At 65.1% G+C, this 57,671-nt stretch carries 51 protein-coding genes and 1 riboswitch (2 of these 52 only partly in view); of the genes, 33 read left to right on the top strand and 18 right to left on the bottom strand.

Annotated features, from left to right (window positions below):
- The 7 genes from U1738_RS11340 to U1738_RS11310 form a co-directional block, all read left to right on the top strand.
- Window positions 1-493: the 3' portion of a sterol desaturase family protein gene (locus tag U1738_RS11340; RefSeq protein WP_332789160.1), read on the top strand. The gene continues 320 nt to the left of window position 1, outside the view; only the last 493 of its 813 coding nucleotides appear in the window; the start codon falls outside the window, past its left edge; the stop codon is at window positions 491-493.
- On the top strand, window positions 426-854 hold the full coding sequence (locus tag U1738_RS11335) for a DUF2141 domain-containing protein (protein ID WP_332789159.1): 429 nt from the start codon (window positions 426-428) through the stop codon (window positions 852-854). Before U1738_RS11340 ends, U1738_RS11335 begins: the two co-directional genes overlap by 68 nt.
- 70 nt (window positions 855-924) lie before the next feature.
- Window positions 925-1,809, top strand: a complete 885-nt coding sequence (locus U1738_RS11330; RefSeq protein ID WP_332789158.1) for a MipA/OmpV family protein — start codon at window positions 925-927, stop codon at window positions 1,807-1,809.
- A gap of 271 nt (window positions 1,810-2,080) precedes the next feature.
- The gene (locus U1738_RS11325) at window positions 2,081-3,085 is read left to right on the top strand and encodes a ferritin-like domain-containing protein (protein WP_332789157.1); all 1,005 of its coding nucleotides are present in this window, start codon (window positions 2,081-2,083) and stop codon (window positions 3,083-3,085) included.
- 61 nt (window positions 3,086-3,146) lie between these two features.
- Window positions 3,147-4,196: a ferritin-like domain-containing protein gene (locus tag U1738_RS11320; protein ID WP_332789156.1), complete on the top strand. Its 1,050-nt coding sequence runs from the start codon at window positions 3,147-3,149 to the stop codon at window positions 4,194-4,196.
- An 82-nt stretch (window positions 4,197-4,278) separates the two neighbouring features.
- Window positions 4,279-4,386: riboswitch (TPP riboswitch) on the top strand.
- 34 nt (window positions 4,387-4,420) lie between these two features.
- Window positions 4,421-6,343 carry a phosphomethylpyrimidine synthase ThiC gene (gene thiC, locus U1738_RS11315; RefSeq protein WP_332789155.1) on the top strand — a complete coding sequence of 641 codons (1,923 nt, stop codon included), beginning with the start codon at window positions 4,421-4,423 and terminating at the stop codon, window positions 6,341-6,343.
- A gap of 50 nt (window positions 6,344-6,393) precedes the next feature.
- Window positions 6,394-7,491: a hypothetical protein gene (locus U1738_RS11310; protein WP_332789154.1), complete on the top strand. Its 1,098-nt coding sequence runs from the start codon at window positions 6,394-6,396 to the stop codon at window positions 7,489-7,491.
- Window positions 7,492-7,961: 470 nt separating this feature from the next.
- Here U1738_RS11310 and U1738_RS11305 read toward each other — a convergent pair whose 3' ends face one another.
- Window positions 7,962-8,318 carry a type II toxin-antitoxin system ParD family antitoxin gene (locus tag U1738_RS11305; protein WP_332789153.1) on the bottom strand — a complete coding sequence of 119 codons (357 nt, stop codon included), beginning with the start codon at window positions 8,316-8,318 and terminating at the stop codon, window positions 7,962-7,964.
- Window positions 8,319-8,444: 126 nt separating this feature from the next.
- Between U1738_RS11305 and U1738_RS11300 the strand changes: the two genes are divergently transcribed.
- Window positions 8,445-9,476 (top strand): hypothetical protein, encoded by a 1,032-nt coding sequence (locus U1738_RS11300; protein WP_332789152.1) that lies wholly within the window; start codon window positions 8,445-8,447, stop codon window positions 9,474-9,476.
- A 138-nt stretch (window positions 9,477-9,614) separates the two neighbouring features.
- Here the strand turns inward: U1738_RS11300 and U1738_RS11295 are convergent, their stop codons facing one another.
- From U1738_RS11295 to U1738_RS11275, 5 genes are all read right to left on the bottom strand, one after another.
- The gene (locus tag U1738_RS11295; RefSeq protein WP_332789151.1) at window positions 9,615-10,076 is read right to left on the bottom strand and encodes a pyridoxamine 5'-phosphate oxidase family protein; all 462 of its coding nucleotides are present in this window, start codon (window positions 10,074-10,076) and stop codon (window positions 9,615-9,617) included.
- Window positions 10,077-10,112: 36 nt separating this feature from the next.
- Window positions 10,113-10,826 carry a uracil-DNA glycosylase gene (gene ung, locus U1738_RS11290; RefSeq protein ID WP_332789150.1) on the bottom strand — a complete coding sequence of 238 codons (714 nt, stop codon included), beginning with the start codon at window positions 10,824-10,826 and terminating at the stop codon, window positions 10,113-10,115.
- A 12-nt stretch (window positions 10,827-10,838) separates the two neighbouring features.
- Window positions 10,839-11,135 carry a zinc ribbon domain-containing protein YjdM gene (locus U1738_RS11285; protein ID WP_332789149.1) on the bottom strand — a complete coding sequence of 99 codons (297 nt, stop codon included), beginning with the start codon at window positions 11,133-11,135 and terminating at the stop codon, window positions 10,839-10,841.
- Window positions 11,136-11,138: 3 nt separating this feature from the next.
- Window positions 11,139-11,288 (bottom strand): hypothetical protein, encoded by a 150-nt coding sequence (locus U1738_RS11280; RefSeq protein ID WP_332789148.1) that lies wholly within the window; start codon window positions 11,286-11,288, stop codon window positions 11,139-11,141.
- Window positions 11,289-11,657: 369 nt separating this feature from the next.
- Window positions 11,658-12,677 (bottom strand): GGDEF domain-containing protein, encoded by a 1,020-nt coding sequence (locus U1738_RS11275; protein WP_332789147.1) that lies wholly within the window; start codon window positions 12,675-12,677, stop codon window positions 11,658-11,660.
- A 231-nt stretch (window positions 12,678-12,908) separates the two neighbouring features.
- On the opposite strand from U1738_RS11275, the gene hisN reads away from it, so the two are divergent.
- Together hisN and U1738_RS11265 are read left to right on the top strand one after the other, a co-directional pair.
- On the top strand, window positions 12,909-13,691 hold the full coding sequence (gene hisN / locus U1738_RS11270) for a histidinol-phosphatase (RefSeq protein WP_332789146.1): 783 nt from the start codon (window positions 12,909-12,911) through the stop codon (window positions 13,689-13,691).
- 8 nt (window positions 13,692-13,699) lie between these two features.
- A complete protein-coding gene (locus U1738_RS11265) occupies window positions 13,700-14,092 on the top strand; it encodes a ribosomal maturation YjgA family protein (RefSeq protein ID WP_332789145.1) in 393 nt (130 codons plus the stop codon).
- A gap of 25 nt (window positions 14,093-14,117) precedes the next feature.
- On the opposite strand, the gene U1738_RS11260 is transcribed toward U1738_RS11265, so the two are convergent.
- Entirely contained in the window at window positions 14,118-16,250 is a 2,133-nt protein-coding gene (locus U1738_RS11260) for an AsmA family protein (protein ID WP_332789144.1), read from the bottom strand.
- Window positions 16,251-16,411: 161 nt separating this feature from the next.
- Here U1738_RS11260 and rpmI point away from each other — a divergent pair, with 161 nt between their 5' ends.
- The 6 genes from rpmI to U1738_RS11230 all read left to right on the top strand — a co-directional run bounded on the left by rpmI (window position 16,412) and on the right by U1738_RS11230 (window position 21,978).
- Window positions 16,412-16,615, top strand: a complete 204-nt coding sequence (gene rpmI / locus U1738_RS11255; RefSeq protein ID WP_017977259.1) for a 50S ribosomal protein L35 — start codon at window positions 16,412-16,414, stop codon at window positions 16,613-16,615.
- Window positions 16,616-16,628: 13 nt separating this feature from the next.
- Window positions 16,629-16,994, top strand: a complete 366-nt coding sequence (rplT, locus tag U1738_RS11250) for a 50S ribosomal protein L20 (protein WP_055774364.1) — start codon at window positions 16,629-16,631, stop codon at window positions 16,992-16,994.
- A gap of 143 nt (window positions 16,995-17,137) precedes the next feature.
- Window positions 17,138-17,473 carry a GIY-YIG nuclease family protein gene (locus U1738_RS11245; RefSeq protein ID WP_332789143.1) on the top strand — a complete coding sequence of 112 codons (336 nt, stop codon included), beginning with the start codon at window positions 17,138-17,140 and terminating at the stop codon, window positions 17,471-17,473.
- Window positions 17,474-17,484: 11 nt separating this feature from the next.
- Window positions 17,485-18,594, top strand: coding sequence for a phenylalanine--tRNA ligase subunit alpha (pheS, locus tag U1738_RS11240; RefSeq protein ID WP_332789142.1), 1,110 nt, complete (start codon window positions 17,485-17,487; stop codon window positions 18,592-18,594).
- Window positions 18,591-20,954: a phenylalanine--tRNA ligase subunit beta gene (pheT, locus tag U1738_RS11235; protein WP_332789141.1), complete on the top strand. Its 2,364-nt coding sequence runs from the start codon at window positions 18,591-18,593 to the stop codon at window positions 20,952-20,954. Before pheS ends, pheT begins: the two co-directional genes overlap by 4 nt.
- Window positions 20,955-21,096: 142 nt before the next feature.
- Complete coding sequence (locus U1738_RS11230; RefSeq protein ID WP_332789140.1) at window positions 21,097-21,978, top strand: aldose 1-epimerase family protein; 882 nt, start codon at window positions 21,097-21,099, stop codon at window positions 21,976-21,978.
- Between the two features lie 35 nt (window positions 21,979-22,013).
- Here U1738_RS11230 and U1738_RS11225 read toward each other — a convergent pair whose 3' ends face one another.
- The gene (locus tag U1738_RS11225; protein WP_332789139.1) at window positions 22,014-22,448 is read right to left on the bottom strand and encodes a hypothetical protein; all 435 of its coding nucleotides are present in this window, start codon (window positions 22,446-22,448) and stop codon (window positions 22,014-22,016) included.
- A gap of 140 nt (window positions 22,449-22,588) precedes the next feature.
- Here U1738_RS11225 and U1738_RS11220 point away from each other — a divergent pair, with 140 nt between their 5' ends.
- Window positions 22,589-24,160: a peptide chain release factor 3 gene (locus tag U1738_RS11220; protein WP_332789138.1), complete on the top strand. Its 1,572-nt coding sequence runs from the start codon at window positions 22,589-22,591 to the stop codon at window positions 24,158-24,160.
- 147 nt (window positions 24,161-24,307) lie between these two features.
- On the opposite strand, the gene U1738_RS11215 is transcribed toward U1738_RS11220, so the two are convergent.
- The gene (locus U1738_RS11215) at window positions 24,308-25,573 is read right to left on the bottom strand and encodes a spinster family MFS transporter (RefSeq protein WP_332789137.1); all 1,266 of its coding nucleotides are present in this window, start codon (window positions 25,571-25,573) and stop codon (window positions 24,308-24,310) included.
- Between the two features lie 174 nt (window positions 25,574-25,747).
- Window positions 25,748-28,117: a TonB-dependent receptor gene (locus U1738_RS11210; protein WP_332789136.1), complete on the bottom strand. Its 2,370-nt coding sequence runs from the start codon at window positions 28,115-28,117 to the stop codon at window positions 25,748-25,750.
- 125 nt (window positions 28,118-28,242) lie between these two features.
- Here U1738_RS11210 and U1738_RS11205 point away from each other — a divergent pair, with 125 nt between their 5' ends.
- On the top strand, window positions 28,243-28,905 hold the full coding sequence (locus U1738_RS11205) for a TetR/AcrR family transcriptional regulator (protein WP_332789135.1): 663 nt from the start codon (window positions 28,243-28,245) through the stop codon (window positions 28,903-28,905).
- A gap of 1 nt (window position 28,906) precedes the next feature.
- Here U1738_RS11205 and U1738_RS11200 read toward each other — a convergent pair whose 3' ends face one another.
- Entirely contained in the window at window positions 28,907-29,431 is a 525-nt protein-coding gene (locus U1738_RS11200) for a YceD family protein (protein ID WP_332789134.1), read from the bottom strand.
- On the bottom strand, window positions 29,428-29,934 hold the full coding sequence (locus U1738_RS11195; RefSeq protein ID WP_332789133.1) for a ubiquinol-cytochrome C chaperone family protein: 507 nt from the start codon (window positions 29,932-29,934) through the stop codon (window positions 29,428-29,430). The genes U1738_RS11200 and U1738_RS11195 overlap by 4 nt, the downstream gene beginning before the upstream one ends.
- 111 nt (window positions 29,935-30,045) lie before the next feature.
- Here U1738_RS11195 and U1738_RS11190 point away from each other — a divergent pair, with 111 nt between their 5' ends.
- A complete protein-coding gene (locus U1738_RS11190; protein ID WP_332789132.1) occupies window positions 30,046-30,528 on the top strand; it encodes an outer membrane protein assembly factor BamE in 483 nt (160 codons plus the stop codon).
- 122 nt (window positions 30,529-30,650) lie between these two features.
- Window positions 30,651-31,178 carry an RcnB family protein gene (locus tag U1738_RS11185; RefSeq protein ID WP_332789131.1) on the top strand — a complete coding sequence of 176 codons (528 nt, stop codon included), beginning with the start codon at window positions 30,651-30,653 and terminating at the stop codon, window positions 31,176-31,178.
- 53 nt (window positions 31,179-31,231) lie between these two features.
- On the opposite strand, the gene pbpC is transcribed toward U1738_RS11185, so the two are convergent.
- Window positions 31,232-33,328 carry a penicillin-binding protein 1C gene (gene pbpC, locus U1738_RS11180; RefSeq protein ID WP_332789130.1) on the bottom strand — a complete coding sequence of 699 codons (2,097 nt, stop codon included), beginning with the start codon at window positions 33,326-33,328 and terminating at the stop codon, window positions 31,232-31,234.
- A 330-nt stretch (window positions 33,329-33,658) separates the two neighbouring features.
- Complete coding sequence (locus tag U1738_RS11175) at window positions 33,659-39,469, bottom strand: alpha-2-macroglobulin family protein (protein ID WP_332789129.1); 5,811 nt, start codon at window positions 39,467-39,469, stop codon at window positions 33,659-33,661.
- Between the two features lie 161 nt (window positions 39,470-39,630).
- Here U1738_RS11175 and U1738_RS11170 point away from each other — a divergent pair, with 161 nt between their 5' ends.
- From U1738_RS11170 to U1738_RS11150, 5 genes are all read left to right on the top strand, one after another.
- Window positions 39,631-41,016, top strand: a complete 1,386-nt coding sequence (locus tag U1738_RS11170) for a glycosyl transferase family protein (protein WP_332789128.1) — start codon at window positions 39,631-39,633, stop codon at window positions 41,014-41,016.
- The gene (locus tag U1738_RS11165) at window positions 41,013-42,002 is read left to right on the top strand and encodes a hypothetical protein (RefSeq protein ID WP_332789127.1); all 990 of its coding nucleotides are present in this window, start codon (window positions 41,013-41,015) and stop codon (window positions 42,000-42,002) included. The genes U1738_RS11170 and U1738_RS11165 overlap by 4 nt, the downstream gene beginning before the upstream one ends.
- A gap of 485 nt (window positions 42,003-42,487) precedes the next feature.
- The gene (locus U1738_RS11160; RefSeq protein WP_332789126.1) at window positions 42,488-43,402 is read left to right on the top strand and encodes a sulfite exporter TauE/SafE family protein; all 915 of its coding nucleotides are present in this window, start codon (window positions 42,488-42,490) and stop codon (window positions 43,400-43,402) included.
- Window positions 43,403-43,434: 32 nt separating this feature from the next.
- Window positions 43,435-44,154: a TIGR02186 family protein gene (locus U1738_RS11155; RefSeq protein WP_332789209.1), complete on the top strand. Its 720-nt coding sequence runs from the start codon at window positions 43,435-43,437 to the stop codon at window positions 44,152-44,154.
- Window positions 44,155-44,228: 74 nt separating this feature from the next.
- The gene (locus U1738_RS11150; RefSeq protein ID WP_443027002.1) at window positions 44,229-45,881 is read left to right on the top strand and encodes an ATP-binding protein; all 1,653 of its coding nucleotides are present in this window, start codon (window positions 44,229-44,231) and stop codon (window positions 45,879-45,881) included.
- A gap of 129 nt (window positions 45,882-46,010) precedes the next feature.
- Here U1738_RS11150 and U1738_RS11145 read toward each other — a convergent pair whose 3' ends face one another.
- The gene (locus U1738_RS11145; RefSeq protein WP_443027008.1) at window positions 46,011-47,477 is read right to left on the bottom strand and encodes a peptidoglycan DD-metalloendopeptidase family protein; all 1,467 of its coding nucleotides are present in this window, start codon (window positions 47,475-47,477) and stop codon (window positions 46,011-46,013) included.
- A 244-nt stretch (window positions 47,478-47,721) separates the two neighbouring features.
- Between U1738_RS11145 and U1738_RS11140 the strand changes: the two genes are divergently transcribed.
- The 5 genes from U1738_RS11140 (at window position 47,722) to U1738_RS11120 (ending at window position 52,384) form a co-directional block, all read left to right on the top strand.
- Window positions 47,722-50,229, top strand: a complete 2,508-nt coding sequence (locus tag U1738_RS11140) for a helicase-related protein (RefSeq protein WP_332789207.1) — start codon at window positions 47,722-47,724, stop codon at window positions 50,227-50,229.
- On the top strand, window positions 50,222-50,527 hold the full coding sequence (locus U1738_RS11135; RefSeq protein WP_332789124.1) for an RNA-binding S4 domain-containing protein: 306 nt from the start codon (window positions 50,222-50,224) through the stop codon (window positions 50,525-50,527). Before U1738_RS11140 ends, U1738_RS11135 begins: the two co-directional genes overlap by 8 nt.
- Window positions 50,528-50,582: 55 nt before the next feature.
- On the top strand, window positions 50,583-50,924 hold the full coding sequence (gene fdxA / locus U1738_RS11130; RefSeq protein ID WP_055774319.1) for a ferredoxin FdxA: 342 nt from the start codon (window positions 50,583-50,585) through the stop codon (window positions 50,922-50,924).
- Between the two features lie 376 nt (window positions 50,925-51,300).
- Window positions 51,301-51,834, top strand: coding sequence for a CarD family transcriptional regulator (locus tag U1738_RS11125; RefSeq protein ID WP_055774316.1), 534 nt, complete (start codon window positions 51,301-51,303; stop codon window positions 51,832-51,834).
- A gap of 157 nt (window positions 51,835-51,991) precedes the next feature.
- Complete coding sequence (locus U1738_RS11120; RefSeq protein ID WP_332789123.1) at window positions 51,992-52,384, top strand: VOC family protein; 393 nt, start codon at window positions 51,992-51,994, stop codon at window positions 52,382-52,384.
- A gap of 173 nt (window positions 52,385-52,557) precedes the next feature.
- On the opposite strand, the gene clpS is transcribed toward U1738_RS11120, so the two are convergent.
- The 3 genes from clpS to U1738_RS11105 all read right to left on the bottom strand — a co-directional run bounded on the left by clpS (window position 52,558) and on the right by U1738_RS11105 (window position 55,758).
- The gene (clpS, locus tag U1738_RS11115; protein WP_055780025.1) at window positions 52,558-52,890 is read right to left on the bottom strand and encodes an ATP-dependent Clp protease adapter ClpS; all 333 of its coding nucleotides are present in this window, start codon (window positions 52,888-52,890) and stop codon (window positions 52,558-52,560) included.
- 218 nt (window positions 52,891-53,108) lie between these two features.
- Entirely contained in the window at window positions 53,109-53,915 is an 807-nt protein-coding gene (locus U1738_RS11110; protein ID WP_332789122.1) for a phasin family protein, read from the bottom strand.
- A 124-nt stretch (window positions 53,916-54,039) separates the two neighbouring features.
- Entirely contained in the window at window positions 54,040-55,758 is a 1,719-nt protein-coding gene (locus tag U1738_RS11105) for a PHA/PHB synthase family protein (protein ID WP_332789121.1), read from the bottom strand.
- A gap of 109 nt (window positions 55,759-55,867) precedes the next feature.
- On the opposite strand from U1738_RS11105, the gene U1738_RS11100 reads away from it, so the two are divergent.
- From U1738_RS11100 to U1738_RS11090, 3 genes are all read left to right on the top strand, one after another.
- Window positions 55,868-57,076 carry an LL-diaminopimelate aminotransferase gene (locus U1738_RS11100; RefSeq protein ID WP_332789120.1) on the top strand — a complete coding sequence of 403 codons (1,209 nt, stop codon included), beginning with the start codon at window positions 55,868-55,870 and terminating at the stop codon, window positions 57,074-57,076.
- Window positions 57,076-57,345, top strand: a complete 270-nt coding sequence (locus tag U1738_RS11095) for a DUF2061 domain-containing protein (protein WP_332789119.1) — start codon at window positions 57,076-57,078, stop codon at window positions 57,343-57,345. Before U1738_RS11100 ends, U1738_RS11095 begins: the two co-directional genes overlap by 1 nt.
- Before the next feature lie 157 nt (window positions 57,346-57,502).
- Window positions 57,503-57,671: the 5' portion of a RidA family protein gene (locus U1738_RS11090; protein WP_332789118.1), read on the top strand. The gene runs 296 nt beyond the window's last position; only the first 169 of its 465 coding nucleotides appear in the window; the start codon lies at window positions 57,503-57,505; the stop codon falls past the right edge of the window.

Here is a 57,671-nt window from a genome sequence, read left to right as displayed (position 1 = left end):
GCACGATACCTGGTTCTACTGGACGCATCGCTGGATGCACCGGCCCGGCCCGTTCAAGCTGGCGCATGCCGTGCATCACGCCAGCCGCCCCCCCACCGCCTGGGCGGCGATGGCCTTCCACCCGATCGAGGCGCTGACCGGCGCTGTGATAATTCCGCTACTGGTCTTCGCAATTCCGATCCATCCCGCCGCACTCGGGGTGGTACTCACGGTGATGACGGTTATGGGTGTCACCAACCATATGGGCTGGGAGATGTTTCCGGCACCGATGTGGAGAGGGCGCCTGGGCGGCTGGTTGATCACCGCGAGCCATCATCAGCGGCATCACGAACGATACGGGTGCAATTATGGTCTCTATTTCCGCTTCTGGGATCGACTCTGCCGCACCGACGCGGGGATCGGCACGTTCAAGTTCAGGCACGGCGATGATCCGCGTGGCCGGCGCGTCGATGGCGCTGCTGTGCCTGTTGCCGGGGGCGAGCCCGGTCGCTGACCTGCACATCGATGTCGCGAAATTGCGCAACGCAAAGGGCATGTTGCGCCTCTGCCTGACGGCCGACCCAAAGAATTTCCCGGCCTGTGTCGACGATGCCCGCGCCGTCACCCGCTCGGTGCCCGCCAGCCAGACGGACATGGTGTTCGCCGGCCTGCCCGCCGGTGATTACGCGCTCGCCGTGATCCATGACGAGAACAGCAACAACAAGCTCGATACGATGCTCGGCATCCCGCGCGAAGGCTTCGGTTTTTCGCGCAATCCCACGATCACGTTCGGCCCGCCGCGCTTCACCGCCGCCCGCTTCACGCTCGCCGGTGATGCCAATCGGCAACAGGTCCGTATGAAGTATATGTTCTGACGGCGAAAGCCGGAGCCAAACGCGTTTCGCACGCGTTGCTGCCGAACTGTTTTCTCCGGGAGTATTGATCTTGAACCTGCCGATCCGCCATCTGGCCCCCTTGATCGGTGTGGCATTCGCTCTCTCCGCCGCCCCCGCCTTCGCCCAGAATGCCGACACCGCCGGACCTCCGGCGCTGCCGCAGTCGGAAATCGACACCGGCGGGGACAGCGTGTCGATCGCGATCGGCGTCGCCACGATTCCCGGCTATGAAGGTTCGGACAAGAACCGCGTCATTCCCGGCGCGCTCATCCGCGGTACCGTTTCCGGTATCAGCTTCATCTCCCGCGGTGCGCAGCTGTTCGTCGATGTCGTGCCGAACAAACCTGGCCCGACCTGGGATTTCCAATTGGGTCCGGTCGCGGGGCTCAATTTCGATCGCACCAGCCTGAAGGCCATCAACGACACCCCCGTCGAGGCGCTGGGCAAGCGCAAGACCGCAATCGAGGTCGGCGGCTATACCGGCATCGGCAAGACCGGCGTGATCACCAGCGATTACGACAAATTGAGCGTCAGCGTGTCCTACGTTCAGGACATCAACAAGGCGCACAAGAGCTACATCATCACGCCCGAAATCGATTACGGCACGCCGCTCAGCCGCAAGGCCTATGTCGGCCTGTCCGCCAGTGCGGTCTATGTCGGCGGCGAATATGCCGATACCTATTTCAGCGTCGATTCCGCGGGTTCGCTGGCCAGCACGCTGCCGGTCTACAATGCCGGCAAGGGCTGGAAGAATTATCAGGCCACCGCCTTCGCGACCTATTCGCTGACCGGGGATCTGCTGCACGGCCTGTCGCTGGTCGGCGGCGTCTCCTATTCGCGCCTGCTCGGCGATTTCGCGCGCAGCCCGATCGTCAGCATCGCCGGCGACCGGAACCAGTGGCTCGGCGCGGTCGGGCTGGCCTACACGTTCTGATCCTCACGCACCTTCCCTTCCTCGGCCTTCGCCGGGGAGGCCGCCATGGGTGTGCATACGGGGTTCAGCCGTGGTTAAATTATTTCGTTATTTCTCGCACGCTTGCTGCGTCCGTTTCGTGAATACGAACGTATAGCTTGAAATGCCGTGCCGATGTCCTCCATCGGACAGTTCCAGACGGCGGTGATTTTCGGTCGATGGCCCTGAAACGGCGGATCAGGGCGATCGTGTTCGCGTAATCCGCCGAAGTGATCCAAGGGAGACGACCGGCATGACCGATACACAGCAGCAGTTGATCGAGACGTTCGACAATCGCGTCGAACGGCGCAACGAGCGCCGGGAATTCTTCAAGGCGGCGATCGGCGCGGCGGCGGTCGCCGGTGCCGGTGCGGCGGCGGTCACGCTCGGCGGCGTCGCCACCGCGCAGACCTTCAGCGATGCCGACGTCCTGAACTTCGCGCTCAACCTCGAATATCTCGAGGCGCAATTCTATCTCTATGCGCTGAACGGCGCCGGTCTCGCCGCTGCGGATACGGACGGCTATCTCGTCGCCGGTACGCTCGTCGCTGGTGGCACGACGGTCGCCGGCCAGAAGGTCGATTTCAGCGGTGACGCCGTGGTCGGTGCCTATGCCAAGGAAATCGCTGCCGACGAACTCGCGCATGTCCGCTTCCTGCGTACTGCACTGGGCACCTCGCGCGTGCCGATGCCGAACATCGACGTCAGCCCGACGGCGTTCAACGTCGCGGCCATGGCTGCTGGCGTTTCTACTGCCGCCGCGCCGTTCAATCCCTATGCCTCGCCGGAAAACTTCCTGATCGGCGCATTCATCTTCGAAGACGTCGGCGTCACCGCCTATAAGGGTGCCGCTCCCTTGCTCACCAGCAAGACCTATCTCGAGGCCGCGGCCGGCATCCTCGCGGTCGAGGCGTATCACGCCGCGATCGTGCGCACATCGCTCTATGCCAAGGGCATTGCCACCCCGTCCAAGATGTTGCTCGAAACGACCGAGAAGATTTCGAACCTGCGCGATACGCTCGATGGTTCGCCAGCCGAAAACTCCACCATCGGCATCGGCGCGGACGACGATCAGGGCATTACCGGTTCGAACACCTCGACCGGTTTCGCTTCGAACATCGTGCCGCTCAATGCGAACGGCCTGGCCTATAGCCGCTCGACCGGGCAGGTGCTGAACATCGTCTATGGCAACCGGACGACCCCGAGCGGCCTGTTCTTCCCCAATGGCGTGAATGGAACCTTCAAGGCGAACGGATGAGGCGCACTCGGGCCCATCCTTACCCTTCCGTTTCATCACCATATTTCAGGGAATCTTCGAAATGATCGATCACAACAACGCTCTTGAAGTCCTCACCGCCATCGACAAGCGGCGCGACGAACGCCGTCGCTTCATGAAGGTCGCCGGCACTGGCACCGCCGTTCTCGGCGGCGCGGCTCTGCTCTCCGCCTGCGGCGGCAACGGCACGACCGCCACACCGACGCCGACGCCAACGCCAACCCCAACGGCAACGGCAACCACGGCCAATTTCGATCTCGACATTCTGAACTTCGCGCTCAACCTCGAATATCTCGAAGCGCAATATTACCTCTACGCCGTCACCGGTTCGGGCCTCACCGCCAGCCAGACGGCGAGCGGTTCCGGCACGGCCGGCGGTACCGTCACCGGTGGCGCGCAGGTCAATTTCTCCGGCGATGCTCTGGTCGGTGCCTATGCCCGTGAGATCGCGGCGGATGAGGCGGCACACGTCGTGTTCCTGCGTTCGGTGCTCGGCTCGGCGGCGGTCGCCATGCCGAACATCAACATCAGCCCGGCGATCTTCAGCGCGCTCGCGACGGCGGCAGGAATCGACCAGACGGCCGGCAACTTCAATCCCTATGCCTCGCCGGAAGCCTTCCTGCTCGGCGCGTTCATCTTCGAGGACGTCGGCGTCACCGCCTATAAGGGTGCGGCCCCGCTGATCACCAACAAGACGTATCTGGAAGCGGCGGCGGGCATCCTCGCGGCCGAGGCCTATCATGCCGGTCTCGTCCGCACGGTGCTCTACAACAAGGGCATCGCCACGCCGTCCAACAACCTGATCACCAACGCCAACAAGATTTCCGATGCGCGTGACAGCGTGGACGGCACGGTGGTCAGCGCCAGCGTTTCGGCGGCGGACGACGATCAGGGCATCACCAACGGCGCCGACGCCAATCTGGTGCCGACGGACGGCAACGGCATCGCCTATAGCCGTAGCGTCTCGCAGGTGCTCAACATCGTCTATCTCAACACCGCGGCGAAGACGGCCGGCGCATCGATGGGGGCGTTCTTCCCCAACGGCGTCAACGCCAACCTCGCGGCGTTCAAGACGAGCTCCGCCAACGCCTGATCGCCCTCGCGATCGACACTCTCGGGAGGCCGCGCGGAAATCCTGCGCGGCCTTTCCTTTGTCCGCCGAAGCGCTTAGGCTGCGTGCATCCCCGGGGGGCTGCGCCGAAGCAGCTGAGATATGGCTGATGCCATGACCCGCCGAACCTGATCCCGTTAGCGCGGGCGGAGGGAGGGAGGTCGCCACAAGACCGTCCTTGCTCCGTACATTTTGGAGCATCACGCATGGCCGACATCCCCGCCCGCACCGAAATCGGCGTAACGACCGGCCCCATTCGCGGCAGCCGCAAGATCCACGTCCCCTCGCCGACAAACCCCGCCGTCAAGGTCGCCATGCGCGAGATCATGCTCGATCCCACGTGCAGCGAACCCCCGTTGCGCGTCTACGACACGTCCGGCCCGTACAGCGACCCCAAGGCGCGCATCGACATCAATGCCGGCCTGCCCGAACTGCGCCGCGACTGGATCATGGGTCGCGGCGATGTCGAGGCGTACGACGCGCGCGAAATCCGCCCCGAGGATAACGGCCAGCTCGGCCCGGACCGCTCCGGCGGCGTCCCGCAATATCCGAACGTCATCCGCCGCCCGTTGCGCGCCAAGCCCGGCCAGAACGTCAGCCAGATGCACTACGCCCGCCAGGGCATCATCACGCCCGAGATGGAATATGTCGCCATCCGCGAGAATCTCGGCCGCGCCGAACTGCGCGAAAAGGCCGCCCGCGACGGCGAAAGCTTTGGCGCGAGCATCCCCGATTACGTCACCCCCGAATTCGTCCGCGACGAGGTCGCCCGCGGCCGCGCGATCATCCCCAACAACGTCAACCACCCCGAATCCGAACCGATGGCGATCGGCCGCAACTTCCTGGTCAAGATCAACGCCAATATCGGCAACAGCGCGGTCGCCAGCAACGTCGCGGCCGAGGTCGACAAGATGGTCTGGTCGATCCGCTGGGGCGCGGACACGGTGATGGACCTGTCCACCGGCCGCAACATCCACGACACGCGCGAATGGATCATCCGCAATGCGCCCGTCCCGATCGGCACCGTGCCGATATATCAGGCGCTGGAAAAGGTCGGCGGCGTCGCCGAGGATCTGACGTGGGAGATCTTCCGCGATACGCTGATCGAGCAGGCCGAACAGGGCGTCGATTACTTCACGATCCACGCCGGCGTCCGCCTGGCCTATATCCCGATGACGGCAAAGCGCGTCACCGGCATCGTCTCGCGCGGCGGCAGCATCATGGCGAAATGGTGCCTCAGCCACCACAAGGAAAGCTTCCTCTACGAACGCTTCGACGAGATCACCGAGATCATGAAGGCGTACGACATCGCCTACAGCCTCGGCGACGGCCTGCGCCCCGGCAGCATCGCCGACGCCAATGACGAGGCACAGTTCAGCGAACTCTACACATTGGGCGAACTCACCCACCGCGCGTGGAAGAGCGACGTGCAGGTCATGATCGAAGGCCCCGGCCACGTGCCGATGCACAAGATCAAGGAGAATATGGACAAGCAGCTGCAGGTCTGCGGCGAAGCGCCCTTCTATACGCTCGGGCCGCTCACCACCGATATCGCCCCCGGCTACGACCACATCACCAGCGGCATCGGCGCCGCGATGATCGGTTGGTACGGCACCGCGATGCTCTGCTACGTCACGCCCAAGGAGCATCTCGGCCTGCCCGATCGCGACGACGTGAAGGTCGGCGTGGTGACGTACAAGCTAGCCGCCCACGCCGCCGACCTCGCCAAAGGCCACCCGGCGGCCAAGATGCGCGACGACGCCCTCAGCCGCGCCCGCTTCGAATTCCGCTGGCGCGACCAATTCAACCTGTCGCTCGATCCCGACACGGCGGAGCAATATCACGACCAGACCCTCCCGGCGGAAGGCGCCAAGACCGCCCACTTCTGCTCGATGTGCGGCCCGAAATTCTGCAGCATGAAGATCACGCAGGAAGTACGCGACTTCGCCGCAAAGCAGAACCAGCCCGCCAACGCCTTCATCGCCGCCGACACCGCAACCGAAACCGCCGACGACGACCGCGCGCTCTTCGCCAACGGCGCAACGCACGCGGATGCGGAACGCGGCATGGCCGAAATGAGCGAGGTGTTTAAGGAAAAGGGCGGGGAGATTTATCTGCCGGCGGATTGACTTTTGAAGATCGTTCTTGAATTCTATGACTGAGGATCTTGGAGAATTAGGTGAGGCGGGAAACACTTATTCTGGCGCTGGAACGGATCAGAACCGACATCGTGTCCACTGGCATCCAAGATATGCTGGAAGAGGCTTTCAAGGCCGCAAGGACATCCTCAAAAGAAGGATCTTCTCTATCATTTTCAGTTTTTCAGAAGGCCGTAATTGCCTATTCGCAATACGGTGAACCGGAAAAACAGATATTAAAGATTTTTGGATTGCCAGATATATTTGAACCCAATTTTTGGGAACGCGTCGAACAGGGGCAGGAAGCTTCTTACCTTTATGAATATGTGCGCAATGTTAACAATGTCTTGCACATTACTCCGCAGATTATTGATTTAATTAGTCAGGATTTTGTTGCCGAGGCAAAATCTAATCCTTCTTCTTTGCCGGAATATCTTAGGGGTAGAGAATTAATTACTATTATCTTGGCGGAAAATTTTGGGGAATTTTCAAATACAGAAAGAGTAATATTTGCACTCCAATCTATAACTGAATTTTACGAGGTTCATGAATCGCTTATCGGTGAAGGCTCTGATAGTCTTGTCCTGCTCGCCTGCGATTCCGGAAGTGATAAAGCGTTCGATCTTCTTGGCGCTGCTAAGGTAATATCGTCCATAAAAGAAACGATAATATTTATTTGGGATAGGGTTGTTTTTCATCGGCATGCCCAATCAAGAGCATCACTCGAAGTGATATCGCAAGCGCTTCCCGTTCTCGAGCAAATATCTAAGCTATCTGAAGCTGGGTCTATAACACCTGAACTCGCTGAGCAGCTTCGGCGTAAAACTATGGGAGCATGTAAAAAGTTCGTAGATTCGGGGATTATAATACCAGAAATGAGTCAACAGTCGACTCATACTCCTAGGTTGCTAATGGCTCCAGAACGGAAGTTGTTGATGGGACCTGGAGATAAAAATACTGAAGATCGTTCGAAAAATAACGAAACTGATGATCGCACACGTAGTGTAGCCGACGTAGAAACAGATTTTCCTGATGTTCAATCTCAGATTGCTGAACTGCAGCGGCGTGTAGTAGCTGCCGAAGCGGCAGTTACACGTTCTCCGGTCAAAGGCAGGGCGCGCGACAAAAAGACTGAATAACATAACAAACTGAAAGCGCATTTATCATGCGAGATTTCAACAAGACATAAAATATTATATTTATGCGTAACTACCTTGCTAAATTGGCTCACAATTCATTGGATGATAACGAACATATACTGCGCGTGCTATGGCTGTGCATGCCTTAGGTTTTTTTGGATCGCAGACGATGTTTTTGATATGGTTGCTCCAAATATGAGATCAATATATACTCGGCAAGTGTACCGGCGATTGAACAGATAGCAGGAGCGTTTAAGCGAGGGCGCTATAATCCAAATAATAACTCACTTGGTGCTACACGTCTCTAGTAGTATCCATTGGCCTCGTTCAGTGTCCATAAGATAAAAATTGTGTAGAATGCGTCTGGCAATACACGCAGTTCTCACCAATCAGCAAGCTGCGTACGATATGCTCCAAAGTTTGCCGTTTTCGCTGATCTTCAGAGATTTAAAGTACGTAAAAACGCATCCTTAACCAATAAATAGCGGATCATCAACGCCAGCCCGGAATGCCTCACGCGATAGTTGAAGGTGTTGTCCAGATCGATCTCGTTCTCTCGCTCGGCTAACCGCATGGGCATCCTTGGACCGGCGCCGCAGGCCGTCCCGCAACTCGGCCAGATAGTCGAACGGATCGCGCTTACTCACCCCGGAAGCGCGTCCCTCGTCGATCGCCGCCTGCAGGCGCTGCAACTTCTCGGCATATTCCTGATCGCGCCGCACCAGATCGCGCACATAATCGCTGGTGCTGCTGTACCGCCCCTCGGCCACGCGCGCTTCCGCCCAGCTTTTGAGTTGATCGGGGATCGAGATGTTCATCTGTGCCATGCGGGCGTTTATACGATTCTGCGCTAAGCCTGACAATCGGCCTGATGGATGCCCGCGCGCAACACCCCCGCGAAAACCATCCAACATCGCTGTCCTATTTGGAAATCGTCTGGTTCCCCCTGTCGGATGGCAAGCAAACCCACCCGCAACCGCGCCTCTGCTGCTGGCCGAGGCGTCCCCGCAACCCCTGCAACGGTGCGCGCATCGCGCCGGGCGGCCCCGCCCGATCCGGTATCGCCAGAACCGCTGACGCCGCCGATCGACGTGGCGTCGCCCTCCGTCCACCTGCCCGTCCCCGTCCAACCGGAAGCCCCGCCCGAATCCCTCCCCGATCTCCAGCCCGCGCCGGACGCGCACGGCTTCGATCCCGACGATTACGATTGGGTGCCCGTGCCACGCGCGCGGCGCGTCGATGGCTGGGGGCCGGAACGGCAGCGCAGCTTTATCGGCTATCTCGCCGATACCGGCAGCGTACGCAGCGCCGCCGATCAGTCCGGCATGTCGACGTCCGGCGCCTATCGCCTGCGCCGCTCGCCGGAGGGCAAGGCGTTCGCCGCCGCCTGGGATGCGGCGATCCAGCAGGCGGCCTTCGCCCTGGTCGATGCCGCGTTCGAACGCGCCGTGCATGGATCGGAGGAGCCGGTCTATAATGGCGAAGGCCGGGTCATCGGCCGCCGCTTCCGCCAGAGCGATGCGATGATGATGTTCCTGCTGCGCAAGCATTTCCCCGATCGTTATGGTGATCTGCACCGCGATCGCGCCGCGCCGTCCGTATCCGCCACCGCGCCGTTTCCGCTCCCGGTCGAGGATGCGCTGGCCCGGCTCGGCCCCGTGCCGCCAGCCGATCCGGCGGCGACGCTCGATCCCGATGTGCGCGATTTCCGCCTGCGGCGCGCCGATGCCGGTCACCTACCGGCCGATCTGCGGCATCCGGAGGAGGATGCGCAGCAGGGCCTGGGCCCGGAATTTGAGGCGATGCTGGAACGGGCCAAACGTGGCCTCGGCCCCGGGGATCCCGATCCGAAGGATGAGTACGCCGACGAATATGACGACGAGAATGAAGTCTGGGGCGAGCCGGAGGATTGGGAATATGACGACGAGGACGACGAGGACGACGAGGATGACGATATCGAGGACGAAGAGCCCGATACCGTGTGACCCCAATACCCTGTGAACTTGTGTGAACTTCGCGGCGCGGAGGGGGTGCCTTGACCCCGCCGGACCCCCGATACCGTGTGACCTTGTGTGAACTTCGGGGCACGGCGCGAACCCCGCCGCGCCCCGAAGCTAGCCCGATCAGGCCAGCGCGTCCGCCTTCAGCACGATCTCGCCTTCGTCCTCGCCGTCCCAATAATGCGCGCGCACGCCGTGTACCTTGATCAGCACCAGTCCGGGCGTGTCGACGCCCTGCTGGAACCAGCGGTCGAGCCCGCTCGTCCAATGTTCCTCGAACAGCGCCTTGTCGCGGATCAGCACCGCACGGCCCTCGATCGCGATGAATAGGGGGCGCAGGCCGAGCAATCCGGCCTTGCCCTGATAACCGAGCGACACGTTGGGATCGGCGGCGATATCGTCCACCATCCGCGTATCGTCGGTGGTGAAATACCAGCTGTCGCCATCATAATCGACTTGGCGGTTGTTGCTCATCGGCCGCGCGCCGATCATCCCGTCCTCGGTGCGGGTGGAAAGCATCGCGAAGTCGATCTGCTTCATCGCCTCTGCGATGTCGGCTAAAGTCTTGGGTGCGGTCTTGGACATGATGTTTCTCCTATGCGGAGATCAACGTGCCATCCGTCACTTCGCTCCCGTATCGGCGGCCGGGGGCAAGGCCCAGTCGATCGCGCCGCGCCGATGCTCCTCTAGGAAAGCACTGGCTTGCGAGAAATGCCGGCTGCCGAAAAAGCCGTTATGCGCCGAAAGCGGGGAGGGGTGCGCCGCCTTCAGCACCAGATGCCGCCCGCCGCGCGCCACATCGTCGATCAGCGCCGCCTTCTTCTGGGCATGCGCACCCCACAGCATGAACACGACCGGCTCGGTCCTGGCATTGACCAGTTTGATCACCGCATCGGTGAACCGCTCCCACCCCTTGTCGCGGTGCGACGCAGCCAGCCCCATCTCCACCGTCAGCACGGTGTTGAGCAGCAGCACGCCCTGCTCGGCCCAATGTTCGAGAAAGCCATGAGCCGCGCGCGGCACGCCGAGATCGGCCTCGATCTCCTTGTAGATGTTGACGAGGCTGGGCGGCGTGCGCACGTCCGGCCGCACCGAAAAGCACAGCCCATGCGCCTGCCCCTCGCCATGGTAAGGATCCTGCCCGAGGATCACGACGCGCACCCGGTCGAGCGGCGTCAGATCGAGCGCCCGAAACCAGTCGGCCGGCGGCGGGAAGATGCGCTTGCCCTCCGCGCGCTCGGCGGCGAGGAAGCTCTTCAGCGCCGCCATATACGGCTGGTCGAATTGATCGCGCAGCGGCGTCAGCCAGCTGTCATGCAAGCGGATGTCGCCCAATCCCGCCTCCGCTCAGCGTTTCTTGACGAACTCGGCGCGCAGCACGAGGCCCTTGATGCCCTCGTACCGGCAATCGATTTCCTGCGCATCACCGGTCAGACGGATCGACTTGATCAGCGTGCCGCGCTTCAGCGTCTGGCCCGCACCCTTGACGGTCAGATCCTTGATCAACGTCACCTGATCGCCATCGGCCAGCACATTGCCGACCGCGTCGCGGACGATCACGCCCTCTTCGGTGGTTTCGGCATCGGCGGCGCTGATCCACTCGCCGGTCGCCTCGTCATAGACGAAGCTGTCATCGTCGCGCATCGGTCAGTTTTTAATCGTGACCATGTCGACGGCCTTGTTCTTGGTGGAGCTGTTGGCGGCGATCGCCTTGACCTTTTCGGCCTTGGGCTTGCGCACTTCCTTGTTCGATTTCTTCTGGCTCTTGGCCATGTCATCGTCCTCGCCGGGCGTCATGCCCGGGACGGATATAGACCGATCCGGCACAAGAAGCGCGCGGATTCGGATGGTTGGGCCGGGTGGCCCCTCCGATCAGGCGATCGGAAGGACGGGAACGGCGGCGCTGATCATCACGGCGGCGACAAACACTGCGGCAACGAGCGAGACTGCAACGCGCTGGGCGGCTTCGAAATGGAACGACATGGTGGTTACTCCCTTGGTTTCCGGCGGTCCGGACCATCCGTCCACCGATGCCAGGGACTTTGCAGGGAGCGTGCCAATTCGGTAAGTCGTTGGAATTACTGCATTCGCAAAAAGCGAAATGCGCGGAATGCGAAATCACGCCAATCCGCGCAGGATTTCACGCCAGATCTTGGCGCAAATCCATCAGCCGATCTGGAGCTGGTTCCGCCCGGCATGCTTGGCCGCATACAGCAGCTTGTCCGCCCGCCCGAATACCGTACCAAGCGATTCACCCTCGGCCGCCTGGGTCAGCCCGGCGGAGAAGGTCACCGCGCCAAGCGGTTCGTCCGATTCGCGCAGGCGATAGCGCTTCGCCGCCACCGTAACGCGCGCCTCTTCCAGCGTGGCGAGCGCGGTCGCGCGATCTACGCCGTTGAACAGGATGGCGAATTCCTCGCCGCCATAGCGTGCGACCATATGGCCGGGGCAGGCGGTGGACAGGGCATCGGCGATCGCCTTCAGCACGCGGTCGCCCACGGCATGGCCGAAGCGATCGTTGACCGACTTGAAATGATCGACGTCGCACACCGCGATGCACAAGGACGCGCCGCTGGCGCTTTGCGTGTGGAACGCTTCCTCGAACGCACGGCGGTTGGGCAGGTCGGTCAGCGGATCGCGCCGGGCATTGTCGCGCGCTTCCTCCAGCTTGGCGCGGAGTTCGCTCGCTTCGTGCGTCGCCGCCTCCAGCCGGCTCTCCGCCGAACGCACCCGATCGAGCATCGCCCCGGTCAGCCGCACCACTTCGTCGGTGCCGAGGCCGATATCCTTCATCGCATCCGCACTGGCGGCGAGATCGCGGCCGAAATCCTCGGTCTCCGTCCGCATCGCCTGGACGATGTCGGTGAAGCCCTCGACCTGCATCTGAGTCTGCGCGACCAGCCCGTCGCTTTTGGCGCGCGCCGCCTGCTCTTCCGCCGCGCCCATCGCGACGTTGCCGCCCAGTTTCTCGATATCCGCCCGCGACAGGCGTACGCCGCCATCGGTCAGCTTCGCCACCGTCTGGCCGAACGGGCCCTGCGCTTCGGTCACCACGCGATAGGCGAAGGCGTAATGGTGCGGGTCCGGGGTCAGGCGCTGCTCCCACAGGAAATCGCCGATGCGCGCGAACAGATCGTCCGTCGCAGTCCCGGTGGCGGTCTTGTAGAGTGCGTTCGCGGTCTTCATCACGCCCCCCAGCGATCGGTCGCACCGCTACGCCCCTTGCGGACGTGGCGCAACCCGCTGCCCCTTCTTGATCGGTGTTATAAAACCGAACTGCTAATAACCGGTTTGCGAATTCCAGAAGGGTTCGTTTCGGGGCAAGTTATCATTTCGGGCGATACGACGAAGATCGATCAACAAAGTTTGGAAAGAACAAGGCTGGCGAGGCGGCGGCGGCGCGGCTAGGCAGGGCGCATGCGCAGTTCCAGCCCCGAAATCGCCTTTGCCGGCCAGTTGGCCGATGCCGCCGGCGCCGCGATCCGCCCCTATTTCCGCGCCTCCCATGGCCTGGAGGCGAAGGAAGATGCCTCCCCCGTCACCCTCGCCGATCGCGCGGCGGAAGCGGCGATGCGCTCCCTGATCGAGAAAGCCTATCCGCACGATGCGATCATCGGCGAGGAATATGGCGTGAAGGACGGCAATTCGGGCCGCGCCTGGGTGCTCGATCCGATCGACGGCACGCGCGCCTTCATCTCCGGCCGCCCGATCTTCGGAACATTGATCGCGCTGATGGTCGAAGGCTGGCCGATGCTGGGCGTGATCGATCAGCCGATCCTGAACGAGCGTTGGCTCGGCGTCGTCGGTCAGCCGACCCTGTTCAATGGCAAACCCGCCGCCACGCGCCGCTGCCCGGATCTCGCCAAGGCCTTGCTCGGCACCACCTCGCCCGCCGCGTTCGACGACAACCAGTTGCACGCGTTCGAACATCTCGACGGCGCGGTGATGAGCACGGTGCTCGGCGGCGACTGCTACAATTACGGCTGCGTCGCCAGCGGCTGGCTCGACATCGTGGTCGAAGCCAATCTGAAGATCCACGATTTCGCTGCTCTCGCCCCGGTGATCGAGGGCGCGGGCGGGCGCGTGTGCGACTGGGCCGGCGATCCGCTCACCGCCGACAGCGTGGGCGAGGTCATCGCATCCGGCGATCCGGCGCGCGTCGAGGAGATCATCGAGGCACTTGCCTGCCGCGGTCATTGATCGGGCCGATGGTCAAGCGGCGCATATTCTACGCCGTCGCCACGATCGTCCTGTTCGCGATCGAAGTGCTGATCGCGCTCTACGTGCACGATCGGCTGATCCGCCCCTATGTCGGGGACAGCATCGTTGTCATCCTGCTCTACACCGCGCTGCGCGCCATGACGCCACTCGATGTCAGCATGGCAGCCGCCGCCGCATTTGCCTTCGCCTGCGCGGTCGAGGTCGGCCAGTATTTCAACCTCGTAGACCTGCTCGGCCTCGGCCACAGCGCACTCGCCCGCACACTGCTCGGCACGAATTTCGAGCTGAGGGACTTCATCGCATACGCGGTCGGCACGGTCATCGTACTGGCGGCGGAATGGGCTTTTAGTACTCGGAAACCCACTTTCCGTTCGCCCTGAGCCTGTCGAAGGGACGGGACTGCCCTCAGAAAATCCCCAAGATCTTCTTCCGCGCACTTGGCTGCTCGACCTTGGCCGTACCATTCCCCACATCGTCACGCGGCTTGCCCTTGGTCGTCCGCTGCGCCGCTGCCGTCGCGCCCGCCAGGACCGGCCCGCACGCCGCGGCCTTGGCATCGCCCACATCGACGAACGCCAGCACCGCGCCGACCGGCGTCGCCACCAGCCCTAGCCCGAGACCGACCCCGGCGCGGGTCAGCAATTGCGGGCTGATCGGGTTGATCCTGGGTGCCGAAAAATAACCGCCCAGCCCGACCGGCGACTGCCCGGAGAACAGGCTGAACTTCTTGCCGTCGGCGCGGAAGGCGAGGTCCAGCGCCTCGGTACGGAAACTGAAACCCCCGCGCCCGGCGATCACGTTCTTCTCGGTATCAATCAGGATCGGGTCCGCCGCCGCGATCCCGTCCCGCACGGTGAAAGCGATCGCGCCGCAATTGATCGTCACCGGCTTCTTCAATTTGTCCTGGATCAGCTTTTGCACGAACGTGCCGATGTCCAGTTCGGCCAATTGCACGTTGCGTGTCCAGAAGGTGCCCTGCGGCATCGTAAACGCGATCCGCCCGTTCGCGGTGCTGAGCGAATCGTGCACCGTGTCGCCCTCGCCGGCCAGTTGCATCCGCCCCTTGATCGTCCCCGTCGTGCCCGCCTCCGCCACGCCGAACCCGGCCAGTAGCCGCCCCATCGGCGTCGAGGCCAGGCGGATGTCGTAAGTCGTGTGCGCCGGGCGGCGGCGCGTATCGATCGTCACGTCGGCGGCCACGTCGCCGCGCGACATCGTCATCGTCAGCGGCGACAGCGTCAGCACCTGGTCCTTCAGCTTCAGGGTCAGCGCGATGTTTGAGATCGGCACGTTCTTCGATCGCACAATCCCCACGCGCCAGTTGAGGTCGGCATCGAACGCCTTCATCGCTTCGATATTCAACGGCGCGTCGGGCAGCACGCGGGCCGGTGCCGCGCCGGTCGCGGCGGCGGCGGCCACCGCACCCTTGGTCGCGACGATGTCGGGATTGTAGCCGATGAACGGCGCGACATCAATGATGTCCAGCCGCCGCGTGGTCAGCGCCGCATCGATATACACTTTGGGTTCGGTCTGGCTCACCGTGAAACGCCCGGCGATATCGCTATCGCCGAACCGCCCGGTCAGGCCGGTAAAGGCATAGTCGATCCCGCTCTTAACCAGTTGCGCGTTCAGCCGGTAGGCGCGCGTTGCCGGCGTGACGACACCGATGATCCCGAGCAGTTCGGCGACGTTGCGTCCCCGCGCCTCCACCTTCAACGGCACGTCTTCGATCTCGGCGATGCTCGGCAGCGTGCCCGTCACGTCGATCTGGTTGTGCGCGGCGAACGCGCGCAGCAGCAGCCTGTTCTCTCCCCGCGATACGGTCGCATTCGGCGACATCAGCGCGCCGGACAGGCGGAACGGAGTCGCCCGGATCGTGCCCGTGCCGGTGAAATGCACCGCATCGCCGATCCGCGCATCGCGCGACGTGATCGTCTGGAACTTCAGATCGGTCTCCAGCCGCAGCCGCGAATCGAGGTAGCGGAGTGTCGTGCCCGCCACCGTCGCCCGGCCGATGATCGGGAATTCCAGCCGCTTGCCGCCCTTCTTCTCGCCGAACGTCCAGGTGTTGCGATCGTGCGCCGCATTCCATTCCAGATCGATCGCGGCATCGTTCAGGTCCAGCCAGCGCATCCGCCTCTTGCCGAAGATCAGCGATAGCGGCGCGATGCGCGTATCGATTCGCTTGGCCTCGAACAGGTTCGGCCGCGTCGCCCAGGCGGGGTTGGAGATCGTCATCCCCTCGGCCAGGAACTTGATATCCAAAGGCGCGAAATACAGCTGGAAATCACCGCGCACGGTGACGGTGCGGTCGGTCAGCTTGCCGACCACACGCTCGAAGGTCGATTTCAGGAACCGTCCCTTGGTGACGAACAGGATCACCCACACCGCCGCGATCAGCGCCAGCAATCCCAGCAGGATACGCCGCAACCAGCCGAGCGGGGTCGCGCCGCGATAGCGCCGCTTGTACCAGCGCGGCGCTGGCGGCGCGGCGGCGGGCAGGGGCGGGGTCGTTACGATCTCGGGTTCATCGGCCATCGGGCATGCAAGCGCGCCGCAACGGCGAATCGTTCCGCCGGGTTGCATTTCGCCAGCCACACGGCTAAGCGCCCCGACTTCTCCGCGAGTAAGAGGAATGGTCCGGCCGGTATGGGCTGCCGTGGCTATTCATAAGCGCCCGCGATTTTGAAAGGACGAAAATGCCCAAACTGAAGACGAAGAGCGGCGTCAAGAAACGCTTCAAGCTCACCGCCAGCGGCCTGCTGAAGCACGGCGTCGCCGGCAAGCGCCACCGACTGATCAGCCACAACAGCAAGTATATCCGCCAGAACCGCGGCACCAAGGTGCTGTCGAAGGCCGATACGGCCACCGTAAAGGCGTGGGCGCCTTACGGGCTCAAGTAAGGGGATATAGGACATGGCACGCGTAAAACGGGGTGTAACCACCCACGCAAAGCACAAGCGGATTCTCGGCCAGGCCAAGGGCTATTATGGCCGCCGCAAGAACACCATCCGCATCGCGCGGCAGGCCGTCGAAAAGGCCGGCCAGTACGCGTATCGCGATCGCAAGGTAAAGAAGCGCTCGTTCCGCGCGCTCTGGATCCAGCGCATCAACGCCGCCGTCCGCATGGAAGGCCTGACCTACGGCACGTTCATGCACGGCCTGAAGCTCGCGAACATCGATCTCGACCGCAAGGTCCTGGCCGACATCGCGATGCACGAAGGTGCCGCATTTAGCGCCATCATCGCGCAGGCGAAGGCGGCTCTGCCCCAGGCCGCCTGAGGCGACCTGCGATTGAGCGACACAGGGGCGCGGGTGGTCTAGGCCACCCGCGCCCTTTTCGTTATCGCTTTCTTTCGTCATCCCCGCGAAGGCGGGGATCCATACCGGGAAACATTCGAGTGGATCGCCAACCGTGCATCTACATGCTCGCCAGCGGCAAGCACGGCACGATCTATATCGGTGTAACCTCCAACCTTCTCGCCCGGCTTGTCCGGCACCGCGAAGGCTTGATCAAAGGCTTCACCTCTCGCTACGGCGTGGCGCGACTGGTGTGGTTCGAGACGACGGACACGATGGAAGCGGCGATACTCCGCGAAAAGCAGCTCAAGAAATGGAACCGCGACTGGAAAGCCAATCTGATCGAGCAGCATAATCCGCATTGGGCGGATTTGGCGATCGGTTTGGGTCTTCCGCCTGTTGCAGGTCTAACGCCTCAAGGCGACGATACACATTATGGATCCCCGCCTGCGCGGGGATGACGGAGTAGCCAGTGACCCCCGATCAATCGACCGATACCGATCAGCTAAAGACGGACCTCATCGCCGGCATCGAAGCGGCCAGCGGCCTCGACGCGCTGGAGGCGTGCCGCGTCCATGCGCTGGGCAAGGCCGGCGTCGTCACCGCACTTCTAAAGACGCTCGGCGGCATGTCGCCCGAGGAGCGCCTGACGCAGGGCCCGCGCATTCAGGGCCTGCGCGAAGCCGTCACCACCGCCATCGCGACCCGCAAGGCGACGCTGGAGCGCGCCGATCTCGACGCCCGTCTCGCCCGCGAGACGCTCGACATGACGCTCCCCGCCGATGCCACGCCGGCCGGCACGATCCACCCGGTCAGCCAGGTGATGGACGAACTGGCGGAGATCTTCGCCGATCTCGGCTTCGCGGTCGCGACCGGTCCTGAGATCGAGGACGACTGGCATAATTTCAGCGCGCTCAACATCCCCGAGACGCACCCTGCGCGCGCGATGCAGGACACCTTCTATCTCGCGGGCGACCACGAACCGCCGATGGTCCTGCGCACGCACACTTCCCCGGTGCAGATCCGCACGATGGTGGAAGTCGCCAAGCGCACGCAAAAGGCAGGCGAGCCGATCCGCATTATCGCCCCCGGCCGAGTCTATCGTTCGGACTGGGATGCCACGCACACCCCGATGTTCCACCAGATCGAGGGCCTCGTGATCGATAAGGGCATCACGCTCGGCCATTTGAAATGGACGCTGGAAACCTTCCTGCGCGCCTTTTTCGAACGCGACGACGTCGTCCTGCGCCTGCGGCCCAGCTATTTCCCGTTCACCGAGCCAAGCGCCGAGGTCGATGTCGGTTTCAGCCTCGAAAAGGGCAAGCGGGTCATCGGCGGGTCCGACGGCTGGATGGAAGTGCTCGGCAGCGGCATGGTCCACCGCAAGGTGATCGAGGCGTGCGATCTCGATCCCAACGAATGGCAGGGCTTCGCCTTCGGCTGCGGGATCGATCGCCTTGCCATGCTCAAATACGGCATCGACGATCTGCGCCCCGTGTTCGAAAGCGACGTCCGCTGGCTGAAGCATTACGGCTTCTCCGCGCTCGACGTGCCCACGCTGTCGGGAGGAGTCGGCGCATGAAATTCACCCTCGATTGGCTCCGCCAGCATCTCGACATCGATGCCTCGCTCGCCGCGATCGTCGAAACGCTCACCCGCATCGGCCTCGAAGTCGAAGGCGTCGAGAATCCCGGCGAGAAGCTCGCCGCGTTCAAGGTCGCGAAGATCCTCACCGCCGAACGGCACCCGCAGGCCGACAAGCTGCAAGTCCTGTCGGTCGATGCCGGGGACGGCCCGCTGCAGGTCGTCTGCGGCGCGCCGAACGCGCGCGCCGGTCTGGTCGGCGTGTTCGGCGCGCCAGGTGCCTATGTCCCGGGCGGCGACATCACGCTAAAGGTCGCCGAAATCCGGGGCGTGGTTTCGAACGGCATGATGTGTTCGACGCGCGAACTTGAGCTTGGCGAGGATCATGACGGGATCATCGAGCTGCCCGCCGACGCGCCGATCGGCACGGCGTACCCGGATTATGCTGGCCTCAACGATCCGGTGATCGATGTCAGCATCACGCCCAACAAGCAGGATTGCATGGGCGTCCGCGGCATCGCGCGTGATCTTGCGGCGACCGGCATCGGCACGCTCAAGCCGCTCGTCTTTACGCCGGTGACGGGCGAAGGCGCAGGCCCCGACGTCCGCACGGACGAGCCCGAGGCCTGCCCCGCTTTCTACGCGCAATCCGTCAGTGGCGTCACCAATGGCACCGCGCCGGAATGGCTGCGCCGCCGCCTCACCGCGATCGGGCAGAAGCCGATCTCGACGCTGGTCGATATCACCAACTATGTGATGATCGATCTCGGTCGCCCGCTGCACGTCTATGATCGCGCGAAACTCAGCGGCGGCCTGATCGCGCGCAAGGCGGTCGCGGGCGAACAGGTGCTCGCGCTTAACGGCAAGACCTACACCCTCGACGCGACGATGACCGTCATCGCCGACAACAAGCATGTCCACGATATCGGCGGCATCATGGGCGGCGAGGATTCCGGCGTATCGGACACCACCACCGACGTGCTGATCGAATGCGCCTTCTTCGATCCCGAAACGATCGCCCGCACCGGCCAGAAACTCGCGCTCACCAGCGACGCGCGCCAGCGCTTCGAACGCGGCGTGGATCCGGCGTTCCTTGAAGACGGCCTCGCCATTGCGACGCGTATGGTGATCGATCTCTGCGGCGGACAGGCCAGTGAAGTGACCCGCGCCGGCACGCCGCCGATCGAAGTGCGCACCGTCAGTTACGATCCCGCGCTGGCCGAAACGCTCGGTGGCCTCGCCATCGCACCCGACCGGCAGCAGGCGATCCTCGAAAGTCTCGGCTTCGTGATCGATTCCGGCTGGTCCGTCACCGTCCCGACCTGGCGTCGCGACGTGGACGGCCCCGCCGATTTGGTCGAGGAAGTGGTCCGCATCGAAGGTATCGACAAGGTGCCTTCGATCCCGCTCGCCCGCTTGCCCGGCGTCGCCAAGCCCACCGCCACGCCCGAACAGAAGCTCGAACGCCGCGCCCGCCGCGCCGCCGCCGCGCGCGGGCTGGACGAGGCGGTGACGTGGAGCTTCCTGTCGGACGCGCAGGCCGCGCCGTTCGGCGGCGGTGCCTGGACGCTCGCCAATCCGATCAGCGAGGAACTGAAGGTCATGCGCCCGTCGCTCCTGCCCGGCTTGCTCTCCGCAGCAGAACGCAATCTCAAGCGCGGCCAGACCAGCGTCCGCCTGTTCGAGATCGGCCGTCGCTACCTCGCCAATAAGGAGCGCGCGACTTTGGGCGTCGTCCTCGCCGGATCGTCCCGTCCACGCGGCTGGCGCGGTGGCAAGGCGGCGGCGTTCGACGCGTTCGACGCCAAGGCCGAAGCCCTCGCATTGCTCGCCGCCGCCGGTGCCCCGGTGGAAAACCTGCAGGTCATGGGTGAAGCGGGCGACGCCTGGCATCCCGGTCAGTCCGGCACGCTGCGCCTCGGCCCGAAGACGGTGCTTGCTGCCTTCGGCATGGTCCACCCCAGCGTCCTGAAGGCATTCGACCTCGACGGCCAAGTCGCCGCGGTCGAACTCTATCTCGACGCAATGCCCGCCAAACGCAGCACCGGCTTCATGCGCCCGGCCTACACGCCGCCTGCACTGCAATCGGTTACTCGCGACTTCGCCTTCGTCGTCCCCGCCGATCTCCCCGCCGATCCGCTCGTCCGCGCGATCAAGGGCGCGGACAAGGCGAGCATCGTCGCCGCCCGCCCGTTCGACGTCTTCACCGGCGCCGGCATGGAGGAAGGCAAGAAGAGCCTCGCCGTCGAAATCACCCTCCAACCGACCGCCAAGAGCTTCACCGACGATGAACTGAAAGCCGTGTCCGACAAGGTCGTCGCTGCGGCGGCGAAACTGGGCGCGGTGCTGCGGGGTTGATTCCGACTATCCGAGGCGGCTTCCCCGGCGAAGGCCGGGGCCCAGTCGGCAAGGTGGATATGATCGGGCGCAGCAGCCGTTTCCTTCTGCATCGCGACTGGACCCCGGCCTTCGCCGGGGAAGCACAATTTAGGCTATGCCCATGACCCAACCAAACCTCATCACCATAAAATCCCCCAAGCTCACCGCCGGGATCAATTATCACGGTGCCGAACTCACCTCGCTGCGGGACAAGACCGGCAAGGAGTTGATGACCGACGCCGATCCGGCCTTCTGGACCGGCCACGCGCCGATCCTGTTCCCGATCGTCGGCGCGCTCAGCGGCAATACGCTGCGGGTCGATGGCAACACCTATAAGATGGACAAGCACGGCTTTGCCCGCCGCTCCGATTTCGAAGTAATCGAGCATCAGGCGCACCACGTAATCCTGCGCCTAACCGACAGCGAGGCGACGCGCAAAAGCTACCCCTTCGCCTTCGCGCTCGATCTGAAATACGCGCTGGAAGGCGCGACCCTAACGCTCACCGCGAAGATCGCCAATCGCGGCGACGTGCCGCTGCCGGCCAGCTTCGGTTTCCACCCCGCCTTCGCCTGGCCGCTGCCTTATGGCGAGCCGCGCGAAAAACATCGCATCCTGTTCGGCAAGCAGGAGCCGGGCGAACTCAAGACCATCGCAGCCGACGGCACCATCGCGCCCGAAACTTGCGAAAGCCCGCTCGACGGCCGCACGCTGCGCCTGCGCGACGATCTGTTCGTAGAAGACGCGCTGATCTGGGATCCGGTCGCCTCGCAGGCCGTCACCTATGGCGCATTCGGCGCACCCACGCTCGACATCGCCTTCCCCGATACGCCGAAGCTCGGCATCTGGACCAAGCCCGGCGCGGCCTTCGTCTGCGTCGAACCCTGGCACGGCATCGCCGACCCGCACGGCTATACCGGCGAGTTCCGCGACAAGCCCGGCGTGTTCAAAGTGCCGGTCGGCGGCGAAAAGGTCATCACGATGAGCGTGACGCTCACCGCCTGAGCCCGAGCTTAATTAGAGTGACGGGGCGCTACCTCTTATTGCGCAGCCTCGGATCGACATGTCGTCTTGATACCTGCAACCCAGATGGTCGCGCGTTCTCCGACTTCCATCGGTGTAACGATCTTGCGTCCTTTCCAGATGAAATTGAAATTCAGCGGCCCGACGAGCTTGCAAATTGCGCCCTTGCCTTCCGGCATGCACATGTTTTCCAGCCGTCGGTAATCCTCCACGGTCGCCGGCTCGACTGGCTTGACGCCGACACCTGTCGCCGCCGAACCGCCAACGATGAAGCGCTGCCCGAAATTCATCGCCCTGACCGTCCATTCGGTAGGCCCTTCGGATGAAGACGGTTTATCGATCCCGCTATTGGCCGCCAACCGTGAACAGAAATCCTGTGTGACGGTGCTGGTGGGTGGCGGCAGTGCTTCGCCGGTCAAAATGAAGGACATGCACATCGCCAGTTGCTTCATGTTCGCTCTCGCTTCCACCCGGATCACCCCGTCTTATCCGCATCACATGTCACGTTAGTGTGACAATCTTCGCAGCGCTGGCTCACGCATTCCCGCACCCGGTGGTTGAGCATGCCCCCCCCACCCGCTAGGGCGCAGCGATGACCAACACCTCCGACCGCCGCACCTTCGCGATCATCTCGCATCCCGATGCCGGCAAGACCACGCTGACCGAGAAACTGCTCTATTTCGGCGGCGCGATCCATCTCGCCGGCGAGGTGAAGGCGCGGGGCCAGAACCGCCGTGCCCGCTCCGACTGGATGAAGATCGAGCAGCAGCGCGGCATCTCCGTCACCTCGTCGGTGATGACGTTCGAGAAGGATGGGCTGACCTTCAACCTGCTCGACACGCCGGGCCACGAGGATTTCAGCGAGGATACGTACCGCACGCTCACCGCCGTCGATTCCGCCGTGATGGTGATCGATGCGGCACGCGGCATCGAGGCGCAGACGCGCAAGTTGTTCGAGGTCTGCCGCCTGCGCAGCGTGCCGATCATAACCTTCGTCAACAAGGTCGATCGCGAGGGCCGCCCGCCGTTCGAATTGCTCGACGAGATCGCCGACATGCTCCAGCTCGATGTCTGCCCGATGAGCTGGCCGGTCGGCATGGGCAGCGATTTCGAGGGCGTGTACGATCTTCACGCCAACACGCTCAGCCAGCCCGAAGGCCCGAGCCGCGAGTTCATGGGGCGCGCGATCCAGTTCGACGGCATGGACGACCCGAAGCTCGCCGCGACAATCTCCGCTCCCGGCCTCGCCACGCTGAAGGACGAATCCGAACTGGCGATGGGCGGCTATGCGTCGTTCGATGTCGAGGCGTACCGCGCCGGCGATCTGACCCCGGTCTATTTCGGCTCCGCGCTGAAGGATTTCGGCGTCGCGGAACTCATCGCCGCGCTCGGCCAGCACGCGCCCGGCCCGCGCCCGCAGCCCGCCGAACCGGCGCCGGTCACGCCCGACCGCGCCGACGTCACCGGCTTCATCTTCAAGGTCCAGGCCAACATGGACCCCAACCACCGCGATCGCATCGCCTTCATGCGGCTATGCTCCGGCACGTTCAAACGCGGCATGAAGCTCACCCCCACCGGTCACGGCAAGCCGATCGCGATCCATTCGCCGATTCTGTTCTTCGCGCAGAACCGCGAACTGGCGGACGAGGCGTTTCCTGGCGACATCATCGGCATCCCGAACCACGGCACGCTCCGGGTGGGGGACACGATGAGCGAGCGCGCCGACGTGCGCTTCACCGGCCTGCCCAATTTCGCCCCCGAAATCCTGCGCCGCGTCGCGCTGAAGGACCCGACCAAGACCAAGCAGTTGCGCAAGGCGCTCGACGACATGGCCGAGGAGGGCGTGACCCAGGTCTTCTACCCGGAGATCGGATCGAACCTGATCATCGGCGTCGTCGGGCAACTCCAGCTAGAGGTGCTGCTCAGCCGGCTCGAGGCGGAATACAAGGTCGATGCCGGGCTGGAAATGGCCCCCTACGACACCGCCCGCTGGGTCTCGGCCGCGGACCCCGCCGACCTGAAAGCGTTCACCGATCTCAACCGATCGTCCCTCGCCAAGGATCGCGACGGCAACCCGGTCTATATGGCCAAGACCGCGTGGGACGTCGGCTATGTCGCGGATCGCTACCCGAAAGTGAAGTTCGCCGCGACGCGGGAACGCTGATCGCGCACCGATTGCAATGTTGGTTTTCGTCTGAAAACGTCGGCGATGTTCTTTCTCATTGCGAACGATCCCCGGCTGCGGTGCGATCCCACGCCCAGACACATATCGTGTGACCTTGTGTGAACTTCGGACCGGCGGCGGCGGGTATCAGGCCGCCGGTTCGTCCACCCAATCCTTGCGCAACGGCTTCACCGCGAAGAACGCCAGGATCGTCGCCAGCACGTAGAAGCACGCGACAACCACGGCCGAATAACGCAACGCCTCGGTCCCGAACCGCGCTGTCAGCCCGTCCGACAGCGCACCGATCGCGAACGATCCCACGCCCAGCCCGATCAGGTTGTTGATCAGCAGGAAACTGGCCGATGCGGTGGCGCGCATGTGCGGCGGCACCAGATGCTGCACGGCGGTGGTCAGCGGCCCCAGCCAAAGAATGTTGAGCGCGTTGGGGATCACGAACAGGAACCACGCCAGCACCGGCGATGGCGACAGGAACCCGGCGACGAACAACGGTGCGGTCACCATCCAGGCGAAGGCCGGGATCTTGGCGTAAGTGCCGCGATCGGCCTTGCCCATCCGGTCGGCCAGCACGCCGCCCAGAAACACGCCGCTCGCGCCGCCCACCAGCAACAGGGATGCGAAATACAGCGCCGTCGTCTGCAGGTCGAAGCCATAGGAACGGATCATCAGCGACGGCACCCAGAAGGCGAGGCCATAGCCCGCAAGGCTGCTCATCGATGCGGCGAAGGCCATCAGCCAGAAGCTCGGCTTCTTCGCCAGAATCGCAAACACCGCGCTCACCGGCGCTCGCCCTACCGGAGCGGCGACCCGCACTGGATCGCGCACCAGCCAGCGGAAGATCGGCGCGATGATCAGCCCGGCCACGCCGACCACGACGAATGCCGCGCGCCAGTCGATATAGGTGGCGATGAACGCGCCGAGCAACGTGCCCATCGCCAGCCCGATCGGAATGCCCATCGAATAGATGCCGAGCGCACGGGCGCGGCGTTCCGGCGGAAAGTAATCCGCGATCAGCGCGTAGGACGGCGCGACGCCGCCCGCTTCGCCCACGCCCACGCCGAGGCGGAACAGGAACAATTGCCAGAACCCGGTCGCCGCGCCGCACAAGGCGGTGAACAGGCTCCACACGCTCAGGCTCACGGTGATCACCCAGCTCCGGCTGGTCCGGTCGGCGATCAGCGCCAGCGGAATGGCGAGCGTCGAATAGAGGATCGCGAATGCGGTGCCGCCGAGCAGCCCCATCTGCGTATCGGTCAGATGCAGGTCGGCCTTGATCGGCTGCACCAGGATGCCGAGGATCTGCCGATCGAGGAAATTGAAGGTGTAGACGAGCAACAGCATCGCCAGCACCACAGCAGGAGAGCGCGACCGTCCGGTCGCTGCACGCGTCGCCATCTTCTCTCTCCTAAAACCTTTTGACCGGACGGTCGTACCGCGTCGGGCGTCCGGTTCCATCCCCTAAACGACCGGGCGCTTATCCTTTTCGGACATGGCGTTCCCCGGCCTTTGCCGGGGAACAGCCTGCAGGCATATCCGAGGGGTATAAGCGCCAATCGACGATGGGGCCGATCAGAACTTCGCGGTGAACGTCGCGAACACCTGACGCGGGTTGCCGTAGAAGGCGGTGGCGATGCCTTCCTTGCCCAGGGTTGGGGTGTAGCCGCCGGCACCGTTCAACACCGGCGTGCCCGCCACGTTGACCGCGATATATTGATAGCCGCCGGTCTTGTAGCGCTTGTCGGTCAAATTCTTGCCGTGTACGCCGATCGAATAGCGGCCTTCGCTGCCGATCGCATAAGTCAGGTGCGCGTCGAACAGCGTGTAACCAGGCTGGTCGAGGAACGGGCTGGCCAGCTCGAACTGGTGCGTCAGGCTGCGATAGGAGGCGACGCCCGATGCGGTGAGCAGGCCGCCCGCCACCGGCGCGGCGGCGCTCAACGTGCCGGACACGGTCCATTTCGGCGTGTTCTGGAACACGCGGAACTGCGCGATGTTGCTCGGTGCCGCGCCGGCCGACGCGCTGCCCAGGAACGTGTTGTACTTGGCGTCGAGATAGCCGAGCGTGCCGTTGAACGTGACGTGCGATCCGGCCCCGGCGAAACCGCGTGCCAGCACGGCGGTGGTTTCCGCCTCCACGCCCTTGATCGTCGCCTTGGCCGCATTGGTGGTGATGCCGCAGAAACTCGGCACCCCGCCGACGGTGCAGCCGGACGATCCCGGCACCTGCACGTCGTCGTAATTGGAATAGAACCCGTCCAGCGCCAGCGTCAGCCGTCGGTCGAGCAGCGATCCCTTGTAGCCGATCTCGTAGCTCTTCACCGTTTCCGGATCGAACGACAGATAGTCGTAGACCGACTGATACGAGCTGTTGGGTGCCTGCGTCGCCGAACCGCGCGGATCGAAGCCGCCGCCCTTGAAGCCTTCCGAATAGGACGCATACAGCATGTGATCGGCGGTCGGCTTGAAGCTGAGCGAGGCGCGCGGGGTGAAACGCTTGAAGTTCGCCTCGCCGCGGAAATTGGTTGCCGGAGCACCGAGCGGAATCGGATTGCCGCCGAATTCAGCGCTCGCGCCATTCAATGGCCCGCCGAGATAATTCTGTTTGAAGACGAACGACTTGCGTTGATCCCAGGTATAGCGCCCGCCGAGCGACAGGCTGACTTGCGGCGTGAAATCGTAGGAGAAATCGCCATAGATCGAACTCGTCTCGGTCTTCACGTCGCCGGCGGTGTTGCCGTTCAGATTGGCCAGCGTGGTGTTCAGCAGCACGTCGAACCGGGTCGATGCCTCGGCACCCAGATAATAATAGCCGATCAGGCCGTTCAATTTGTCGCTATTGTAGAGCAGCTGGAATTCCTGGCTGGTCTGGTTGTTGCGATACACCGCCGGCACGTCGACATCGACCAGCGGCGTCGAATCGAAATCGATCGGCGTGAACGAACGGTCCGCGCGGTACGCGCTGATGCTTCGGAACGTGACGTGATCGGTCAGTTGCGCCGTCACCGACATGGATCCACCACCGGCCTTGATGTCCTGCTTGGGGAAGTTCAGCCCGGCATTGGTATCGAACACGTTGCTCAGCACCGGCGTGCCGCTCACTAGGCCCGGGATCAGCCGATGGCCGTTGCGCGGGTTCGACGTGTCATGCGTGTAATCGCCGGTCAGTCGTACGAACAATCGGCTGTCGGGCGAGGTGAATTCGATCGTGCCACGCGCCGCCCAGATGCTCTTGTTGTAATTGTCGATGCCCAGATTGCGGTTGCGCCCGAACCCGTCCCGCGTCAGCCGTGCGCCCGACACGCCGATGCGGAACAGGTCGCCGATCGGGGTGGAGGCGCTGATGATGCCGTCGGCCTGGTTGTACGAACCGTACGATCCCTTCAGATTGGCCTCGAAATGATCGGGCAGCTTGCGCGTCACATACTTCACCGCGCCGCCGATCGTGTTGCGACCGTACAATGTGCCCTGCGGTCCGCGCAGGATTTCGATCCGTTCGACATCGTAGATATCGAGCACGGCGGCCTGCGGACGGTTGAGATAGACATCGTCGAGATAGATGCCGATGCCGGATTCGAAACCGGGCACCGGATCCTGCTGGCCGACACCGCGAATGAAGGCGGCCAACGTCGAATTGGTGCCGCGCGCGCTCTTCAGCGTGGTGTTGGGGGTGATGTTCTGCAAATCGGTCAGGTCGACCGCGCCGGCGGCTTCCAGCTTTGCCGCGCTAAACGCGGTGACCGCGATCGGCACGCTGAGCAATGTTTCCTGGCGGCGGCGCGCGGTGACGACGATGTCGGTGCTGTCGTCCTGCACCGTCTCGTCGGCGGCCTGCGTCGTCGCGGCCGGCGTGGCGTTCTGTGCGAAAGCGGGCGTGGCGACGATCGCGGCGAACGCGACGCTGGCGTTCAGGAACGTGCGCGTGGATACCGTGCGTGACATGGTGATGATCCCCTCCTTGGCGCCTGCATCATGCCCCCGGTCGAAGCCGGGTTGTGCGCCGTGTGGAGCCGCTATAATGAAACATGAACCAGGTTTCAACTTTGGCGATGCGGGGAGGTGAGATTATGACGCAGCAGCGTGTCCAATCGGCAACGCCGTCTCCTTCGGGCGCCGTGCGCGAGCATGCGGACGCCGCCAGCGCGGGCAAGACGCCGCGCACCGAACGCGGTCGCAAGACGATGCGGGCGATTCTGGATGCTGCCGCACTGGAATTCGGCGAACGCGGTTTCCACGAGGCGTCGATCAGCGGCATCACCCGCCGCGCCGGCGTTGCCCTGGGCAGTTTCTACACCTATTTCGATTCGAAGGACGCGGTGTTCCGCGCTTTGGTGCGCGACATGTCGGATCAGGTCCGCGATCACGTCGCCCCCGGCATCCGCGCCGCGCCCAACCAATTGGCGGCGGAACATGCCGGCCTGCGCGATTTCATCGCCTTCGTGCGCGGGCACAAGGAATTGTATCGCATCATAGACGAGGCCGAATTCGTCGATCCCGACAGCTTCCGCCTACATTACGCCACCACCGCAGATCGCATTGCCGCCCGGCTGAAGGCGGCGGCGGCACGCGGCGAAGTGCGCGGCGACGTGTCGGAAGTGCATGCCTGGGCGCTAATGGGCATCAACGTCTTTCTCGGCCTGCGCTACGGCGTCTGGGAACAGGATCGATCCCCGGCGGAAGTCGCCGACGTGATCGCCGATCTGCTGGCGACCGGCATCGCCCCGCGCTGAGCTATTTCCGCTCGAGCAATCCCTTTAGCCCGGCGAGCGCGCCGAGCGGCCTCACTTCGTCCTCGGCGACCACGCCCGCCGCCTTCAACGCCGCCTCGGCGTTCGGCCCGCGCGGAAAAGGATCGAGCGCCAGCGCCACCGTCTCCGCCGCCGCCTCGCCCAGATCGACCGCCGATCCGGTGTAGAACATCGTGTCGAGTGCATCCTCGGACAGCTCGATCTCCTCCTCGTCCACCGCATCTTCCTCGACGAAGCGCAAAGCGACCTCCTCGCGGATCTCGACCGGGATCGGCTCGTCGGTCACCGAACACGCCTGCACCACCGATGCCGAGACGGTGCCCCGCGCGACGATTCCCGCGGCCTCGCTGCGGACCTTGAAGCTGGCCGTCAGCCGATCGAGCGACAGCAAGCCGAACCGCGTCGCCAGCGCCGCGCGTTCGCCGGCATCGGCGGCGATCTCCACCACGCGCTCGCCCGCGCCGAACGTGTCGATCCGCTCGGGGCGGGAAAATTCCGGCGCGGTCATGGCAGGCGCCCTTCGGCCAGATCGGCGATCGGCGTCGTGGCAAGTCCCGCGCGAAACGCCAGCAGGCCGTCCCGCACATGCGCCAGTGCCGCCCCGTCCGGTACCGCGCCACGATACAGGTTGCGCACCAAAGCCGCATCGATCCCGTCCCCGGCCAGCCCCGCGCGATACGCGCCCAGCCGCCCGCCGAGCATACCCATCATCTTGCCGATATGCTTGCCGACCACGACGTCCCCGATGCCGATCTCCCGCAACTGCCCGTCCATGTCGTCCACGAACCGCTCGGTCAGCAACGCGGACGTCGGTGCGCCTTCCGGTTCCTGCTCCAGCCGCAGCACCACGAAGCCGAGGATCGCGGCGATCATGTCGAATCGCCCGTCCACGCTGTCGGGCACCTGTCCCTCCAGATACCAATGCGGCGCGCGCGCGCGCGCCACCACCGCGGTGTAGAGCGGCAGCGCCTCCTCGCTTTTGCGTCCCAGAATCTTCGCCAACCAGCTCATGTATGCTCCGTGCCCCGCGCTTGCCCTTGTTTGGCCGCGATCCCCGGCATATTGAGGCGATCGCCTGCCGGTGCAATGTGTAGTGTCGCGTCGGCCCTTGGAGATTGTTCGATGAGTGTCACGAAAATCCGGCTGATGACGATCGCCGCCCTCGGGCTTGCGGGCATCGCCGCCGGGGGCTGCACTCCGCTGAAGTCGCACCAGGGCTATATCATCGATGCCGATCTGGTGAATTCGGTGCAGATCGGGGTCGATAACCGCGCCTCGGTGCTGCAGACCTTGGGCAAGCCGACCTTCACCAGCCAGTTCAACCAGGGCGACTGGTACTACATCTCGCGCGATTCGCGGAACTTCGCCTACAATAATCCCAAGGCCAAGACGCAGGTGACGTTGCGCATCTCGTTCAGCCCGTCCGGCACGGTCACTTCCATCTCCAAGGGCGACGTCGAACAGGTCGCCTCGATCCACCCCTGGGGCAAGACCACGCCGACGCTCGGGCGTCATCGCGGCTTCTTCGACGAACTGTTCGGCAATATCGGCACGGTCGGCGCTATCGGCGGCGGGCAGGGGGGGGGGGATCGCGATACGCCGTGATGGGGCAGCTGATCCTTACAATTTCCTGACCAATACGTTCGCGCGCCGTTCAGTGCGGCGGCTCCATAGATCCGGATATCGGCGGTTCCCCCCGGCTGCCGGACAGGAAATGGAGTTCAATCATGCGTAAATTGATCATCACCGCATTGATCGCCGCGACGGCGTTCCCTGCCATTGCCAGCGCACAATCCGACGGCGAAATCCGCCGCGACCGGCGCGACGTGCGTCAGGAACAGCGCGAGCTGAACAATGCATATCGCCGTGGCGACCGCCGCGACGTTCGCGACGAACGCCGCGACGTGCGCGATGCCCGCCAAGAGCTGCGCGAGGACGTACGGGATCGCCGCGACGACCGTAGAGACGACCGGCGCAACTGGGGCCGCAACGACTGGCGCGGCTATCGTGACGGCAATCGCGGCCTCTATGCCCGTGGCAATTGGAACGCGCCGTTCCGCTACACCGCGTTCCGCAGCGGCATCCGCATCGCGCCCAGCTATTACGGTTCGCGCTACTTCATCGCCGATCCGTGGCGCTATCGCCTGCCCAATCCGGGCTGGAACCAGCGCTGGGTACGCCATTACAACGACGTGCTGCTGGTCGATACGCGGCGCGGCGTCGTGGTCGATGTGATCCGCAACTTCTACTGGTAATTGCACGGTAGAAAACTGGCCCGGGCAGAGCGATCCGCCCGGGTCTTTTTGCGTCAGCGCACCGTGAACATCACCTGATCCACCACGCGCCCGGCGACATCGGTCAGCCGCAGCAGATGCCGCCCCGGCCCGGCCAGGATCAGCGGCTTGCCGTCCGCCGCGCCGAGATCGCGCCGGTCGAGCATCAGGCGGTGCGCCGTCACCTCGCCCGACACGCCGATCGCCAGCCGCTGCCGTTCGATCGGGATATCGGGATCGAGCGCATAGACGCTGCCCGACACCGGATTGACGATGCGCGGGCGGCGCGATTCGGGCGGCGCGGCGGCGATCTGCGCCTGCCCGGTGCCGGCGAGGAAATATTCGCGCCGTGGCCGTTCGAGCGCCGAACCGAACGAGATCGCGCGCTGCTCGATGCCGTCGGGCCGCTTGGGTGCCTGCCCGGCGCGGTTCGCGTGCAGCGCGAGCATCAGATCGCGCCACACCGGGGCCGCGCCGCTGGTGCCGGAAACGGCGCGCATCGGATCGCCCTCCAGATTCCCGACCCACACCGCGACGGTGTAGCGATCCGAGAAACCGATGCACCAATTGTCGCGCATCGCCTTGGACGTGCCGGTCTTCACCGCCGCCCAGAACGGCAAACGTAGCGCGCTGTCCGGCCCGAAGGTCTGCGCGCGCGCATCGGGATCGGCGATCATGTCGGACACCAGCCACGCCGCCTGAGGGCTGGTGATGCGACGCGGTGGTGCGCGCGGATCGTCGCGCGTCAGCCGGAGCGGCGTCCACCCGCCGCCATTGGCCAGCGCCCGGTATGCGTCGGCCTGTTCGAGCAACGTCACCTCGGCCGATCCCAATGCGAGGCTGAAGCCGTAATATTGCCCGTCCTCGACCAGCCCGCGATAGCCCGAATCCCACAACCGATCGCGAAACGGCTCGACCCCGACGAGCAGCAACGTGCGCACGGCGGGCACGTTGAGCGATCCGGCAAGCGCACTTCGCGCGGACACCGGGCCCTTGAAGGCGTGATCGTAATTCTGCGGCACATACAGGCCGGAGGCTGTGTCGAGCTGCACCGGCGAATCGTCGAGGATCGAGGCGGGGGTGAGATAGCCCTTCTCGATCGCCTGTGCGTAGAGGAACGGCTTCAGCGTCGATCCCGCCTGGCGGTAGCTGTTCGCGCCATCGACGGCGGCGGCGGTCGATGCGCCGCCGATCCCGCCGACATAGGCCAGCACGTCGCCGCTGGCATTGTCCACCACCACTACCGCCCCGTCGCGCGCCCGGGCACCACCCAGGCCCTGCAATTGGCGCCGCAATGCGATGATCGCCGCGCGCTGGATATCGGCATCCAGCGTGGTCGTCACCTTCAACCCCGCCTTCGTCAGCAGGCGCTGGCTGAGATGCGGTGCCAGCCCCGGATCGAGCGCGAGGCTGCGCGCCGGGCCGAGCATCGACGCGGCCTCGCCGGCAAAGCGCGTGCAATCCGCCTCATGCGATGCCTTGCGGGATAGGGCACAGGCGCGCCGCGCGATGGCGGCAGGCGCGGCCTGCGGTTCGGGCAGCAACGCCGCCAGCAGCACCGCATCGTCGCGCGACAAGGCGTCCGGCGTCTTGCCGAACAGCCCGAGCGCCGCCGCACCGATCCCCTGCGCCTCGCCACGAAACCCGGCAAGGTTGAGATACGCTTCGAGGATCTGGTCCTTGCTCCAATTGTTCTCGATGGCCCAGCCCGCGCGCATCTGGCGTAATTTGTCCCAGATCCCCCGCGCGCCGGGCGCGGCGAGATCGGGCGCGAGGAAGCCGGCGACCTGCATCGACAGGGTACTCGCGCCGCGATGCTGCCGCCCCTGGATCCGATCGCGCAGCGCCCCGAGCATCGCCAGGCTGTCGACGCCCGAATGGCTGTAGAAACGCCGGTCCTCGGCCGCGACGATCGTTTCGCGCGTGATCGGCGACACGCTGTCGAGCGGCGTCCAGGCCAGCCGGCGCGCGGCGAAATCGACCCGCGCCGAATCGATCAATTGCCCGTGGCGATCGTACAGCCACGCCTCGGACGGGTGCCACGCCGCGCGGGTCCGGGCGTAATCGGGCAGCAAGGGGGGCAGGGTGGCGTAATCGATTCCGGCGAAGGCGAGGATGAGGAGGGCCATCATTCCAAGCGTCACCCTCCTCTTGGTTCCCCCGCGAACGCGGGGGTCCAGGGTCTCAGGCGTTGACGTTTGTAACCCTGGGCTCCCGCGTTCGCGGGAGAACCAAGACTTCGCGTTGGCTTTCACCCCGTCAGCGAATTGTCCAATCCGTTCCGATATTGCCGGCCATTTCACCTCACCGCTGCGCCACCCTCCACCGTCACCCCAGCGAAGGCTGGGGTCTCGTGCGGCTCCTGTCCCGCCTTCACCGCCTGAGATCCCAGCCTTCGCTGGGATGACGGGGATTGGTGCGGCCTCCGCGTCTTCGGGAGGGCCTGCTGGCTCAGCCACGCATCACCGCTGCGCCACGCTCACCGGCGCATTCGGCACCGCCGCGCGGATCGCGGGCGAATACATCGCCTCCACCCGGCTCGGCGGCAGCGAGAACCGGCCCGCACCGTTCAGCCGCATGACGTAGACGATGGTGAAGCGTCCGCGCGGCACCCAGCTGAAATAGCCGCGCCACGCATCGTTGCGGCGTTCTATATAGGCCGGCTGCACGCCGACCTGCACGTCCCACAATTTCCCGTCGCCATCGACCGCGGCGAATTCGGTGCCGTCGCCGGCCTTGGCATCGGCATTGAGCAGCTTCGATTGCCCGCCCAGATCGCCGACGATCGTCGCCCCGGCGGGGATCGGATCGTTGACCACCACCCAGTTGCGCTCGGCCGAGGCCTCGACCGTGATCGTCACCTTCACCACGTCGCCGCGCGTCAGCACGCCCTTGGTGCGCGCCTGCATCACCTCGGTCTTCTTCGCCATGCGGTATCCGGCGAACAACGGCTGGGTCAGCGGCACGGCGGCGGAAACCGACACGTTCGCCCATGGCCCGGCACCACTGGCCTGCGACAGGCGCAGCGGAATCTGCACCGCCGGCAGCGGGAAGCTGACTTGCCGCAAATCCACCGCCAGCGGCCATCCGCGACTGACGCTTGCATTGCCGAGCGACATCGTCGTCGCGCCGGTGATCGCGCTCGCCGGATAGATCGAGGCGAACTTCTTCGCCGCGATCGTGCCCCAGGCGTTGGCGGTGGTCGTGTCCCAATGCCCGCGCGACTGGCGCAGGCTCACGCCGACCATCATCTTCGGCGCATCGTCCTGCCAGCCGGGCCGGCCGAGCGTGGCGATCACCGCCTTGATCGCGCCTTCGTCACCCGACGACATCAGCCACCATGGCGCGGTGTTCTGGTCCGACAGGTCGAGCCGCGTGCCTTCGTACACCAGCCGCGTCCGCAGCACGCTTTCCGCACTCGTCTTCAGCGCCTGCGCATTGGCGAGGCCGGCCACACGGTCCAGCGCGACGAGGTAATCGGACAGGGTCGAGGTCGGCATGTCGGCCGGCGTCATGCCGATCTGCCCGAGCATCGCCGGCGTCGCCGCGCCCTGCCGCGCGAGCGCGGCGAAGGCCGCGACGCGTTGCAGGCGGACATCGCCGTAATCCTCATGTCGCAAGCGCCCGTCGAGCACGGCCTTCATCGCCTCGATCATCCGCGTGCGCGGCCCCTCGGGAATCGCCAGCCCGGCATCGGCCGTCAGCGACAGGACATAAGCGGTCAGCGATTCCGATCCGGTCAGGCTCTGCGACGGCCAATAGCGCAACAGACCGTCGGGCGCCTGATAGGTCGGGATCTCGCCCGCCAGCCGGTTCCACGCGCTCGCATCGCCCAGCGCGACCGAGGTCGACAGCCGCTGTTCGAAACAGGTGTAGGGATAGGCCGCCATGAACAACCGCACGCCGGCCAGTGGCGGCGCGAGCGTATCGCTCAGCCGGATATCCACCGTGCCGCGCCCCGGCAAAGCCCCCGCCGGCGGTGCGATCGGGATCGACGTATTGGCCCCGACCTGCGCCAGTGTGCCGGCCCAAACCTCGACCGGGATCGCCGGGATCACGTCCTGCGATACGGTGATCTGGTCCGAAGCCTTCCCGCCCTGCGCCACCGCCTTCACCTGCCAGCGCAGAGCAGCGACATTCTCCGGCGCGGTCAGGTTCCACGCCACCGGCGCGGCGCCGCCCGCCGGGATCGTGACGGTCAGCGGTTTGCCTTGTGCCACGCGCGGGAAGACATCGACCGTGGCCGTCACCTTCATCGGCTTGGTCGATCCGTTGCGGAGCGTGAAGCCGGCGGCATAGAAATCGCCCGATCGCACCAGTTGCGGCATGCCAGCGAAGATCGACAGATCCTGCGCGGTGCGGATGTCTGCCGATCCGCTGCCGAAGAATTGCGCACCGTCCGTGGCCACCGCCACCAGCTTGAACGACGAGAGCGCGTCCGACAGCGGCACGGCGATTCGCGCATGGCCTCTGCTATCGAGCGCGACGCGACCCTTCCATAACAATACCGGCTGGAAATTCTCGCGGTTGAGGCCCGATGAATCGCCACCACCACCCCCGCCCGCTTCCACCGCCTTGCGGCCGATGCGGCGTTTACCGACCACCTGACTCTGCGCGGTCGAGGTGAGTACCGAGAGCGAGCGTTCGCCCATCATCGCGGTCAGCACGTCCCACGAATCGTTTGGGGCGAGTTGCAGCAGCGCCTGATCGACCGCGACAAAGGCGACGTCGGCGGAGGTGGTGGGCGCACCGTCCGGTGCCTTCACCTGCACGTCGACCTGCGCGACGTCGCGCGCGGCGTAACGCTCCTTGTCGGCCTTCACGATGACCTGAAGCTTGTGCGCTTCCCAACCGACCTTCACCTTGGCGATGCCGAGGCGGTACGCGGGCTTGCCGAGATCGACCAACGCGGTCGGCTCGTTCGCCTGAGGTGGCCCGTCGGTCAGCCCCAATTTCTGGCCGATCCCGCTCAGCCAGCTCCAGAACCCGCCCTGCACGCGCCCGCGCACCGCCATGACCGAGACGAACACGTCGGGCGCGTAGCTGCCCGGCATCTTCACCTCGACCACCGGATCCTTGCCCGACAGATCGGTGACGAAGCTAGACAACACACCTTCGCGCTCCACCGTGACCAGGGCGGTCGCTTCGCGGAACGGCATGCGCACCTGGAAGCGCGCGGTCTCGCCGGCGGCATAGGTGGTTTTCTCGGGCACGATGTCCATGCGGTCGCCATTGTCGCCGCCGAACCACCAATCGTCGTCGCCGGCCAGCCACACCGATTTGGTCGCGCGCGCGATGTTGCCGTTCGCGTCGGTCGTGGTGGCGACGGCATAGACCTCGCCCGAGACGCCGGGATCGACCGCGCATTGCGCAAGGCCCTGCGCATCGGTGGTGGTCGAGCAACTGCCCGCCAGCTTCGTCGTGCGCATCTGGTTGTCATAGGCGTAGAAGCCGCCGATCAGCCGCCGCCGCGCGGTCAGCACCTGCCGGCTGTAGAGCGCGACGTCGATCTTCTGGTTCGCGCGCGGTTTGCCCTCGGTATCGAGCGCGACGAAGCGCAGGCGCAGATCGTCCTGTTTCATCAGCCAGCCGTCGGTCTTGACGCCCAGCTGGATGGCGGACGTGAAGATCGGCACGCGCCTCGATGCGGTCAGCACCTCGCCATTGGCGTCCTGATAATCCATTTCGATCAGCATGTCGGTGGTGTTGGCGAGCGTTTGCGGCACGTCGATCGTGGTGCGCGCGGTGCCGTCTCCGCCGAGCGTCGAGGGCAGGGTCTGGGTCGGGGGGAGGGGCGTGCGGTCCTCCTCGCCGTCACCGTCCAACGGCTTCACGCCCTCGGCGATGTCGATCCCGCCGAAGCTGTACGCCTCGTAGTCGGCCGGCGCGCCGTCGTGCGCGCTGTACCCGATGCGCAGATCGACCGGCATGTTCGACGCGCCGCCGCCCGAAAGATAGCCGACGAACAGGTCGAGCGGCAGCACCTTGGGCCGCACCGCCGCATCCTTCGGCCCGCCGACGCTCGCGCGCATCGTCGGCAGCTTGTATTCGTCGACCTTGAACGACTGGCTGGTGTAGATCGTGCGCTCGCCGATAATGACGCGCAGATCGTAATCGCCCATCGGCGCGCCCGGCGGCGCGGTCCAGGTCGATTCGCCGATGCCGTTCGCATCCACGCTCAGCGGCAGGTCGAACTGCGTGTCGGACCCGCGATGCGACAGCCTGAGGATGCCGGTGAATGCCGGTGATAGCGCAAAGCCGGCCCCGAGCGGCTTGCGCACGATATGCTTCATGTGGATCGTCTCGCCCTGCCGGACGAGCGCGCGGTCGAACACCGTGTGCAGGATCTCCTCGCGCGCATCGTACCCATAGGGCAGGTCGAAATCGTACGGGCGGATGCCCTCGCTCCAGCTCGTCAGCGTGAAGCTGAAATCGTCGCCGGCGCGCGCGGAGATCATCAGCGGCGGGACCGAACTGTGCTCGCAATCGCCATACGTCTCGACCTGCGGCAGGCCCGGCGGCACATACAGTCCGCCGGCCTTGTCGGTGATGCCGCGCGCGAGCAGCCTGCCGGTGCAGCTATCGGTCACGCGCACTTCGGCATTGGCGACCGGCTTGCCGCTGTCGAGCGCCGTCACCCAGGCCAGGCTGCGTTCGCGGCCCCATTTGAAATGCACCGCCATGTTGGTGACGAGCGCTGCGCTCGCCACATACCGCGGGGCCTTCCGCCCGAGCAGCGCCTGGCCCAGCACCGGGCTGGCCAGTTCCACCACATAGAATCCGGGCTTGGTGAGCGGCACGCCGACCACTTCGAAATCCTTGCCCTTGCCCGGCAGGCCGAGCTTGAACGCGCTGCCGGTCGTGGCACCGGTTAGGATCGGCTTCGATCCGGTATCGTTGATCCGCACCGTCTCACCGCCGCGCTTGATCTCGTGGCTGGCGTAAGCGTCGGCGGTGGCGACGGTGCGCAGCCATTCGGCAACCTGCCCATCCGATCCGTCCACGCGCAGCGACTGCCCGGCAATGCCCAGATTGCGGCCCTGCAACGTCGGTTCGATATTGCGCACGGTGACCGGCAGCACGCCGCCCTCCTTTGCCTCCAGGATGCCGAAGCTGGCGGCGAACTTCACCAGCGGCGGCGCCTCGTCGAAGCGCAGGTCGAGCGGGAAGCGTTCGGCATTGGCGAGCGCGCGGCCGCTTTCGTCCTTGATCCCGGCGGGAATAGTCAATTTGGCGGTCGTCGCGCTGGGCAAAGGCGCGGCGAAGGTGATGTCGCCGATCGTCGCCTTCTTCTTGTCGTCGTCGCTGAACACCGGACTGATCGTCTTGCCGTCCGGCGTCGCGATGCTGATCTTCTGCGCGTCGCTCATCGCGATCGGCGCGGTGAAGCGGACATACGCCTTCTCGACCGGCGAGCAGCCGGCCTGCGCATTGACGCGCGAACATTCGAAGCGCGCGCTGAACGGCTTGCGCACGGTATAATCGAAGCGCTGGTCCGCCCCGGCCAGCTTGCCCCCGGCCCCGGCGATCTTCGCGCCCCACACGAGCGCCATCTCGCGCCCGGCGGGCAACGGGCGACGGCATTTCAGCGCGGTAAGGCCGGCAAACGCCTTCTGCCGATCGGCCGCGCTGGCCGGAATCGTGGCGGGCAGGCCGGCACTTTCCAGGAAGTTGCGCACCGTCCAGCCCGTGGTGCCGATCTCGCCGAGCAATTTACCCGGCAGGTCGGCCGGCAGCACGTCGACGGCGATCTTCTCGCCGATGCCATCCACCGCGCAATACGCATTGGCGGCGACCGAGGCGGGCGTCGCGGGCAGGTTCGCGGCGATGAGGAACACCTGATCCTCCTCGATCTCCCCGCCGTAGCGCGCCGGCAACACGGCCCGCGCCACCGGGCCACCGGCATCGACCTTGAAATCCTGCTGCCCGGTCACGGCATAGCCGCCGACGCTCTTCAGGCCGGCCTTGATCTTGAATTCGCACACCGTGCCGCCGGGCAGGGACGATTTGAAGTCGTGCACGAAGGTCTGCGGATCGACCCAGCGGCCCTCGCCTGCGATCGCGCAGGTGACGTCGAACGGCCCGGCCGCGCGCGGATCGCCAAGCGGCACCATCGGCTGGCTGAAGCGCACCGTGAAGCGCTCGATCGCGCCCCCGGAACCGGTATCGCCGATGCCCGGCGTCGCCATGATGACCTGCGGGCTATTGTCCCCGAATGCCGCGACGGGAGCGATTGCAAGGCCGAGCAATGCGAGGCGCCATGCGAGCTTCATTGCAATCCCTCTCCTGATTGCGATCGAGGCTAATGCTTTTGCGTGTCCCGATCCAGCGGCCTTTTTTCCCCATCGGCTTGCGACATTATCCTATATGGGAAACAAGTTTCGACGGACGAATCGCGCGCGAGTGCCGCTTGGAGGCAAGGCGATTGGGGCACGTGCTGGGGGATTGGGCGGGCGTCATCGCCGCCGTTGATATCGTTGCGCGTGAGACGATGCTGTTCGCGGCCATCGGGTTCCTGATCGGCGGGATCGACGATCTCGCGATCGACCTCGTCTATGCACGTCATCGCTTATGGCGGCGGCGACTGCCCATTCTCGACGATTTCCAGATCGGTGCGGATCCCGGCAGGATCGCGATCTTCGTTGCCGCATGGGAGGAAGCGGACGTGATCGGGCCGATGCTGCGCACGGCACTCGCGCGGATCGATCATCCGGATTACCGGATCTATGTCGGCACCTATCCCAACGATCCAGGCACGATCCATGCGGTCGCCGAAGTGGCGGAGTGCGATCCGCGCGTCCGGCTGGTGATCGGACACAAAGCCGGCCCGACGACGAAGGCCGATTGCCTCAATACGATCTGGCGCGCGTTGCTCCGCGACGAGGCGGCGGAGGGCTGGAGGGCGAAAGCCGTGGTGCTGCACGATGCCGAGGATGTCGTGCATGCCGGCGAATTGCGGATCTTCGACGCGCTGATCGGGCCGCATATGGTGGTGCAATTGCCGGTCCATCCACTGATCGACCGGCGCTCGCGTTTCGTCTCCGGCCATTATGCCGACGAATTCGCCGAGGCCCATCGCAAGACTTTGGTCGTGCGCCAGGCCGTGGGCGCGGGGTTGCCGCTGGCCGGGGTGGGCTGCGCGATCGAGCGCGCCTGTCTCGGGCGGATCGCAGACCTGCGGCAGAATGCTCCGTTCGACGCCGACAGCCTGACCGAGGATTACGAACTCGGCCTGCATATCGCCGCGTCGGGCGGTAGCGGCGTGTTCGCGCGGGTCGTGGAATATCCTGGCGGGCCTCCGATTGCCGTGCGCGCCTTCTTCCCCGCCCGACTGGAGGCAGCGGTGCGGCAGAAGACGCGCTGGATGATCGGTATCGCGCTCGCCGGATGGGACCGGGTCGGTTGGGGCCCCGCGCGCGATTGGCGCGATCACTGGATGCGCATGCGCGATCGGCGCGCGCCGATCGCCATATTGGTGCTGATCGGGGCCTATCTCGCGTTGCTGTTCTGGACCGGCTCGGCGATCCTGCATTGGACGACGGGGATCGCGCCACCCTCTTTGCCACCGACGATGGAAGCGCTGCTGACGATCAATTCGGGGCTGCTGGTCTGGCGGCTGATCGTGCGCGCGGCGTTCACCGGGCGCGCTTATGGCTGGCGTCAGGCTTGCCTGTCCCTGCCGCGCGCGGTGGTGGGGAATTTCATCGCCTTGGTCGCGGCGCAACGCGCGCTGTTCCGCTACATGGCGATGCTGCGCGGCGCGGCACCGAAGTGGGACAAGACCGCGCACACTTTTCCGGATGAGATCGAGCGGCAGTGATCGTCGGGCGACCGCTGCGCTTTCTCGGCGTGATCGTCGGCGGCTGGATTGCGATGCGCGTGACGGTGCTGTGGTGGCCGGGTGCGATGCCGATCGAGGCGGCCGAGGCGGCCCCGATCGGGGTGCCGGTTGCCGTGATGTGGGCACCAGCGCTTCAAAGATCGAAGGCGGCGTCGCCTGCCTTTCAACTCCCAATATTGAACCATTCCGCGCGGGCGAAGGCGCCGGCGCGCGCAAACGTGGCATCGCCGCGATCCGAAGCCGGCCCGACTTTGGCGATGCCTGTGCGCACCGGCATGATCGCCGGACTACCAGCGCCGATCCGATCCCAATCGAAACACCACGTGCACACCAGATCGCGCTTTAACGCCAGCTTCTGGCTCGTCTCGCGTGGGGGCATCGGGCCGGCGGCGGGGGTACTCGGCGCGCAACTCGGCGGATCGCAGGCGGGCGGGCGGCTGACCTATGCGCTGACCGACAGCCGCCGTCTCGCGCTCGCCGCGCGGGTGAGTACGCCGCTGGGGGCGGGCGCGCAGGAACTCGCGCTCGGGATGGAATGGCAACCGACCCGACTGCCGGTGCGGGTCATCGCCGAACAGCGCATCGCCCTGAACGGCGGGCGCGGCGGGCCGACGATCGGGCTGGTCGGCGGGTTCGGGCCAACGACCGTCGCCGCAGGTTTCGCCCTGGAAGGCTATGCGCAGGGCGGCGTGATCGCGCGCGACGGCGGCGAGGGGTTTGCCGATGGCGCGGCGCGACTGGCCCGTCCGGTCGCCAGGCTCGGCGATGTCCGTTTCGATCTCGGCGCTGGTCTCTGGGGGGCAGCGCAAAAGGGCGCGGCGCGCGTCGATCTCGGCCCGTCGCTCGTCGCGTACGTGCCGCTCCGCCCGCAATCGGTCCGTCTCGCGCTCGATTGGCGGCAGCGCGTCGCGGGCAATGCCGCGCCGGATTCGGGTCTGGTGCTGAGCGTCGGGGCGGATTTCTGAGGGCTAGAGCGCGATGATTTTGATTTGAATCACGCCACCGTTCGTTTCGAGCGCAGTCGAGAAACCGCGACCGGGCGTGACGTAGCGGTTTCTCGACTGCGCTCGAAACGAACGGGTCAACTTGAAGTCATCAACCTCTAAACACAAGTCGGCCCCAATGCTTCCCCGGCGAAGGCCGGGGTCCAGTCGCGAAGGTCGATGTTACGTCGCGCAACGCGCGATCACGTCTGTGTCTCGACTGGGCCCCGGCCTCCGCCGGGGAAGCGTTTAGAGCTGTTCTCGATCAAGAATGCTCACCCTCACCCTTCCGCGTTTCGCGCTCCCTCCCTCTCTCGGTGGGAGAGGGAAAAGACTCCGAAGGCGGCGAAGGGTGAGGGCGACCAGTCTTGATCGAAAGCGACTTTAGACCCCGGCCTTTGCCGGATGGTTCGAGGTGGTGGACGCAACCGCTTCCGCCGCACGCCACTTCGGGCTAACCCATCCGCGTGGATCTCTACCTTCCCATCGCCAATCTCTCGGTCAACGCGCTCGTCATCGTGCTGCTCGGCGGCGGGGTGGGCATGTTGTCGGGAATGTTCGGGGTCGGCGGCGGATTTCTCACCACGCCATTGCTGATCGTCTACGGCATCCCACCGACCGTCGCCGCGGCCTCCTCGGCCAGCCAGGTGACGGGGGCGAGCATCTCCGGCGTGTTTGCGCATGTCCGGCGCGGCGGCGTGGATTTCAAGATGGGCGGCGTGCTGGTCGCCGGTGGCATCCTCGGCTCGCTGGCCGGCGCATGGATCTTTCGGCTGTTGCAGGCGAGCGGGCAGATCGATGTCGTCATCGCCATCGTCTATGTGCTGATGCTGGGGTCGATCGGCGGGTTGATGGCGACCGAATCCTGGGGTGCGATCGCCGCGACACGGTCCGGCCGGCCACCGCGCGCGAAGAAGCGGCGGCATCACCCGCTGGTCGCCGCGCTGCCGCTCAGGACGCGTTTCTACGCTTCCGGGCTCTACATCTCGCCGCTGGCTCCGTTGCTGCTCGGTTTCTTCACCGGCATCCTCACGATCCTGCTCGGCGTCGGCGGCGGGTTCGTCATGGTCCCGGCGATGCTCTATCTGCTCGGCATGGGCGCGCAGGTCGTGGTCGGCACCTCGCTGTTCCAGACCCTGTTCGTCACCGCCGCCGCGACGATGGTCCACGCCACCACGACCAAGGCGGTCGATATCGTGCTCGCCGCGCTTCTGCTGCTCGGATCGGTGATCGGCGCGCAGGCCGGCGCGCGCTTTGCCGGCAAGGTACGCCCGGAATATCTCCGTCTCGCGCTGGCGGTGATCGTGTTGCTCGTCGCGATCCGCATCGCGCTGGGGCTTGGTTGGCGGCCCGACGAGATATTTTCGGTCGAACTTTCGTGAGATGGTTTCTGCTGCTGCTCGCGCCGCTGCTGATGGCGCAGGCCAAGCCGGTGCTGGTGCCCGACGTAAGCCAGCGGAATATCGAGATCGCCTATTCCTTCACCGGGGCGGAGCTGCTGCTGTTCGGCGCGATCCTCTATCCCGGCGGGCGCCTGCCCGATGACGAGAAGCCGACCGACGTGGTGATCGTCGTCAAGGGCCCGGTCCAGTCGATCCTGGTGCGCGAGAAGGAGAAGGTGGCCGGCATCTGGGTCAATTCCGCCCGCCTGCGCTACAAATCCGCGCCGAGTTTCTACGCCATCGCCTCGTCGAGGCCGATCACGAAGCTGGTCGACGATCGCACGCAGGCGATCTACGAACTCGGCCTGGATTCGCTGCAATTGTCGCCGGCGAGCAGCGCGCCGCCGGCCGAACAGGATCGCTTCGCGCGCGGGCTGGTCGATCTGAAGCGTCGCGCCGGCCTGTATTACGAGGCTCCCCGCGCGGTCGAGATCACCGATGGCGTCTTGTACCGCGCGCGCGTGACGATCCCGGCGCGCGTGCCGGTCGGGCGCTTCACGGCGGAGACGTTCCTGATCCGCGACGGCCGCGTGCTGGCGGCGGCGACGCGCGATATCGACATCCGCAAATCCGGCTTCGAACGCTTCGTCGCGCGCTCGGCCGACAATCACGCGATCCTGTACGGCCTGGTCGCGGTGGCATTGTCGGTGCTGTTCGGTTGGGCGGCCGGCTGGATCGCCCGACGGATCTGACAAAAAAGGGCGCGGAACCCAATCTTTACCTCTGTCGGGCAAGATCGATCGATAGTCCCTGGGGAAGATGCCTGATGACCGAAATGCTGGGCAGCGATGCGTTCGTACGAGCCGCCCCGACCACGCTGACCGGCGCACCGATCGGCATCGTGCTGGAAATCGCCGGATCGAGCAGCCAGGTGGTGCTCGACGCCCGCGCGCTCGATCTCACCGCCGCCAACCCCGATTCGGTCGTCGCCAGCGCCGGATCGGTCGGCAGCCAGATCAAGATGCGCGTCGGTGTCACCTGGCTCATCGCCAACATCCGCTCCCTCCGCCTGATCGACGGCACGGACGACAGGATCGTCGCGCAGGTCGATTTCCTGGGCGAGGGCGACGAGGAGCGGCTGACCGGCAAGCTCTACAAATTCCGCCGCGGCGTGACGCGCTATCCCGTCCCCGGCTGCGAAGTCTTCCCGGTGACGACCGCCGATCTCAAGCAGGTCTACGCTGCCGACGATCGCGCCACGATCGAGATCGGCACGGTCTATCCGACGCGCGACATCCGCGCCTCGCTGTACGTCGATGCCATGCTCGGCAAGCATTTCGCGCTGCTGGGATCGACCGGCACCGGCAAATCGACCAGCGCCGCCCTGATCCTGCACCGCATCTGCGAACTCAGCCCGCAGGGCCATATCGTGATGATCGATCCGCACGGCGAATATGCCGCAGCGTTCAAGAGCAACGGCGCGATCTACGATGTCGGCAATCTGCAGATGCCGTACTGGCTGATGAACTTCGAGGAACATTGCGAGGTGTTCGTCACCAGCGATGGTTCGGAAAATCAGGTCGATGCCGACATCCTCGCCAAATGCCTGTTGCTCGCACGCGCCAAGGGCCGGCTCGGGCAGGAGATCGGCAAGCTGACGGTCGATGCGCCGATCCCGTATCTGCTCAGCGACCTGACCAACATCATCAGCCTCGAAATGGGCAAGATGGACCGTGCCGGGGACACCGCGCCGTATCTGCGGCTGAAGACCAAGATCGACGAGATCAAGGCCGATCCGCGCTATGGCTTCATGTTTTCGGGCATGCTGGTCGCCGATACGATGGCCGATTTCCTGGCGCGCATCTTCCGCCTGCCGGGCGACGGCAAGCCGATTTCGATCATCGACGTATCGGGCGTGCCGAGCGAGATCACGTCGGTGGTCGTCGCCATGCTCAGCCGTATGGTGTTCGATTTCGCGATCTGGTCGCGCGGCGAGCCGCAGCGCCCGATCCTGCTCGTCTGCGAGGAGGCGCACCGCTACATCCCGAACGAACGCAACGCGGACGCTTCGTCGGTCGGCCGCATCCTCGGCCGCATCGCCAAGGAGGGGCGCAAATACGGCGTGTCGCTGGGTCTGATTACGCAGCGCCCGTCCGATCTGGCCGAAGGCGTGCTGTCGCAATGCGGCACGATCATCGCCATGCGTCTCAACAACGATCGCGATCAGGCCTTCGTCCGTGCCGCGATGCCGGAAGGTGCGCGCGGCTTCCTCGATTCGATCCCCGCGCTGCGCAATCGCGAGTGCATCATCTGCGGCGAGGGCGTCGCGATCCCGATCCGCGTGTCGTTCGACGGGCTGGAGGACAACAAGCGTCCGGCGTCCGACGATCCGATCTTTTCCGATCTCTGGCGTCAGGCCGGCGGCGAGGATCAGATCATCGCGCGTACGATTAAGCGCTGGCGTTCGCAGGGGCGGTAGGCGCCGATTTATCCGTCATCCCGGACTCGATCCGGGATCCAACGAGCCGCACGGGCGGCGCATATTTATTGCCGTATCGACCAAGCCGCCTGTTGGATCCCGGCCTCCGCCGGGATGACGGTATTGGCTTCAGCGCTGGCCCGGCTTGACCGACAGCAACGCTGCCACCCGCGCCTTGAACGCGCGCAGTTTCTCGCCGGACAGGGTCGCGACGCTCGAGAAGCTGAAGCCGCGCGGGTTGACCGAGACGCCGTTCTTCCACACTTCCCAGTGCAGATGCGGGCCGGTCGACATACCGGTCGATCCGACCGCGCCGATCTGCTGCCCGCGCGCGACATGCTGGCCGGGGCGGACAAGGATGCGGCTCATATGGCCGTAGCCGCTGGCGATCCCGCCGGAATGCGACAGCTTCACGAAATTGCCATAACCCGCGCTGCGCCCGGCGAACTGCACCACGCCGTCGATCGCGGCATAGATCGGCGATCCCCATGCGGCACCGATATCGATGCCCTTGTGCATGCGCATGAAGCCGAGCAGCGGATGCATGCGCATGCCGAAATTGGACGTGATCCGTCCGCTGACCGGCATGCCCATGAAGCCCTGGCGCTGGCTCTGGCCGTTCGCCTCATACCATTGCCCGTCGTCCCACCGGACGAGCTGGGTCTTCTTCGCGCGCTGGTCGAGCCCGGCGAACATCAGGTCGCCCAATTGCACTTCGCCGGTGGCGGCGCGCGCCTGACGCAGGACGAAATCGAACGTGTCGGACGGCGACACTGCGCCGATCGACACGCGCGAAGCGATCGCTTTGATATACGCCTCGACCGCCTTGGCCGGGGCACCGGCGGCGCGCGCGGAGCGGTACAGGCTGGAGCCGGCCAGCCCCTGAATGCGCAGGGGCGTATTGTCGATCGCGATCCGCTGCTGCGTCATCGCCAATGTATCGCCCGAGCGCGCCAGCGACAGATTGAGATCGAAGCGGGCGCGGAAGGCGAGATGATCGAGCGGACGCGCGACATTGCGGTTCGGGCGGCGGCCAAGCGTGAGATCGATCCGCGTGCCCGGCTTGATCCCGTCCAGCGGCACGACGCCGCCGACCAGATCGGCGGCGCGCGACGCATCGCCGGCGGAAACCCCGGCGCGTTGCAGCAGGCGGGCGAAGCTGTCGCCGCTGCCCAGCGTAGCAGTCATTTCCAGCGTCGGGCGTTCCGGCGTTTCGGCGAGCGGCGCGACGAGATCGTTCGCCGCCATGCGTCGCCCGGTCGATCCGCCCCAGGCGAGCGGCGCGATCGATTGCGTGCGCGCCTCGTCCCATTCACTGCCCGCCAGGGCCGGTGCGACGCTGCCGGGAATGGTGCGGTTCAGGCCCGGCGAGAGCGCGCAGGTCGCGGCGATCAGCGCGGTGCAGGTTGCCGCCCCACGCCACCATTCGCGCGAACCGATGCGCGATCCGAGATCGGGTGCCCAATCGGTGCTCGCGATAGTCGCGCGGATCCGGTCGAGCGTGGAAAGCTGTGCGGGGACGAAGGGCGCGCGGCCGAACGACAGCGTGGCGGTGCCGCCAGCCTGGTCGAGTCCATGATCGCTGCGCAAGAACAAAGCGGAGGTGCCCCCAAAGGTCACGGTCGCCGATCCCCCCGGCGTGGGTCGAATCACTGTGGGGGGCAAATGCTAAAGTCAAATTAACCGCGTGGCCCGCGCGACTCGCATCGGGCGAAGCGTTCATGCCCTGCGGCGAAGCGAGCCTGCCTTCGGAACAGTCAACCAATTGAGGGGTTTGCGCTTGTCTGTGCGAATTCGGCGGTTGCGCATGGGCCGGTCCGCGCCGATGTTGTTTCCCGACATGCACGCTCGCGAAGAACGCCCCGTCACCGCGGTGCTGGGCCCGACCAACACCGGCAAGACGCATCTCGCGGTCGAGCGGATGTGCGGCCATTCCAGCGGCATGATCGGCTTCCCGCTACGCCTGCTGGCACGCGAGGTCTATGACCGGGTGGTGAAGATCAAGGGGGCCAATCAGGTCGCCCTGATCACCGGCGAAGAGAAGATCGTGCCGAAGGATGCGCGCTGGTTCCTGTGCACCGCCGAGAGCATGCCGCTGGACAGGGATCTCGCGTTCGTCGGCGTGGACGAGGCGCAACTGGGCGCGGATCGCGAGCGCGGCCATGTCTTCACCGATCGCATCCTGCGCGCGCGGGGGCGCGAGGAGACGATGATCCTGGGGTCGGAGGCGTTGCGCCCGATGCTCAAGACTCTGGTGCCCGGCATCGACATCCTCAACCGTCCGCGCTTCTCGACTTTGTCATACGCGGGCGCGAAGAAGATCAGCCGCCTGCCTAAGCGATCGGCAATCGTCGCGTTCAGTGCCGAGGAGGTGTATGCCGTCGCCGAGATGCTGCGCCGCCTGCGCGGTGGCGCGGCGGTGGTGATGGGCGCGCTCTCCCCGCGCACCCGCAACGCGCAGGTCGCGATGTTCCAAGCCGGCGAGGTCGATTACCTCGTCGCCACCGACGCGATCGGCATGGGGCTGAACATGGACGTCGCGCATGTCGCGTTCGCCAGCCTCGACAAGTTCGACGGCCAGCGCCAGCGCCGCCTGACGGTGGCGGAGATGGCGCAGATCGCCGGGCGCGCGGGGCGGCATCAGCGCGATGGCACGTTCGGTGCCTTGGTCGAGGACGGGCCGGGCGCGTTCACGCCGGAGGAAGTGCTGGCGATCGAGGAACATCGCTTCCCGCGCCTCGATCATTTGTTCTGGCGCGAGGGGCAGCCGGATTTCTCCAGCGTCGACGATCTGATCCACAGCCTCGAGGCGCGGCCCGATCTGCGGGAATTGCGTGCCGCTCCGAAGGCGCTCGACCTGCTCGTGCTGAAGCGCCTTGCCGAGGAGGATTGGGTGCGGGACCGCGCGCGCGGGCCGGCGATGGTCAAGCGTTTCTGGGCGGCGTGCGGCGTGCCCGATTTCCGCAAGGTCGGGCTCGATCCGCATGCGCGCTTCTGCGCCAAGCTGTTCGGCTATCTGAGCGAGGGGCAGGGCCATATCCCGCACACCTGGTTCGCCGAGGAGATCGCGCGGCTCGACAATGTCGCGGGCGATGTCGAGGTGCTGGCCGGGCGCATCGCCGCGGCGCGCAGCTGGGCCTATATCGCCAACCGCGCCGACTGGCTGGCCGATCCGGCGCATTGGGCCGGCCGCGCCGCGCAGGTCGAGGAACGCCTGTCCGACGCGTTGCATTTGAGCCTGACGCAGCGCTTCGTCGACAAGCGCACGACGATGCTGCTGCGCCAGATCGGCGCCTCGCCCCGCGACCTGCCGGTCACGATCGGAGACCAGGGCGAGGTGATGGTCGAGGATCACACGATCGGGCACCTCAACGGCTTCGGCTTCACCGTCGCGCCGGATGCGCGGGCGAGCGACAAGCGCCTGCTGCTCGCCGCCGCCGAACGCCGGCTGGGCGACGAGCGCGCGCGGCGGGGCACGGCATTGGCCGAGGCGCAGGATGCGGCGTTCGTCCTGCTGGCCGAGGCTGGCGACCAGCCCGTGATCGCGTGGGACGGGTTGAAGGTGGCGATGCTGGCGCAGGGGCCGTCGCTCGCCCGTCCGGCGATCGCGCTGGATCGCACGCTGGATTGCCTCGACGTCGCATTGCGCACGAAGATCAAGGCGCGGCTGACGGCGTGGGTGGGCGATCGGATGGCGAAACACGTGCCCGCTCTGGTCGCGCTGGATGCGGTGACGCGCGATGCGGAGGCCGAGCCGGCACTCCGCGCCGTGGCGGCGGCGCTGATCGATCAGGGCGGGCTGCTGCCGCGCATCGACCACCGCGTCGCCGTGGACGGCCTTGATCCGGCGGCACGCAAGCGGCTGCGCAGGATCGGCATCACGATCGGCGCGCTCGACCTGTTCGATGCGCGCCTGCTCAAGCCCGCCGCCGCGCGCTGGCGTCGCGCGTTGATCTCGGCGCGGCATGCCAAGCCCATCGCCATCGCCCCGGCCGAGGGCGCGACCGTGTTGTCGCGCGCCGCCCCCGGTGCGCATCTGTCGCAAGGCTATCGCGCGATCGCGTTGCAGGCGGTGCGCGTCGATCTGGTCGAGCGGATCGCCAAGGCGGCGTTCGAGGCGAGATCCGGCCGCAAACCATTTGCGCCCGATCCCGCGCTCGCCATTTCGATCGGCGTGCAGCCCGCGACGCTGGAACGGCTGATGGTCGGGCTCGGCTTCAAGATGGCGCGACCCGAGGACCAGACCGCGCGCTGGGTATGGCGTGGCCGCGCGCCCGCGCCCGTCGCTCCGCCGCCGCGCGACAACGCCTTCTCCGCGCTGGCCGATCTCGATCTCCGCCATGGCTGACCGGGGGGCTGAAGGTTCGATGCGGCTCGATCGGTTCCTGTGGTTCGTGCGCCTAGCCAAGACCCGGAGCGCCGCACAGGCCATCGCCGCGCACAGCCGCCTGCGCATCGACGGCCGCGCGATCGACCGCGCGCACGTGCAGGTGCGCATCGGCAACGTGCTGACATTCCTGTACAGCGATCGCGTCCGCGTGATCCGCATCGCGGCCCTGCCCACCCGGCGCGGCCCCGCACCCGAGGCGCAGTCATGCTATGAAGATCTCGGTGATAATGCCTCGCATCAAGCCGCATCCGATTGACGGCGCGGAACGGCGGGCATAGCAGAACAGCGTTCGTCTAACGGGAAGACCAAGCATGACCTATGTCGTCACCGACGCCTGCATCAAGTGCAAGTATATGGATTGCGTCGAGGTGTGCCCGGTCGACTGCTTCTACGAAGGCGAGAACATGCTGGTGATCAATCCCAGCGAGTGCATCGATTGCGGCGTCTGCGAGCCGGAATGCCCGGCCGAGGCGATCCTGCCCGATACCGAATCCGGTCTCGAACAATGGATGGAGCTGAACAACACCTTCTCCGCGCAATGGCCCAACGTGACGCGCAACGCCGGCCAGACCCCCGCCGATGCCGATGAGCACAAGGGCGAAGAGGGCAAGTACGACAAGTATTTCTCACCCGAGGCCGGCGCGGGGGATTGATGCGGCGCGCAGGCGCGTGGCGGCAAAGCCGCACGGCGCCGATGCGAGCGTAAGCGAGCAGCGCCCGGCACGGCCGGCGGACGGGGCATCGCCACCGATCCGGCCGACGGCTTCGCCGGCGGCGCGCCTGAAAGCCGAACATCACCACAAATCGCACCCGATCGTCCCATTCCCGGCCCGGTCCGGATACTTAACGGCACGTCAGGCTGGTAATTTTGTTACGACTCTGCTAAACAGGCGGGGACGGAAGGCGTGTTCGCGCGTTATTCCGATCTGGAGACACACCTAAACCCAAATCCCCCTCCTCGCGCGTTCACCGGCCTAAAGTGCCTGGACGCTTCCACCCGGGGACCAGTTCACGGAAAGGCTCAACGGAATGGCTGCAAAAGCCCTATCCTTCGACGTCGGCGATTATGTCGTTTACCCAAAGCACGGCGTCGGCCGTGTGATCGAACTGCAAAAGTCGGAAATCGCCGGCATGCAGCTCGAACTGTATGTGCTGCGATTCGAAAAGGAGCGCATGACGCTCCGGGTGCCCACCAACAAGGCGGAAAGCGTTGGCATGCGCAAGCTGTCGAGCGACAAGACGTTGCGTGAGGCGCTCGACACATTGACCGGCAAGCCGCGGGTCAAGCGCACCATGTGGTCGCGTCGCGCGCAGGAATATGAAGCGAAGATCAATTCGGGCGACCTGGTGTCGATCGCTGAAGTGGTCCGCGATCTGTTCCGGGCCGAGGACCAGCCCGAGCAGAGCTATTCGGAACGCCAGATCTTCGAAGCGGCGACCAGCCGCCTCGCGCGCGAACTCGCCGCGATGGAGCAGGTCGACGAGCCGACCGCACAGGAAAAGATCCTCGACATCCTGCGCAAGGCCGCCGCGATCCACAACAAGGACAAGGCTCCGGCATAATCGCCCGAGACTTTCGCTCCGACAGACGAAAAGGGCGGCCAGCGATGGTCGCCCTTTTTGATTCGGGAGCGGTGCGAGGCATTGCAGCGGCGGCGCGTCTTCAATAGCGCGGAGTCGACATTACCCGGCATCAGGCCGGGGGTGAAGGAGAGCGAGCATGTTGAACCATGTGATGATCGGCACGGACGATATCGAACGGTCGAAGCGTTTCTACGACGCGGTGCTGGGCACGTTCGGCGCGGGCGAGCCGATTCGCCACAAGGCCGATAGCGGCGCGATGCGGCTGTTCTACGTGCATGACGGCAGCACCTTCGCCGTCAGCGAACCGATCAACGGCGAGGCCGCGACGTGCGCCAATGGCGGCACGATCGGTTTCAAGTGCAACTCGCCCGAGCAGGTGAAGCAGTTCCACGACGTCGCGGTCGCGCATGGCGGCACCTCGATCGAGGAAGCGCCGGGCCTGCGCGATGGCAGCATGGGACCGATGCATCTGTCCTACGTGCGCGATCCGGACGGCAACAAATTGTGCGGTATCTATCGCGGGAAATAAGACGCCGCGTCGCCCGGCAGTAATCTGCTTCCCCGGCGAAGGCCGGGGCCCAGTCGGGACACGTCGGTAATCGGGCGCTGCGCAACGTAACATCGACCTTCGCGACTGGGCCCCGGCCTTCGCCGGGGAAGCGCAATGTCCGGCGGGCAAAAACGTCCGCTGTCGCTACCGCGTCACGCCTTCTCCAGCGTGCATTGCAGCGGATGCTGGTTCTGCCGCGCGAATTCCGTCACCTGCGCGACCTTCGTCTCGGCCACTTCGTAGCTGAACGTGCCGCACACGCCGACGCCCTTCTGGTGGACGTGCAGCATCACCCGGGTCGCCGCCTCCATGTCCATGCGGAAGAAGCGCTGAAGGACGAGCACGACGAATTCCATCGGCGTGTAATCGTCGTTGAGCAGCAGGACGCGGTACGGCGTCGGCTGCTTGGTCTTGGCGCGCGTGCGGGTCGCGATGCCGAGGCCGGTGCCCTCTTCGTCCCCATCGCCGTCGCGGCGTTCGGCCATGGCCGTGATGTCGTGCTGTTCGATCATGTGTTCCCGAAATATGGCATGCGGGGCGCTGAGGGCAAGAGGGCGAGCACACCGAGGCGACGGATAACGCCGGTTTCGAGCGTAGTGGGCCGTTCCGCGGGCGATCCGGACGCGTGAGCCGGACGACACAAACGAAAAGGGCGGCCCCTTGCGGAGCCGCCCCATCTAGATAACGATCGCTTGCGCGAAGGTTATGCGGCAACCTTGACCTTCTCGACCGCGATCGCGACGCGGTTCGAGATCGGCTGGGCGACTTCGCCGGCCAGCTTCATCATCGCTTCGGTGTTCTTCGAGGTCTGTGCGACCAGCGAATCGAACGCGCTACGAGCGTAATCGCTCTGCAGCTTGAAGAAATCGGTCGGCGACTTGACGGTCGACAGGCTCTTCAGCGCGGCGGTCGCGCCTTCGAACTGCTTGCGGCTGTATTCGGCGGCGTCCTGGCCCATCGCTTCGATGCCCTTGGCAGCGATCTTGCCGCTCTCGACGATCGCTTCGATGTTGCCCTTGGAGAATTCGTTGATGTCGGCGAACGCCTGGGTGCTCTTCGAATTGGCATCGGCGAACATGGTCTTGGCCTTTTCGGCTGCGTTCTTGATCGTGGCTTCCATGATGTTCACTTCCTTGGTTACGACGGCCTTCGCTTTGGCGACGACCGGCTTGACGGTTTGAATGGCTTTTGCGGCGACGGTCTTGGGAGCGGCCTTAACGACCGCCTTCTTCTTGGCCACGGGCTTCGCAGCCGGGGCGGTGATGGCTTTGGCGACCGGCTTGGCGGTCTTCGCAGCAGGCGTCTTGGCCGCGACCTTGGCGACCGGCTTCGGCGCGGCCTTGGCGACGGGGGCCTCGACCTTGGCGGGAACCGGATCGGCCTTGGGCGCAGGTGCTGCCTTTGCTTCGGGGGCCGGCGTAGCGACCGCGGCGGTCACGGGGGCGGCAGCCGGAGCGGCGGGAGCATCGACCTTTGCGGCGGGCTCGGTGACGGGCGTCGTGCTGGCCAAGGGGCCCTCCTACTAGTTCGTTGTTGCACTGCAATATAATCAGTGCAAGCGGACATGCAAGAGATTTTTGTTGCACTGCAACATAATCGTAACGCGTACGAAATGAGACAGCGAATCCAGAGACTTAGCGCGACTTCACATAGCTCCCCGGTGCATCCTCGATCGCCTTCAAAATGCCCTTGCCCGGTTGCCGCGCGCCCTTGGCCGGCACCGTCTCGTCGTCGCGATCGTGCAACCAGCCGATCCAGTCCGGCCACCAGCTGCCCTTGGTCTCGGTCGCCCCAGCCACGAAGTCGGCCAGGCTCTCGACCGGATCGGGATTGCGCCAATATTGGTATTTGCCCTGCGCCGGCGGGTTGACCACCCCGGCGATATGGCCGGAACCGGCAAGCACGAACGTCATCGGCCCGCTGAACTGCCGGGTGATTTCCCACACGCTCTCGACCGGCGCGATATGATCCTCGCGCCCGGCCTGGATGTAGGACGGGGTCTGCACCCTGGTCAGGTCGATCGGCGTGCCCCCGGCGGATAGCGCGCCCGGCTTCACCAGCAGATTGTCGCGGTACAGATCGGTCAGATACGCCAGATGCCATTTCGCCGGCAGGTTGGTCGTGTCGCCGTTCCAGTGCAGCAGGTCGAACGGCGTGTAATCCTGCCCCAGCAGATAATTGTTGGTGACATAGCTCCAGATCAGGTCGCGCCCGCGCAGCAGGTTGAAGGTCAGCGCCATATAGCGCCCGTCGAGGAACCCGTCCGGCGACAGCTTGGCGATCGTCTCCAATTGCTCGTCGTCGATGAAGTTGAGCAATTCGCCCGCCTGCCTGAAATCGACCTGCGCGGTGAAGAAGGTCGCGCTCTTCACCTTCTCCGCCTGATCGCGCGCCGCCAGCACGGCGAGCGTTGCGGCCAACGTCGTGCCCGCGACGCAATAACCGATCGTATGGACGGCCGCGACCTTCAGCCCCTCGCGCACCGTATCGATCGCCTCGATCTGCGCGGCGATATAATTGTCCCACACTACGTCTCTCAGGCTCGCGTCGGCGGATTTCCACGACACCATGAACACGGTGATGCCCTGCTCCACCGCCCAGCGGATGAAGCTCTTTTCCGGCGTCAGATCGAGGATGTAGAAGCGGTTGATCCACGGCGGAAAGATCACCAGCGGCACCGCCAGCACGTTTTCGGTGGTCGGCGAATATTGGATCAGTTCGTAAAGATCGGTGCGATGCACGACCTTGCCCGGCGTCATCGCGAGATTGCGGCCGAGTTCGAAAGCGTTCGGGTCAGTATGCGTCAACTGCCCCTTGGCGATATCGGCCAGCATGTTCTGCAAGCCTTTCAGCAGATTCTCGCCGCCGGTCTCGATCGTCTTTTCCAGCACGACCGGGTTGGTCGCGGGGAAGTTCGACGGGCTCATCGCCTCCAGAAAGCCGCGCGCGGCGAAGCGCATCTGCTCCTTCTGCTTTTCGTCCACGCCTTCCAGCGCGTCGATGCCCTGCATCATGTGATCGGAGATCAGAAAATAACTCTGGCGGATCCAGTCGAACAAAGGGTTCTCGCGCCACGCCGCGTCCTTGAAGCGCTTGTCGCGCGCATGTTCGGGCGATTCGACATGATCGGACGCCTTGGCCGGATCGAGGAAACGCTGCCACAAATTGAGGCTGTCGGCCCAGAAACTCTCCGCGCGCTGCAGGGTCGCTGGATCGGTGAGGCCGGGGATCACCGGTAAGGCGGCGGGCGCGGTCGGCACGCCGTTTTCCAGCAGCATCTGCTGCGCCCGACCCATCACCCAGGTCCAGTGCTGCATGTCTTCCAGTGTCGGCAGCTTCTGCGCATCGGCCATATGTCTCTCCTGCCGGCACCCTAACCCAATCCGTCATCCTCGTGAAAGCGCGGATGACGAGCGGGGGCGAAATGCCGTATGAGCGGCACTCCTCTAGTCGGAAAAGACGATGTCCGAAGAATTCTACCGCATGAAACGCCTGCCGCCCTACGTGATCGCCGAAGTGAATGCGATGCGAGCGCAGGCGCGTGCGGCGGGCGAGGACATCATCGATCTCGGCATGGGCAATCCCGATCTGCCGCCGCCCGATCACGTGATCGAGAAGCTGGTCGAGGTGGCGCGCAAGCCCGACGCGCACGGCTATTCCCAGTCGAAGGGCATTCCCGGCCTGCGCCGCGCGCAGGCGAATTATTACGGCCGCCGCTTCGGCGTCGATGTCGATCCCGAGACGGAGGTCGTCGTGACGATGGGGTCGAAGGAGGGGCTGGCCAGCCTCGCCACCGCGATCACCGCGCCGGGCGACGTCGTGCTCGCGCCGAACCCGAGCTACCCGATCCACACGTTCGGCTTCATCCTGGCCGGCGCCACGATCCGCGCCGTGCCGACCACGCCCGACGAAGCGTATTTCGAGTCGCTGGACCGCGCGATGGCCTTCACCGTGCCGCGCCCGTCGATCCTGGTGGTCAACTATCCGTCGAACCCGACGGCCGAGGCGGTCGATCTCGCTTTCTACGAGCGATTGGTGGCGTGGGCGAAGGCGAACACGGTCTGGATCATCTCCGATCTGGCCTATTCGGAACTCTATTACGACGGCAATCCGACGCCCTCGATCCTGCAGGTGCCGGGGGCTAAGGACGTGGCGATCGAATTCACCTCGCTCAGCAAGACCTATTCGATGGCCGGCTGGCGCATCGGCTTCGCGGTCGGCAACAAGACGCTGATCGCGGCGATGAGCCGGGTGAAATCCTATCTCGATTACGGCGCGTTCACCCCGATTCAGGCGGCGGCCTGCGCCGCGCTGAACGGCCCGCAGGATATCGTCGAGAAGAACCGCCTACTCTATCACAAGCGCCGCGACGTGATGGTCGAAAGCTTCGGCCGCGCCGGCTGGGATATCCCGTCCCCGCGCGCGTCGATGTTCGCCTGGGCACCGTTGCCGCCAGCGCTGGCGCATCTGGGCAGTCTCGAATTCAGCAAGCAATTGCTGACCCATGCCAAGGTCGCGGTCGCCCCGGGCGTGGGCTATGGCGAGAATGGCGAGGGCTTCGTGCGCATCGCGATGGTCGAAAACGAACAGAGGCTGCGTCAGGCGGCGCGCAACGTGCGGAAATATCTCCAGTCGATGGGGGTCAACATCCCCACGACCAAGGCCGGCTGATGTTCCTGCTGCGCGGCCTGGAAAGCCATCCGCGATCCTTCGTGAAGGCGGTGTCGTGGCGCACGGTCGGCAGCATCGACACGTTCGTGCTCGGCATGTTCTTCACCGGCGGCAATGCGAAGGTCGCCGGGTCGATCGCGGGCACGGAGGTGATCACCAAGATCCTGCTGTTCTACTTCCACGAACGCGCCTGGTCGCTGGTAAAATGGGGGCACCGCCCGTTTCCGAGCGTGGCGGATCAATCGGGCGAGGGCCCGGCGGCGGTTTGAGGGCGTCTCTTAGGTGCGCGGACTACACCACCATCGTTCGGGCTGAGCCTGTCGAAGCCCAAGCGTCGCGCTTGCCCTTCGACAGGCTCAGGGCGAACGGTGATCAGGAAACGTGCAAAGCATTGACGCCGAACCCCCGCCACGGCATCCCGCGCACATGACCGATCGTATCGCCACCAAGCTCGCCGAACTCGGCCTCGAACTCCCCGTCGCTGCGGCTCCCGTCGCCAGCTATGTCCCCGCCGTCGAAGCGGGCGGGCTGCTGCACATCTCCGGCCAGTTGCCGTTCAAGGACGGCGCGCTGATGACCGGGCGGCTCGGCGAGG

It is taken from the genome of Parasphingomonas caseinilytica (assembly GCF_036663755.1).
Lineage (GTDB): Bacteria > Pseudomonadota > Alphaproteobacteria > Sphingomonadales > Sphingomonadaceae > Sphingomonas.
This window is presented reverse-complemented; position numbering and strand designations above follow the sequence as displayed.

Bases quoted from the DNA above. Each gene is read 5' to 3' on its own strand.
- pheT (WP_332789141.1), top strand. From the start codon at position 18,591: ATGAAATTCACCCTCGATTGGCTCCGCCAGCATCTCGACATCGATGCC.
- U1738_RS11140 (WP_332789207.1), top strand. From the start codon at position 47,722: ATGCACGCTCGCGAAGAACGCCCCGTCACCGCGGTGCTGGGCCCGACC.
- rpmI (WP_017977259.1), top strand. From the start codon at position 16,412: ATGCCCAAACTGAAGACGAAGAGCGGCGTCAAGAAACGCTTCAAGCTC.
- pbpC (WP_332789130.1), bottom strand. From the start codon at position 33,328: ATGATGGCCCTCCTCATCCTCGCCTTCGCCGGAATCGATTACGCCACC.
- U1738_RS11095 (WP_332789119.1), top strand. From the start codon at position 57,076: ATGTTCCTGCTGCGCGGCCTGGAAAGCCATCCGCGATCCTTCGTGAAG.
- U1738_RS11195 (WP_332789133.1), bottom strand. From the start codon at position 29,934: ATGAGCTGGTTGGCGAAGATTCTGGGACGCAAAAGCGAGGAGGCGCTG.
- U1738_RS11120 (WP_332789123.1), top strand. From the start codon at position 51,992: ATGTTGAACCATGTGATGATCGGCACGGACGATATCGAACGGTCGAAG.
- U1738_RS11105 (WP_332789121.1), bottom strand. From the start codon at position 55,758: ATGGCCGATGCGCAGAAGCTGCCGACACTGGAAGACATGCAGCACTGG.
- U1738_RS11265 (WP_332789145.1), top strand. From the start codon at position 13,700: ATGGTCAAGCGGCGCATATTCTACGCCGTCGCCACGATCGTCCTGTTC.
- clpS (WP_055780025.1), bottom strand. From the start codon at position 52,890: ATGGCCGAACGCCGCGACGGCGATGGGGACGAAGAGGGCACCGGCCTC.
- U1738_RS11230 (WP_332789140.1), top strand. From the start codon at position 21,097: ATGACCCAACCAAACCTCATCACCATAAAATCCCCCAAGCTCACCGCC.
- fdxA (WP_055774319.1), top strand. From the start codon at position 50,583: ATGACCTATGTCGTCACCGACGCCTGCATCAAGTGCAAGTATATGGAT.
- U1738_RS11155 (WP_332789209.1), top strand. From the start codon at position 43,435: ATGGCGCAGGCCAAGCCGGTGCTGGTGCCCGACGTAAGCCAGCGGAAT.
- U1738_RS11295 (WP_332789151.1), bottom strand. From the start codon at position 10,076: ATGTCCAAGACCGCACCCAAGACTTTAGCCGACATCGCAGAGGCGATG.
- U1738_RS11300 (WP_332789152.1), top strand. From the start codon at position 8,445: ATGGCAAGCAAACCCACCCGCAACCGCGCCTCTGCTGCTGGCCGAGGC.
- U1738_RS11100 (WP_332789120.1), top strand. From the start codon at position 55,868: ATGTCCGAAGAATTCTACCGCATGAAACGCCTGCCGCCCTACGTGATC.
- U1738_RS11215 (WP_332789137.1), bottom strand. From the start codon at position 25,573: ATGGCGACGCGTGCAGCGACCGGACGGTCGCGCTCTCCTGCTGTGGTG.
- U1738_RS11210 (WP_332789136.1), bottom strand. From the start codon at position 28,117: ATGTCACGCACGGTATCCACGCGCACGTTCCTGAACGCCAGCGTCGCG.
- U1738_RS11320 (WP_332789156.1), top strand. From the start codon at position 3,147: ATGATCGATCACAACAACGCTCTTGAAGTCCTCACCGCCATCGACAAG.
- thiC (WP_332789155.1), top strand. From the start codon at position 4,421: ATGGCCGACATCCCCGCCCGCACCGAAATCGGCGTAACGACCGGCCCC.
- U1738_RS11335 (WP_332789159.1), top strand. From the start codon at position 426: ATGATCCGCGTGGCCGGCGCGTCGATGGCGCTGCTGTGCCTGTTGCCG.
- U1738_RS11285 (WP_332789149.1), bottom strand. From the start codon at position 11,135: ATGCGCGACGATGACAGCTTCGTCTATGACGAGGCGACCGGCGAGTGG.
- U1738_RS11225 (WP_332789139.1), bottom strand. From the start codon at position 22,448: ATGAAGCAACTGGCGATGTGCATGTCCTTCATTTTGACCGGCGAAGCA.
- U1738_RS11175 (WP_332789129.1), bottom strand. From the start codon at position 39,469: ATGAAGCTCGCATGGCGCCTCGCATTGCTCGGCCTTGCAATCGCTCCC.
- U1738_RS11220 (WP_332789138.1), top strand. From the start codon at position 22,589: ATGACCAACACCTCCGACCGCCGCACCTTCGCGATCATCTCGCATCCC.
- U1738_RS11125 (WP_055774316.1), top strand. From the start codon at position 51,301: ATGGCTGCAAAAGCCCTATCCTTCGACGTCGGCGATTATGTCGTTTAC.
- U1738_RS11245 (WP_332789143.1), top strand. From the start codon at position 17,138: ATGCTCGCCAGCGGCAAGCACGGCACGATCTATATCGGTGTAACCTCC.
- U1738_RS11205 (WP_332789135.1), top strand. From the start codon at position 28,243: ATGACGCAGCAGCGTGTCCAATCGGCAACGCCGTCTCCTTCGGGCGCC.
- hisN (WP_332789146.1), top strand. From the start codon at position 12,909: ATGCGCAGTTCCAGCCCCGAAATCGCCTTTGCCGGCCAGTTGGCCGAT.
- U1738_RS11200 (WP_332789134.1), bottom strand. From the start codon at position 29,431: ATGACCGCGCCGGAATTTTCCCGCCCCGAGCGGATCGACACGTTCGGC.
- U1738_RS11280 (WP_332789148.1), bottom strand. From the start codon at position 11,288: ATGACGCCCGGCGAGGACGATGACATGGCCAAGAGCCAGAAGAAATCG.
- rplT (WP_055774364.1), top strand. From the start codon at position 16,629: ATGGCACGCGTAAAACGGGGTGTAACCACCCACGCAAAGCACAAGCGG.
- U1738_RS11190 (WP_332789132.1), top strand. From the start codon at position 30,046: ATGAGTGTCACGAAAATCCGGCTGATGACGATCGCCGCCCTCGGGCTT.
- U1738_RS11325 (WP_332789157.1), top strand. From the start codon at position 2,081: ATGACCGATACACAGCAGCAGTTGATCGAGACGTTCGACAATCGCGTC.
- U1738_RS11305 (WP_332789153.1), bottom strand. From the start codon at position 8,318: ATGGCACAGATGAACATCTCGATCCCCGATCAACTCAAAAGCTGGGCG.
- U1738_RS11275 (WP_332789147.1), bottom strand. From the start codon at position 12,677: ATGAAGACCGCGAACGCACTCTACAAGACCGCCACCGGGACTGCGACG.
- U1738_RS11260 (WP_332789144.1), bottom strand. From the start codon at position 16,250: ATGGCCGATGAACCCGAGATCGTAACGACCCCGCCCCTGCCCGCCGCC.
- U1738_RS11150 (WP_443027002.1), top strand. From the start codon at position 44,229: ATGACCGAAATGCTGGGCAGCGATGCGTTCGTACGAGCCGCCCCGACC.
- U1738_RS11185 (WP_332789131.1), top strand. From the start codon at position 30,651: ATGCGTAAATTGATCATCACCGCATTGATCGCCGCGACGGCGTTCCCT.
- U1738_RS11135 (WP_332789124.1), top strand. From the start codon at position 50,222: ATGGCTGACCGGGGGGCTGAAGGTTCGATGCGGCTCGATCGGTTCCTG.